Origin of the sequence: Bradyrhizobium zhengyangense, assembly GCF_022012555.1 — a bacterium.
GTDB lineage: Bacteria > Pseudomonadota > Alphaproteobacteria > Rhizobiales > Xanthobacteraceae > Bradyrhizobium > Bradyrhizobium zhengyangense.
In genome coordinates, this window is the sequence record NZ_JAKLTZ010000024.1 from 1 (window position 1) to 57,515 (window position 57,515).

Annotated in this window: 54 protein-coding genes (1 of these 54 running past the window's edge); 25 read left to right on the plus strand and 29 right to left on the minus strand. The window is 62.8% G+C overall.

The features are described 5' to 3' along the window. The coding region (locus L6639_RS39140) for a hypothetical protein (protein ID WP_237866771.1) at nt 1-203 on the plus strand (203 nt) is incomplete at its 5' end. Nucleotides 204-208: 5 nt separating this feature from the next. Here L6639_RS39140 and L6639_RS39145 read toward each other — a convergent pair. From L6639_RS39145 to L6639_RS39170, 6 genes are all read right to left on the minus strand, one after another. After that, nucleotides 209-754 (minus strand): hypothetical protein, encoded by a 546-nt coding sequence (locus tag L6639_RS39145; protein ID WP_237866772.1) that lies wholly within the window; start codon nt 752-754, stop codon nt 209-211. Nucleotides 755-1,436: 682 nt separating this feature from the next. Beyond that, on the minus strand, nt 1,437-2,081 hold the full coding sequence (locus L6639_RS39150; RefSeq protein ID WP_237866773.1) for a hypothetical protein: 645 nt from the start codon (nt 2,079-2,081) through the stop codon (nt 1,437-1,439). Between the two features lie 248 nt (nt 2,082-2,329). Then, a complete protein-coding gene (locus tag L6639_RS39155; protein WP_237866775.1) occupies nt 2,330-2,785 on the minus strand; it encodes a hypothetical protein in 456 nt (151 codons plus the stop codon). 63 nt (nt 2,786-2,848) lie between these two features. Further along, nucleotides 2,849-3,091, minus strand: coding sequence for a hypothetical protein (locus L6639_RS39160; protein WP_237866777.1), 243 nt, complete (start codon nt 3,089-3,091; stop codon nt 2,849-2,851). Between the two features lie 453 nt (nt 3,092-3,544). Next, nucleotides 3,545-5,662: a replication initiation protein gene (locus L6639_RS39165; protein ID WP_237866779.1), complete on the minus strand. Its 2,118-nt coding sequence runs from the start codon at nt 5,660-5,662 to the stop codon at nt 3,545-3,547. Between the two features lie 301 nt (nt 5,663-5,963). Then, a complete protein-coding gene (locus L6639_RS39170; RefSeq protein ID WP_237866781.1) occupies nt 5,964-6,614 on the minus strand; it encodes a hypothetical protein in 651 nt (216 codons plus the stop codon). A 77-nt stretch (nt 6,615-6,691) separates the two neighbouring features. Here L6639_RS39170 and L6639_RS39175 point away from each other — a divergent pair, with 77 nt between their 5' ends. Then, complete coding sequence (locus L6639_RS39175) at nt 6,692-8,485, plus strand: AAA family ATPase (protein ID WP_237866782.1); 1,794 nt, start codon at nt 6,692-6,694, stop codon at nt 8,483-8,485. Continuing rightward, nucleotides 8,485-8,805 carry a hypothetical protein gene (locus tag L6639_RS39180; protein WP_237866785.1) on the plus strand — a complete coding sequence of 107 codons (321 nt, stop codon included), beginning with the start codon at nt 8,485-8,487 and terminating at the stop codon, nt 8,803-8,805. The genes L6639_RS39175 and L6639_RS39180 overlap by 1 nt, the downstream gene beginning before the upstream one ends. Nucleotides 8,806-9,554: 749 nt before the next feature. On the opposite strand, the gene L6639_RS39185 is transcribed toward L6639_RS39180, so the two are convergent. Further along, entirely contained in the window at nt 9,555-9,752 is a 198-nt protein-coding gene (locus L6639_RS39185) for a hypothetical protein (protein ID WP_237866787.1), read from the minus strand. A gap of 331 nt (nt 9,753-10,083) precedes the next feature. On the opposite strand from L6639_RS39185, the gene L6639_RS39190 reads away from it, so the two are divergent. Beyond that, nucleotides 10,084-10,389 (plus strand): hypothetical protein, encoded by a 306-nt coding sequence (locus L6639_RS39190; RefSeq protein ID WP_237866789.1) that lies wholly within the window; start codon nt 10,084-10,086, stop codon nt 10,387-10,389. A gap of 796 nt (nt 10,390-11,185) precedes the next feature. Here the strand turns inward: L6639_RS39190 and L6639_RS39195 are convergent. Together L6639_RS39195 and L6639_RS39200 are read right to left on the minus strand one after the other, a co-directional pair. Continuing rightward, nucleotides 11,186-11,968 (minus strand): enoyl-CoA hydratase/isomerase family protein, encoded by a 783-nt coding sequence (locus L6639_RS39195; protein WP_237866790.1) that lies wholly within the window; start codon nt 11,966-11,968, stop codon nt 11,186-11,188. A gap of 123 nt (nt 11,969-12,091) precedes the next feature. Continuing rightward, nucleotides 12,092-14,182, minus strand: coding sequence for a molybdopterin-dependent oxidoreductase (locus L6639_RS39200; RefSeq protein ID WP_237866791.1), 2,091 nt, complete (start codon nt 14,180-14,182; stop codon nt 12,092-12,094). Nucleotides 14,183-14,395: 213 nt separating this feature from the next. Between L6639_RS39200 and L6639_RS39205 the strand changes: the two genes are divergently transcribed. Genes L6639_RS39205 through L6639_RS39220 form a run of 4 tightly spaced genes read left to right on the plus strand, consistent with a single transcriptional unit; the run spans nt 14,396 to nt 18,681 of the window. Continuing rightward, complete coding sequence (locus L6639_RS39205; RefSeq protein ID WP_237866792.1) at nt 14,396-15,376, plus strand: tripartite tricarboxylate transporter substrate binding protein; 981 nt, start codon at nt 14,396-14,398, stop codon at nt 15,374-15,376. 13 nt (nt 15,377-15,389) lie between these two features. Further along, complete coding sequence (locus L6639_RS39210; RefSeq protein WP_237866794.1) at nt 15,390-15,860, plus strand: (2Fe-2S)-binding protein; 471 nt, start codon at nt 15,390-15,392, stop codon at nt 15,858-15,860. After that, on the plus strand, nt 15,857-17,986 hold the full coding sequence (locus tag L6639_RS39215) for a xanthine dehydrogenase family protein molybdopterin-binding subunit (RefSeq protein ID WP_237866796.1): 2,130 nt from the start codon (nt 15,857-15,859) through the stop codon (nt 17,984-17,986). The genes L6639_RS39210 and L6639_RS39215 overlap by 4 nt, the downstream gene beginning before the upstream one ends. Continuing rightward, nucleotides 17,983-18,681 (plus strand): molybdate ABC transporter substrate-binding protein, encoded by a 699-nt coding sequence (locus L6639_RS39220; protein ID WP_237866797.1) that lies wholly within the window; start codon nt 17,983-17,985, stop codon nt 18,679-18,681. Before L6639_RS39215 ends, L6639_RS39220 begins: the two co-directional genes overlap by 4 nt. A 9-nt stretch (nt 18,682-18,690) precedes the next feature. Here L6639_RS39220 and L6639_RS39225 read toward each other — a convergent pair whose 3' ends face one another. Continuing rightward, nucleotides 18,691-19,497, minus strand: a complete 807-nt coding sequence (locus L6639_RS39225; protein ID WP_237866799.1) for an SDR family NAD(P)-dependent oxidoreductase — start codon at nt 19,495-19,497, stop codon at nt 18,691-18,693. 418 nt (nt 19,498-19,915) lie between these two features. Between L6639_RS39225 and L6639_RS39230 the strand changes: the two genes are divergently transcribed. The 4 genes from L6639_RS39230 (at nt 19,916) to L6639_RS39245 (ending at nt 23,580) form a co-directional block, all read left to right on the plus strand. Continuing rightward, entirely contained in the window at nt 19,916-20,611 is a 696-nt protein-coding gene (locus L6639_RS39230) for a GntR family transcriptional regulator (protein ID WP_237866873.1), read from the plus strand. Between the two features lie 55 nt (nt 20,612-20,666). Beyond that, nucleotides 20,667-21,671, plus strand: coding sequence for a TRAP transporter substrate-binding protein (locus L6639_RS39235; RefSeq protein WP_237866801.1), 1,005 nt, complete (start codon nt 20,667-20,669; stop codon nt 21,669-21,671). Nucleotides 21,672-21,758: 87 nt separating this feature from the next. Continuing rightward, nucleotides 21,759-22,274, plus strand: a complete 516-nt coding sequence (locus L6639_RS39240) for a TRAP transporter small permease (RefSeq protein ID WP_237866803.1) — start codon at nt 21,759-21,761, stop codon at nt 22,272-22,274. Nucleotides 22,275-22,290: 16 nt separating this feature from the next. Next, nucleotides 22,291-23,580: a TRAP transporter large permease gene (locus L6639_RS39245; RefSeq protein WP_237866805.1), complete on the plus strand. Its 1,290-nt coding sequence runs from the start codon at nt 22,291-22,293 to the stop codon at nt 23,578-23,580. 50 nt (nt 23,581-23,630) lie between these two features. On the opposite strand, the gene L6639_RS39250 is transcribed toward L6639_RS39245, so the two are convergent. Beyond that, entirely contained in the window at nt 23,631-24,359 is a 729-nt protein-coding gene (locus L6639_RS39250; protein WP_237866807.1) for a Crp/Fnr family transcriptional regulator, read from the minus strand. A 484-nt stretch (nt 24,360-24,843) separates the two neighbouring features. Continuing rightward, on the minus strand, nt 24,844-25,557 hold the full coding sequence (locus L6639_RS39255; protein ID WP_237866809.1) for a helix-turn-helix domain-containing protein: 714 nt from the start codon (nt 25,555-25,557) through the stop codon (nt 24,844-24,846). A gap of 156 nt (nt 25,558-25,713) precedes the next feature. Here L6639_RS39255 and L6639_RS39260 point away from each other — a divergent pair, with 156 nt between their 5' ends. Beyond that, nucleotides 25,714-26,031, plus strand: a complete 318-nt coding sequence (locus L6639_RS39260; protein ID WP_237866810.1) for a c-type cytochrome — start codon at nt 25,714-25,716, stop codon at nt 26,029-26,031. A 2-nt stretch (nt 26,032-26,033) separates the two neighbouring features. Here the strand turns inward: L6639_RS39260 and L6639_RS39265 are convergent, their stop codons facing one another. Genes L6639_RS39265 through L6639_RS39275 form a run of 3 tightly spaced genes read right to left on the minus strand, consistent with a single transcriptional unit; the run spans nt 26,034 to nt 29,050 of the window. Then, nucleotides 26,034-27,137 carry an ABC-type transport auxiliary lipoprotein family protein gene (locus L6639_RS39265; RefSeq protein ID WP_237866812.1) on the minus strand — a complete coding sequence of 368 codons (1,104 nt, stop codon included), beginning with the start codon at nt 27,135-27,137 and terminating at the stop codon, nt 26,034-26,036. A 3-nt stretch (nt 27,138-27,140) separates the two neighbouring features. Continuing rightward, nucleotides 27,141-27,911 (minus strand): ABC transporter ATP-binding protein, encoded by a 771-nt coding sequence (locus L6639_RS39270; protein WP_237866814.1) that lies wholly within the window; start codon nt 27,909-27,911, stop codon nt 27,141-27,143. A 2-nt stretch (nt 27,912-27,913) separates the two neighbouring features. Then, a complete protein-coding gene (locus L6639_RS39275; RefSeq protein ID WP_237866816.1) occupies nt 27,914-29,050 on the minus strand; it encodes an MlaE family lipid ABC transporter permease subunit in 1,137 nt (378 codons plus the stop codon). Nucleotides 29,051-29,224: 174 nt separating this feature from the next. Here L6639_RS39275 and L6639_RS39280 point away from each other — a divergent pair, with 174 nt between their 5' ends. Together L6639_RS39280 and L6639_RS39285 are read left to right on the plus strand one after the other, a co-directional pair. After that, a complete protein-coding gene (locus L6639_RS39280; RefSeq protein ID WP_237866818.1) occupies nt 29,225-29,500 on the plus strand; it encodes a hypothetical protein in 276 nt (91 codons plus the stop codon). Beyond that, entirely contained in the window at nt 29,501-29,989 is a 489-nt protein-coding gene (locus L6639_RS39285) for a phage holin family protein (protein WP_237866819.1), read from the plus strand. Nucleotides 29,990-29,998: 9 nt separating this feature from the next. Here the strand turns inward: L6639_RS39285 and L6639_RS39290 are convergent, their stop codons facing one another. Both L6639_RS39290 and L6639_RS39295 read right to left on the minus strand, forming a co-directional pair. Continuing rightward, nucleotides 29,999-32,689, minus strand: coding sequence for a bifunctional acetate--CoA ligase family protein/GNAT family N-acetyltransferase (locus tag L6639_RS39290; protein WP_237866821.1), 2,691 nt, complete (start codon nt 32,687-32,689; stop codon nt 29,999-30,001). A 71-nt stretch (nt 32,690-32,760) separates the two neighbouring features. Continuing rightward, on the minus strand, nt 32,761-33,600 hold the full coding sequence (locus tag L6639_RS39295) for a universal stress protein (protein WP_237866823.1): 840 nt from the start codon (nt 33,598-33,600) through the stop codon (nt 32,761-32,763). A 201-nt stretch (nt 33,601-33,801) separates the two neighbouring features. On the opposite strand from L6639_RS39295, the gene L6639_RS39300 reads away from it, so the two are divergent. Continuing rightward, a complete protein-coding gene (locus tag L6639_RS39300; protein WP_237866825.1) occupies nt 33,802-35,325 on the plus strand; it encodes a bifunctional aminoglycoside phosphotransferase/ATP-binding protein in 1,524 nt (507 codons plus the stop codon). Nucleotides 35,326-35,350: 25 nt separating this feature from the next. After that, entirely contained in the window at nt 35,351-36,325 is a 975-nt protein-coding gene (locus L6639_RS39305; protein WP_237866826.1) for a CHAD domain-containing protein, read from the plus strand. Here L6639_RS39305 and L6639_RS39310 read toward each other — a convergent pair. Continuing rightward, entirely contained in the window at nt 36,322-38,166 is a 1,845-nt protein-coding gene (locus tag L6639_RS39310; protein ID WP_237866829.1) for a PHA/PHB synthase family protein, read from the minus strand. The two genes, L6639_RS39305 and L6639_RS39310, sit on opposite strands and share 4 nt — an antisense overlap. A gap of 207 nt (nt 38,167-38,373) precedes the next feature. On the opposite strand from L6639_RS39310, the gene L6639_RS39315 reads away from it, so the two are divergent. Next, on the plus strand, nt 38,374-39,102 hold the full coding sequence (locus L6639_RS39315) for a CBS domain-containing protein (protein WP_237866830.1): 729 nt from the start codon (nt 38,374-38,376) through the stop codon (nt 39,100-39,102). Nucleotides 39,103-39,129: 27 nt separating this feature from the next. Here the strand turns inward: L6639_RS39315 and L6639_RS39320 are convergent, their stop codons facing one another. From L6639_RS39320 to L6639_RS39330, 3 genes are all read right to left on the minus strand, one after another. Then, nucleotides 39,130-39,588, minus strand: a complete 459-nt coding sequence (locus L6639_RS39320) for a RidA family protein (RefSeq protein WP_237866831.1) — start codon at nt 39,586-39,588, stop codon at nt 39,130-39,132. Nucleotides 39,589-39,609: 21 nt separating this feature from the next. Next, complete coding sequence (locus tag L6639_RS39325; protein ID WP_237866832.1) at nt 39,610-41,301, minus strand: benzoate-CoA ligase family protein; 1,692 nt, start codon at nt 41,299-41,301, stop codon at nt 39,610-39,612. A gap of 149 nt (nt 41,302-41,450) precedes the next feature. Then, nucleotides 41,451-41,942 carry a MarR family winged helix-turn-helix transcriptional regulator gene (locus L6639_RS39330; RefSeq protein WP_237866833.1) on the minus strand — a complete coding sequence of 164 codons (492 nt, stop codon included), beginning with the start codon at nt 41,940-41,942 and terminating at the stop codon, nt 41,451-41,453. Between the two features lie 278 nt (nt 41,943-42,220). Between L6639_RS39330 and L6639_RS39335 the strand changes: the two genes are divergently transcribed. Continuing rightward, nucleotides 42,221-43,396 carry an ABC transporter substrate-binding protein gene (locus L6639_RS39335; RefSeq protein WP_237866834.1) on the plus strand — a complete coding sequence of 392 codons (1,176 nt, stop codon included), beginning with the start codon at nt 42,221-42,223 and terminating at the stop codon, nt 43,394-43,396. 30 nt (nt 43,397-43,426) lie between these two features. Further along, on the plus strand, nt 43,427-43,885 hold the full coding sequence (locus tag L6639_RS39340) for a cupin domain-containing protein (RefSeq protein WP_128950646.1): 459 nt from the start codon (nt 43,427-43,429) through the stop codon (nt 43,883-43,885). A 63-nt stretch (nt 43,886-43,948) separates the two neighbouring features. Here L6639_RS39340 and L6639_RS39345 read toward each other — a convergent pair whose 3' ends face one another. From L6639_RS39345 to L6639_RS39355, 3 genes are all read right to left on the minus strand, one after another. Next, nucleotides 43,949-45,199 carry a flavin-dependent oxidoreductase gene (locus L6639_RS39345; protein ID WP_237866835.1) on the minus strand — a complete coding sequence of 417 codons (1,251 nt, stop codon included), beginning with the start codon at nt 45,197-45,199 and terminating at the stop codon, nt 43,949-43,951. 140 nt (nt 45,200-45,339) lie between these two features. After that, nucleotides 45,340-46,176, minus strand: a complete 837-nt coding sequence (locus L6639_RS39350; RefSeq protein WP_237866836.1) for an enoyl-CoA hydratase family protein — start codon at nt 46,174-46,176, stop codon at nt 45,340-45,342. A 39-nt stretch (nt 46,177-46,215) separates the two neighbouring features. Then, entirely contained in the window at nt 46,216-46,977 is a 762-nt protein-coding gene (locus tag L6639_RS39355) for an SDR family NAD(P)-dependent oxidoreductase (protein WP_237866874.1), read from the minus strand. A 213-nt stretch (nt 46,978-47,190) separates the two neighbouring features. Here L6639_RS39355 and L6639_RS39360 point away from each other — a divergent pair, with 213 nt between their 5' ends. The 5 genes from L6639_RS39360 to L6639_RS39380 are packed head-to-tail and all read left to right on the plus strand — an operon-like array spanning nt 47,191 to nt 52,896. After that, complete coding sequence (locus L6639_RS39360) at nt 47,191-48,000, plus strand: alpha/beta fold hydrolase (RefSeq protein WP_237866837.1); 810 nt, start codon at nt 47,191-47,193, stop codon at nt 47,998-48,000. Then, nucleotides 47,997-49,286, plus strand: coding sequence for an acyl-CoA dehydrogenase family protein (locus L6639_RS39365; protein ID WP_237866838.1), 1,290 nt, complete (start codon nt 47,997-47,999; stop codon nt 49,284-49,286). The genes L6639_RS39360 and L6639_RS39365 overlap by 4 nt, the downstream gene beginning before the upstream one ends. 2 nt (nt 49,287-49,288) lie before the next feature. Then, entirely contained in the window at nt 49,289-50,815 is a 1,527-nt protein-coding gene (locus L6639_RS39370) for a class I adenylate-forming enzyme family protein (protein WP_237866839.1), read from the plus strand. Then, complete coding sequence (locus L6639_RS39375) at nt 50,812-51,900, plus strand: NAD/NADP-dependent octopine/nopaline dehydrogenase family protein (RefSeq protein ID WP_237866840.1); 1,089 nt, start codon at nt 50,812-50,814, stop codon at nt 51,898-51,900. The genes L6639_RS39370 and L6639_RS39375 overlap by 4 nt, the downstream gene beginning before the upstream one ends. A gap of 3 nt (nt 51,901-51,903) precedes the next feature. Further along, complete coding sequence (locus tag L6639_RS39380; protein WP_237866841.1) at nt 51,904-52,896, plus strand: 3-hydroxybutyryl-CoA dehydrogenase; 993 nt, start codon at nt 51,904-51,906, stop codon at nt 52,894-52,896. Here L6639_RS39380 and L6639_RS39385 read toward each other — a convergent pair. From L6639_RS39385 to ilvD, 5 genes are all read right to left on the minus strand, one after another. Then, nucleotides 52,893-53,939: a 2,5-dihydroxypyridine 5,6-dioxygenase NicX family protein gene (locus L6639_RS39385; RefSeq protein WP_237866842.1), complete on the minus strand. Its 1,047-nt coding sequence runs from the start codon at nt 53,937-53,939 to the stop codon at nt 52,893-52,895. The two genes, L6639_RS39380 and L6639_RS39385, sit on opposite strands and share 4 nt — an antisense overlap. Before the next feature lie 37 nt (nt 53,940-53,976). Then, on the minus strand, nt 53,977-54,738 hold the full coding sequence (locus tag L6639_RS39390; RefSeq protein WP_237866875.1) for an ABC transporter permease: 762 nt from the start codon (nt 54,736-54,738) through the stop codon (nt 53,977-53,979). Next, on the minus strand, nt 54,735-55,520 hold the full coding sequence (locus L6639_RS39395) for an ABC transporter permease (RefSeq protein WP_237866843.1): 786 nt from the start codon (nt 55,518-55,520) through the stop codon (nt 54,735-54,737). Before L6639_RS39395 ends, L6639_RS39390 begins: the two co-directional genes overlap by 4 nt. Next, complete coding sequence (locus L6639_RS39400; protein WP_237866845.1) at nt 55,517-56,362, minus strand: ABC transporter ATP-binding protein; 846 nt, start codon at nt 56,360-56,362, stop codon at nt 55,517-55,519. The genes L6639_RS39395 and L6639_RS39400 overlap by 4 nt, the downstream gene beginning before the upstream one ends. A gap of 123 nt (nt 56,363-56,485) precedes the next feature. Further along, nucleotides 56,486-57,515, minus strand: partial view of a dihydroxy-acid dehydratase gene (ilvD, locus tag L6639_RS39405; RefSeq protein ID WP_237866846.1) — the 3' portion only. Its footprint extends 665 nt past the window's final position; the window shows 1,030 of its 1,695 coding nt (coding positions 666-1,695); the start codon falls outside the window, past its right edge — the gene reads right to left on this strand; its stop codon occupies nt 56,486-56,488.

Consider the following 57,515-nt stretch of genomic DNA (forward strand, 5'->3'; position numbering starts at 1 on the left):
CATCGTCGATCTCATCCTTCGGCCGCCGTCTCAGCAATGCCCATATTGCCGAAAGCAAATCCTTGAAAAACAGCGGCCAAAACACATTCTGCCAAAGTAGTGCTAATACGACATTCCAGCTCGCGTCCAGTTCCGTAATCTTCACGACACAGCGAAAAGCCCGCCGTCGCGGACAGCGGGCTTCATCTGATCTGGGCCTGTAGGTTACTTACGAGGCATCGCGACGCTCCCGGAAAGCCTCGGAGACGCAGCCGAGGATCAGGCCGTCCTCCGAGTAGTGCTCGCTGTACTCCTCAGCGAGCTTATCGATTTCGTCATCGGTCAGGTCGGCGCTGATCTCTTCCGCGCGCTCGGCCAGTTCGTCCGCCGTCCACACCGTTGCGAGATCTTCCGAAACGAACGTTTCTTCCGACAAGCGGTGCTGAATGTAAGCTCGGGCCCGCTGCGCGTCGTCGCCCAACTCAGCGTAATCCGTATCGAGCTCCTGCATGTAGCCGTCCAACACGCGCTGGAGCTGTGGCATCAGCTCATGGGCGATGCTCTCCAGTCGGCAGCCGAGCACGTTCGACGGAACCGTCCAGCGAAAGACATGCCCGAGAACCTCGTCGTCAGCGAGCTGATCCCCGACATCGTAGGTAACCTGGCCCGTCCTGCAATCGAGCTGCAAGACAGCACGCAAGATTTCTCCGCCGTCGTCGACGAACAGAGGCGCCAAGGCGTCAGAGTTAGTGGGGAGATAGTAAGCGATCTTCATGTGAACTCCATGTTTCGGGTTAGTGAATTAGTGACTTAGCCGCCGCGAAACCATCACGGCAGCATCCGCCATCAGGCGAGAGCCTGAAAACCCGCGCGAACGCGGAATATGACTGACAGACCCGCGCGAACGCGGAAATAAGCCACCACCGAAAGTGGAGGTTCAGCCCACCAACACTTTCGTCGATGAGCACGCGAAAATTAGCGTGACGGACCGATGGCATCAAGGGGGCAACTCTTGATGTTTGGGACAGAGTTAACGTCGCTTAACAGAGTGGTGCGCATGGCTTCATCAGGGCCGCTGGGACTTGGTGGAGCAACGGTCGTGCCGATCGGCTTCTGCGCGAAAGCTGGACCGAGCGCATAGGTGCCGCCGACGGTCGAACCAACCGTCACCGACCCTCGATCAATCGACGGGGGTGCGCCCGGCTGAGATTGGATGCTCTAGATGCAAGCGAAGCGTGAGGTCGACATGATTGGTTGCGCCGTCCTCCCACGAAGCGGGGCGGTTGGCGCGCATACGGGTTTCCATGATCTTTGTGCAACGGTAATCCTCGCATGACGGCGCCGGCTTCTTGCAGAACGGGAAGTCCAGAGTTGCGACTACGTCAGCATGGCTAGGCAACGCCAGGCTCGGATCCGAGCACGACGAGATCGAAAGATTCGGCCCGTGGCGCCATGGCTCAGGCGCGGGCCATAGTCGCCACTCGGAACGAAACGTCTTCTCTTAGCTCCGCCAACGATACCGCCGCACCGGAAAACCGCTTCCGCCCATCAAGTCCAATGACGAGGCAGCGGCCGCGGAAAACCGCATCGTCTTTCTGCCACTCATAGCGATCAGTCATAGCATCCACTCGGCAGAGCACAACATCACTTCCTGGAGCGCGGTAGCAAACTCTGATCTCGCCGCCGAGCCGATGCTGCAAAGCCAGCATCTTCGGCGCGATGGATACCGGTTCAATCGACTGCCGCTCGGGGTCAATCTCGATAGCGCGTACCAAGGCCTGCTTATCCGCCGTCTTGAATTCCTCGATCGAGGCCCAACGCACCATCTGAATTACGTGGGATGGATCCACAAGTGCGGACGCGCGCTCGCCCGAATCTACGCTGCAGCCGACGACTAGTGCAGGTCCACCTATCGGACGCGACCCGCCGAGGATAAAACCGTCTCCCCCCGCGGCTTTGGCAGCGAGCACAACGTCGCCCCGCGGAAGCCTCAGAACCGTCGCCGGCTTCTCGCTAAAAAAACGAATTGTGGCTTCGCGGACTGACTGTGACTCGATGACATCGATCGTCTTTGCGGTCGGATCGATTAGAACTGCTCTCATGACATCTCTCGTTGCTTCACGGCGATCTCAAAAATACGATCGCGCCACAGCGAGCAAAGATCAACCACACGAGCGCAAAAAGTGGCGGACAGTTAAAGAAACCGCGCTATCGCTAGGCGGCGAGTCTGACGCTGAGGACAAACACGCCTCTCTCCTCCGATCACACTCTCCCGGTCGGCACAGCGACCACCAATACAAGCTGCCTAGTTCAGGGTCATCGCGCACAAATGCGCGCAAGCTTTCTCTCTCTACTCTCGTGACCGGCGATGAGTCCGCCAACTGTCCTTCGACAGGCGGCGAACGTCCGGGGCCAGATCCATTCCTTCTGGTACAGGCCCCTGCGCAGGCTGAACGGCGTGTCGGTGGGCGTACTTGACCAAGGGGGCGAGCGTCCTGTCCTTGTTCAGGCCATAGGTCAAACTGCAGCACCGGTCCGCCCTCCGGCCTACGCCTTCGTCAGCAGCGCGCACGGTCTCCCTGCATCCGCGGTCGGTCGTCCCGTCGGCATTCGCCAAGCGGGTGACCACCGCCCGCACGAGATCCCGAATGTCGAGCGAGGGCTCGCCGGACTGGTAGAGTCCGAGGACGGGGTCGCGCAGCGTCGCGTCGAACGTCTGCGCGTCCAGTTGACCTCGTTCCCTCATGCGCTGGCGCTGCGCACGCTTGCGCTTGGCGAGAGTTTTTGCTGGCGGCCTGTTCTTCATGCGGAGCAGGAGGCCGCGCGGGCATTAATTTAAACTACAGCGGAACGTGACCGGTCACGCCGATCAGAACGGCATGTCGTTCTTCCCGCCCGGTAGTCCGATCGCCGGCCCGCAGTTTTCATCCGCTTCGCCGGCCCGGACAGCTGCGTCGACGTAGCGCGTCCGCATGCGACGCAAGGTCTTCTTGGCCTGCTCGATGGAAAACCCGCGCCCGTGCAGGTCCAACAACGCACGTTGAACAAGATCTCTATCCGTCCAGGTCATCTCCGAAAGACGGCTGGTGATCAGCGAGTGAACGAGCGCCATTCCGATCTCCCGGGATGATGGTGCGCGGAGCCGATCCATCCGATTCCTCCAGGCCGCGGACCTCAAACGCGTCTGCGCGCGCACGATCTCCGGAGGCACGCGCCGGCCGGTCGACTTGGGCTTGAAGGGTCGACTGTCCGGACGGCAGTCGTTGTCGCGCCAGTGCTCCGTCCTCTTCGTCTGATCGATGGAGGCTACGATGCGGTCGATCTCTGATGGATGCATTCTGGATTCCCCGGACACGGCGTGTCTACAACCCCCGGAGGATTACGGGGCGCGTCGGCAAGGATCAAGGCGAGGCTTGGCCGGTGCTCCGAGCTCCGCTGGTCGTGACCGGCTCCGGCACGCTTGGCGCCTGGAAGACCCGCATGGCGCGACCGGATCACCGGCGGAGAGGAGTATGGGATTTGGGCCGGAAGGCCGGACTGCAGGCCCGGAGGTCGTCCGGATGCTTCAATGCAGGGTACGGCTCACCGGCGGGGCGGAAGGCCGGAAGGCCCGGCGACGGTGCGCGGACGCGGCGGCCCCGTACAGGCGCATGATCTCGACGGCCCGGAGGTCGGGGTCATCGTCGATGTCGCGCAGCAGACGACGTGCCGGGTCAGTCTTCGGGCCCGACGCGGTTGGTTTGGCCTCGCTGGGGCCTCCGGAGGCCGGCTCTAAGGTGGATTCGGAGGTCTCGATGGCCGGATCCCGGGGCTCGGAGGTGCTGGTGACCTCAGGTTCCTGGATGACGGGAGACGCATCGATGTGGGTATCAGGCTTGGCTATATATCTGGAAGCATCGCGGAATCGGATCAAAACGACCTCGAGCCACTTGTAGACCGTTGATTTTCCCAGCTTTCCGGATTTGATGATCCAGGACGCGACTGCGGCCTCGTCGTTCAGGTCACCGCCGACGCGTTCGAAGAGCGCGACCTGATCGTGCATGATCGCGCGCGATGCCGCGCCCCGGTTGGCACTCGTGATGGTGCCGGCCAGCTTCTTGCGATTGTCACCCTGCTTCTTTCGGGCCTCCGGGAGCTCCGCCCCGGTCAACTCCGGGCCGTTGTAGAGCTCGAGATCGCGGAAGCGATTGTCGCCGTCGTACTGGCGGGTTCGGCGGGACGGCCGATTGACGCTGCGCGAGTCGATCTGCCGTTTGAGAATGCTGCGGATCTCGAACGTGTCTGCGACAGCAAGGACTCGTGGCACGACGTGCTTCTCGGCCCAGGCGCGGAAGGCGGTCTCGGACTCGCGGGCCGCCGTGAACTCGGCGCACTTGGAGCGGAAGCCGGCCGTGATCTCGGCGCGGAAGATCTCGGTGACGGTGTGATAGTCGCGCTTCGAGATCGGCAGGTCCTCGACGGCGCAGCCGCGGAGCTTGGCCGCCCGGCGACGCATCTCCTTCTCGTTGGTGCTCACGGTCGGCAGGTGATCAATGAAGTCCTGCAGTGTGCAGAAGTTCTCGTCGCTGCAGGCGATCGACCAATAGGGAGACAAGGGATTCTTAACTTTTCCGACGTTGAGGTAACCGACGTCCGCGCCGAGCGGGATCAGGTGCGACGTCAGCGCGCGCTGCACCATATTGTAGGTCCGCACAGGCTTGGACCTGGACTTCCCGCACACTCCGACCTCGAAATCCGGAGGCAGAATCCAGATCAGGTGCGGGTTCTCCACCTCTCCGGCTGCGTTCAGGCGATAGACGATGACGTTCGGGAACAGCTGCGGCCCCAGCGCTTTCAGCAGTTCCTTGCGCAGCGTTGCGAGGTCCGGCCAGACGTTGTCGAGGTCGACGGCGATCTGGCCCCGCACCGTCCAGTAGCCGATGGTGATGTAGGGCTGATCGCGCAGGAAGATCGGCTCGATGCCGGTCTCCTTCGGAGTGACGACGCGCGTCTTGTCGTTGCCGTACTCCGCATTTTTCGGCAGGCGCTTGTTGAACAGCTCGAGCCCCACGATATTCAGTTTCGAGCGCAACGAGATGATGCGGCCGGTCTTCGGACACACGAAGGTCTCGGAGAAGGATTCGTAGCGCCGCCCGGCGATCGAGCAGAACGACGCCGTGTATGTGAACCGTTGCAGGCGCTCACGGATCGCCGCGCGGTCCTTGGCGGGACGCTGCATCTTTTGGAGGACGTGCTCGGGGATCTCGCCGCCGCGCGTCGGGCCCGTGTCCTCCTCGTCCATGATGTCGATGCGCGAGGCGAACCGCATCCAGGCGTTCATGTCCGCGTCGGCGGCAGCCTTGTCGCGCTCGGTCATGAAGCGGATCCAGCCAGCCTCGCGATCGACGCCGAGCTCCGGCGGCACGGTCCAGCGTGCATCCGCCTCAAGCGGGCCGGTCAGCACGGTCTGCTGCCGACCCTTGAAGACCGTGACGGTGGGGACATGGTTGATGAGCGGGCCGTAAGTCGCCGTCAGGTAATCCCAATCCTTACGCATGAGCGGAAACCGCTCGCGGCCCTCCCACGAGGGCGCATCCGGGTCCGCCACCTCCGCCAGGCGGCGCTTCAAGGTCTCGAATACATCCTCGTCGAGATCGGCGGCGGCCGATTGAACGGGTGCGGTGTTCCAGCCGATGTCGAGCAACGGATCGACCAACGCCGCAGGGGTCGCGGCGGGCGGGGTCGACTGGGCTGTCGTGGCTTTAAGCATTCGATTTCCGGATGATGGACCCGAATCCTAGGGGCCGCTCTGGCAGAATGTCAACGCTCTAGACGAAATTACCTAGGGAAATCAGCGTAATAGTTGCCATCATTGGGTGGGAAGCTAACGCTCCAGAGCGACGTTCGGCGTGCCGAGTTGCCATCATTGAATCGCGGGAAGGACATCCATTGGCAGGTTTCCGGGCGACAATTCGACTTCTCTGAATATCCGAGACTCGAAGGTTTCACCCCTCATCGTCCGGCATGTCCTCTTCGAGAATGTGCCCGCCGCGCTGTTCATTGATGAACCCCGGCGGCTCTTCGAGCCAGCGATCCGGCGGTCTGAAGTCGAACAGGCTGTCGTTGAGGGCGACGAACCTGGCCCAGGCGGCCCCGAACTTCACAGGGTCGGCCGCCTTCGAGATCGCGGGCCCGTCGCTCAGGATGCGGCCCCAAGGATCGAGCACGGGGTTCCTGGGATCGGCCTGCAGGAATGCGACCAAAAGGCGCTCGATGTACCTCGAGCGGCTCTCGCCTTTTTCCTTCGCCCGAATGTCCAAAAGATCATTGAGGGATTGCTGGACGCGCATGACCAGGCGCCCGTCGCGGAGGCCCTCAGGGCTGACTCCGGATTTTTTCCGGGTCGGCGCCTTCCTGTCGCGCTTGGGTCGCGGCAGCGGAACCGGCCTCGGTATTTCCGAATCCTTAGCCATGTTTTTCGAATCCTTGCTCTGAGGGCCGGAATCGGCCCGGATCGCCGGGCCGATTCCCTTGTGCGGACCGAGATCGAAGTGTACAGAGACTGTATGTACAACGACGACTATCGGCGACACGGAGTACAGGAGAGTTAGACCATGACTGCAAAGGATTCGTCTACAGCCCTCCGCCGCCGCCATGCCGAGCTACTGCGCCTGATCGAGGAGGACCGCGCGGAGAGCGCTCCGCCGCGGCCGGAGCGTCCGGAGGACCGCCGATGAGTAATGAGCAGATGCTGATGTGGCTCGCGGCTTTCGTGCGCTCACCCAACCGCTGGGTTGCGCTGCGGTCTGCAACCGAGCGCACGGCCCTCGCAGGCGTTGAATTGAATCTGCTTCCCGATGGCACTCTGCGCGACGTCAGCGCCGGAGCCGTCGGCAGGCTGGCAACCTGCATCAAGGCGGTCGACCCGCTCATCGCGCTGGCGTGGCAGATGCTGTCTTTGCAGCGAACCGACGCGCCTTTCGTGATCCAGTCGGTCGTCAAAGGCTGCATGGCGCTGCTGACTGGAGCGAAGGGCGACACGCAAGTGGCGCTCGCACACCTGCGGACATGGGACGACATCGCGTGCGGCAGGATCGAAGTCGACGACGACGACTTCTTCCGCGCCGCCACCCGGGAAAACATCGTGGCCAGCGGAATGCCGGCGTGCGTCGAGCTCCTCGACTGCGCAAGGTGGGACGATGCCTTCTCATGGTTATCGGAAGAGAACAAGCGGCAGGCCGGCAACGACGTCGACGCTTGGCCACCCCCGAGGAAATCCGACCGAAAGGTGCAGCGCGATCTGATCAATACGCACGTCGAAATGCTGTGGTCGCAAGGTGTCGCATGGTGCGGCGATCTCGCGCTCGCATGGCAGATGATGATGTGCGATCCGCGTCGCCCGCCCTCGTTCCAGGCGGTCATGCCGCAACTCACTTGGTCGCTGGAAAAGCGGTCTGTCGTGAGCGACGCCGGACTGCAGGATCTGCTGCACGCGAAGCTCGCGGTTTGGTGGCTGGGGGCCGCTGGGCGATGGGAAGATTCTGACACCTCGATCTTCAGGATTGCTGACATGAAAACCGCGGGACACGAGTACCACAGCGCGCCACTCGCCGAGTTCGACGGCGATCCTTCTCTGCTGTCGCTGAAGGAATCGCGGCCCGTTGGCCCGTCCGTTGTCGTGATGCGGAAAGATCGCGCCGAGGAGCGTGGTCTGCCGCAGGGCTGGAAGGACCTGCGCGACCAAGCGCTGCCGCTCGTGATCTGCCGCGACGCCGCCGAGGTGCGCGAGCGCCTGCAGGACGAGTATCCGCACGCGTGGCGCGAGGTCGCGATGCTGACGCAGGATCTGCGCAGCGGCGAGCCTGTGCGCATCAAGCCGACTCTGCTGGCGTCGCGGCAGCCGGGCACAGGCAAGACGCGCCTGGTTAGGCGACTGGCCGAGGCCATCTCGCCGGAAATGTACATCTATCGGTTCGACGCTGCGTCAGCATTCGACGGCATGTACGGAGGGACGCCGAAGGGCTGGTCGAGCGCGCAAGCGAGCGTGCCAGCACGAGCGATCATGGCCTCGAAAACGGCCAATCCGATCGCGTGCGTTGATGAGATCTGCAAGGCTGGAACTGGCGACCACAACGGAAACCTATGGAGCGCCATGACCCCTCACCTTGAGATTGAAACTTCGTGTAGATATCGTGAAAGTAGCATCGATGCGGAGCTCGACCTCAGCCACGTGATCCACCTGGCCACCGCTAACTCCGTGGAGCGCCTGCCGTCGCAGTTGCGCGACCGGATGCGGGTAATTCGAATACCGGCGCCGACACTGGCGCACCTCCCGCGGCTAGCGGCCCTGGTGATGCGCGATCTCGCCGCCGAGGACGACGCCCGCAGCTGCGAGGAGCCCCTCGCCGCCGACGAGCTGGAGATCCTCGGCCGTGCCTGGGCGCGGGAGAGGTTCTCGATGCGCAAGCTGCAGCGACTGGTCGCCGCCACGCTGGAAGCCCGCGATGCATGCGCGAGGAGACACTGATGTCGATCGAGGAGAAGTCCCTGCTCAACGACGTGGAGTCGTACCTGCGCGGCGAGGAGCCGTCGGCTGACGTTCTCGAGAAGGCGCCACATCTAGAAGAGTGGAGGCCAGCAGTCGAGCGAGGCCCCGGCTTTCGATACGCGATGACGCTGCAAGGAATTCCGTTCGGCCATCCGCGCGTGCCGGACGGCAAGCCGACCACAACCGGCGCTGTCGTGTGGCTCGATCGCAAGGGCCGCTGGGCGCGCACGATGTCACGCGTGTGGACGCTCGGACAGCCGGCGGGCACCGAGATCCCGATAGATGCAATCGACACATGACGCCCCAGATGGAACGCCTGCTGGAAAGGCTGCAGACGGGATGGCAGCCGACGAACGATGAAATCGACATGCGAGTTCGCAGGCGCGGGCTGTCGAATTGTCGCTTCGCTGTCGACCTGCTGGCGTATCCGGAGACACCGAGGTCTCCGGATGGGCGCGCGCCGAGACGCTGATTGGTCGCGGCGGCGATGGCCGGATGACCTGGACGGGAGAAATCCTCTGGATCGACGGCGAGCTCCGTTGGGCGCTCTGCGACGACGCCTTCTGGTGACGGCAGCTAACTCGAGTTCCCTTCACATAGCATGCGCGATTGAAGCCATACCTCGCAGTGTGCGCAAGGCTAAAGATAGCGTGCGATCGCCTCTTCTAAGGCCTTAGCCTCACAACGCGCGAAAAATCTGCGGCAAGGGTTCTGGAGGCCCTTCGTAGGACCACCAAGGAGCGCTCGTGATGTTCTACATCGCAATGGTCGCCATGACGGGCACCGGCCTGTATACGTCTATCGGATTCGCACCGAGGTGGATCGTCAGGTACATCCGCGACAAATTCAAATGTAGTGCGTCCGAGGCTCGCGCGATCCTTCACATTCTGAAATCCGGCCAGCAGCCGTTTTCTTCATAACGCCCGGTCCGATGCGCGCAGCCATCGGCGAGCAGCCGCAGCGCGACCATCTTCCAGAGTGAGCCGCCGTCGTAACGGCGCAGCGCCTCCTCGCGAGCGATCTCGACGACGCGGAAGCGCTTCAGGCACTAGACTTTCAACTCCGATGGCCTGATCTCCGCGAGCGTGCGATCGGCGCGCGGCTTGGTCGTCGCTGCCCTGGAATCCGACAGCACCGCCGCCGACCAGGCGTCGTCGTCCTCGACGCCGATGCACTTGCGCTGGTTCTCGGCCATGCGCCTCGCCGTTTCCCCCGCCTTCTGCTGCTTCGCGTTCGGGAACGCCATTCAGCTGGCCGCATCGTCGTCCAGCTCTCTCATGATGCGGTCGCGATGCTCGATGTGCTGGATGCGCGTACGTCGGAAGGTCTCGAGCAACATCAAGGCATCGTCGGTGTCGTGGCCGTTGCTAGCGAGGTCGGCGATCCGACCTCCTGCTCCGCGATGTGCCGCCGCCCCTGCACGACGTGCCGCTCTGCCTCTTCCAGATGTCTCAAAACCATCGCGCGATCCATGACCGTTCGCCCTAGACATAAGAACAAATAGAGACATAATAGTTGCTCGTCGAATTAGGAATCTGTCGCCATGGCCGCCCCCGTCGAGCAACACGGTCTCGTCGATGAAGCTGCTGCAGAGTTGGATGTCGCGGCCGCGCAGGGCGTGCGGCGGCGATCCTGCACTCTACCATAAAGGCGCTGATCGTCGCGAACAGGTTGCTCGGGCAGGATTTCGCCGACGTCTACGCAAGGCGAGCGCGGGATTCCTGCGCGGGCGGCGGGTGCCGAAGCGCAAGGAACTCAAAGTGAGCCGTCGAAAATCTGTTACTCGCATCGAAAAGCCATTACGAGACGGCCTGATGTCGAAAATCAATTACTGTGGCCGGGCCGCTTCAAGGATTGCGAAACGCATCTCGATGCGATCGTGACCCAGTTATTACCCAGCCTCGCCGGCGCGCGCCATGCGGCGTCGCGTTGCGAGGGCTTACCAAACCATTTCAGGGAGATGCTTGGTGGGCGCACCAGGGCTCGAACCTGGGACCCGCTGATTAAGAGTCAGCATTTCTCAAAAGGAGGCACCGCGTAAAGCGCTCGGCCTTCTCCTAGGGCGCATGGACAACCCATCTTGGTGTGCCGAGCAAGAGGCGCATTGCCTGCCGTCCGTATTCGAATCCTCAGGCTCTGCAGGGCAATTTGGGGGTACGAAGCGTGGTACGAACTTGGGAGATTTCGACAAGGCAGCAATACAGCCCGTATTCTTGGTGGCGGGGAGGGTCTCGAACACCCGACCCAGGATTATGATCGCCGGGCTCGAGGTTATGGGTATCGCTACGGCAGATATCCCGTCGCGTGCGGCAACGGTGCAGACATCGATATCCGGGATGGCAATGTTACCCGACAAGGACAGTGCCTCCGCAGTCTCAACAGGGCCGACAGGGTCTACGGCGAGGACTATTACGATCGCCGCCCTCGGCCCCGATATTATCGCTATTTTGAGAAAGCCCGCCAGCGTGAGCGGGGGGCCTCTACCTTGTTGGAGCCGGGCGCCATCTGCTTGTTACGGAATAAGACACAGGATCCGAATTGCGCCCTTGACCTCCGAAGGCTCGACGCCCTAGTGATCGCCGCCCAGCATCCGGATGAGCGACAACTTCCGCACACCGATATGGGCGGTGCGGTCCCAGCATCGTTGTCGCGCAGGCTCACACGCGATGAAATCTTAACCTATTTTCCCGTCCAGACCGGCTTGCGCTTCTCGCCGAACGCCTTCAGCCCCTCCTTGGCGTCCTCGGTCATCGCGAGCAGAGCGATTTGGCTTTCGGTGTAGGCGATGCTCTCGTCGAACGACATCGCGGCGATGGCACGCATCGCATATTTGCCACGGCGGATCGCGGTCGGTGACTTGTCGACGATTCGGCCGATCAACCAGTCGACCTTGGCGTCGAGCTCAGCCATGGGTACGACGTAGTTGAGCAAGCCAGCGTCCTTCGCGGCTTTCGCGTCGAATGGTTCGCCGGTCAGCGCCCATTCGTTGACGAGGCGTCGCGGTGCGATCTCCTGCAACAGGCTCAGCACCTGCATCGGAAACACGCCGACCTTCACCTCCGGCAGGCCGAAGATGACATGATCCGCCGCAACCGCCATGTCGGTCATGCACAAGAGACCCATGCCGCCGGCCATGCAGACGCCGCCGACGCGCGCGATCGCGGGCTTGGTGGCATTCTGCGACAAGCGCAGCAGATCGGCATAGTCGACGTTGGGCCTGGAGTGATCCATCGCGAAAGCCGCGCCGGAATTCTGCAAGTCCGCGCCGGCGCAAAACGCCTTGTCGCCCGCGCCGGTCAGCACGATGACGCGAACATCCTTGTCGTCATGCGCGTCACGATAGCCCTTCGTGATGCCGGCGATGACGTCGCCGTTCAGCGCGTTGCGCTTCTCCGGCCGGTTGATTGTGATCCAGAACGCCTGTCCGCGCTTGTTGGTGATGACGGCTGTGGTGTCGGTCATGACGCTTGATCCTTGCTCCTTGTCTGCAGCCATTTGCGGCAGCTCCGGAGCGAGGTGCAAGGGCAATTTGAAGGGCAATCTGAAAGGCCGCGGCGCTTTAGCGCCTCGACGCAAATCTGCAGCTCAGGTAGCGGCTGCTTTCCTGATCCAGACCTTGTTGTCGTGGAACGCGGCGCCCCCGATCGGCGCGATCGTATCGGCGCCGGTCAACGTGTTGATGCCGCGGCCGCCGATATGATTCTTGTTCGGATGCACGGATTCCGCGATCAGCACGCCGCGCCGCACGCCTTCGAACAGAGCCGCGATCAGCGTGGTCTCGCCCCTGATATTCCCGAGCGTCACCGCATCGCCGTCGGCGATGTCGAGCGATGCAGCATCCAGCGGATGGATCATCACGCTCGCTTTGCCCTCGCGCGCCTGCGAGGACGGGGTCTCGTTGAAGGTGGTGTTGAGGAAGCTGCGCGAGGGGCTGGTCGCGAGCCGGAACGGATGGGCCTGATCGCTGTGCTCGATGACAGCCCAATGATCCGGCAGCGACGGCATCTTGTCGAAATCGCCCATGGTCTGACCGAACGGCGGATGCGCCCAGTCGGCCTTGAAGTGGAATTTCTTGTCGGGATGCGCGAAGCCATCGAGATAATGCGAGGTGCGAAAATCCGGCTGCAGATCGCGCCAGAGATCGGCCTCGAGGGTGGCGATGTCGCCGTGGTCGCTGAGCCTCAAGGTCGTGTCGATCAACTCGCGCGGCGTCATCTCGAAGCCCGGATGCTTCGCGCCAAGCCGCGGCGCCAGCGCCTGCAATACCTGATGGTTGGAGCGGCACTCGCCGGGCGGATCGATCAGCTTGGGTCCGACCGAGATGTGCTGGTGGCCGCCGCCGTAATAGAGGTCGTCATGTTCCATGAACATCGTCGCCGGCAGCACGATGTCGGCCATCAGCGCCGTCTCGGTCATGAACTGCTCATGCACCGCGACAAACAGGTCCTCGCGCGCAAAGCCCTGCCGGACCAGCGCCTGCTCCGGCGCCACCGTCATCGGGTTGGTGTTCTGGACCAGCATCGCCTTGACCTGCCCCTTGCCCAGCAGAGCCTCGGCATCGCCGGTGAGGATACGACCGATCTGCGACTGGTCGAGCGCGCGGACCGACTTGTCGAGCGCATCATGACCTTCGATGACGGATTCGTTGAAATGCCACAGCGCGTAATTGTTGAAGAAGGCGCCGCCGCCCTCATACTGCCAGGCGCCGGTCACCGCGGGAATGCAGTTCGCCGCATGCATCTGCGTCGCGCCATTGCGCGAACGGGTAAAGCCGTAACCGAGGCGGAAGAACGTCCGCTTGGTCTCGCCGACAGCCTTGGCAAAGGCCTCGATCTCGGCGACCGGCACGCCGCAGATCGCCGACGCCCATTCCGGCGTGCGGGACTTCAGATGCGCCTCGAGCTCATTGGGACAATCGGTGTACTTGTCCATATAGGCGCGGTCGGCATAGCCGTCGCGGAACAGCACATGCATCACGCCGCAGGCAAACGCGCCGTCGGTGCCGGGTCGCAGCAGGATCTTGATATCGGCCTGCTTCATGGTCTCGTTGTCGTAGATGTCGACGGCTGCGATTCTCGCACCGCGCTCCTTGCGCGCACGCGATGCATGCGTCATCACGTTGACCTGGGTGTTGACGGGATTGGTGCCCCAGATCACGACGAGGTCCGACAGCGCCATCTCGCGCGGATCGACGCCGGCGATCTTGCCGGTGCCGATCGCAAAACCGATGCGCCCGACATTGGCGCAGATGGTCTGGTAGAAGCGGGAATATTTTTTGACATGCGTGAGGCGATTGAGACCGTCGCGCATCACCAGGCCCATCGTGCCGGCGTAGTAGTAGGGCCAGACCGACTCCGCGCCGAACTCGCGCTCGGCCTGGTTGAAGCGATCGGCGATCTCGTCGAGTGCCTCGTCCCAGGAGATCCGAGCGAACTGGCCGGAGCCCTTCGGTCCGGTTCGGCGCATCGGATACATCACCCTTTCAGGATGATGGATGCGCTCGGCATAGCGGGCGACCTTGGCGCAGACCACGCCGGCCGTATAGGTTTGCTTCTTAGAACCACGGACGCGGCCGATGCTGCGGCCCTCGACCACCTCGACATCGAGCGCGCAGGCCGACGGGCAATCGTGCGGACAGGTGGAGTGGCGGATCTCGATCTTGGCGTGCTGGTTCATGAACTATTTCGTAACATCAAAAGTCCTGTGAGCCGAGGGCATTTATCCGGCACTGCCCATGCAAAATGCTCAAAGCCGGCGCGCGGCCTGTTCCATGCCGGGCGGACACACCGAAAACGGGCCGATATTCCCGATCAAATCGACTTTGTGAGGCGTCGACAGTGTGCGTCCGCTCCCTCTACAGTGCGGGCCAACAAGAACGAGTTCAGGGAGGTGGGTGTGAGGGCCCGATACATTTCGCTGGCGCTGGCCGCCGGCCTGCTCGCCGCATTTTCCGCAAGCCCGTCCCCGGCGCAGGATTATCCCGCGCACGCGGTCCGCATCGTCGTGCCGTTCGGCGCGGGCGGGCCGGCTGACGTCGCAGCCCGGCTGATCGGCCAGGCGCTCCAGGAGCGCTTCGGCCAGCCCTTCGTGGTCGAGAACCGGACCGGCGCCGGCGGCGTCATCGGCACCGTCGAGGCGGCGAAGTCCCCTGCCGACGGCTACACCTTGCTGATGATGTCCAACACCCAGACCGCAAATGAAACGCTGCTGACGGCAGAGCAGCGCAAATACGATCTGATGCGCGACCTCGCGCCGATCGCGCCGGTGAACTATTCCGATCTCGTTATCGTGGTGAACCCGCAAGTCCCCGCGAAAACACTTGCCGAGTTCATCGCACTTGCGAAGTCGCAGCCGGGCATGTTGAACTACGCCTCATCAGGCCAGGGTACGCCCTATCACATGGCCGGAGAGCTGTTCAAAGCCATGGCCGGCATCGACGTCGTCCACGTCCCCTACCGCAACAGCGGCGAGGCCCGCAGCGGCGTGATCGGCGGCCAGGTGCAGATGATGATCGACGCGGTGCCGGCGATGGCGCCGAACATCGGCGAGAACCAGGTCCGCGCGCTCGCGACGACCGGACAGCAGCGCTCTGCCGTGCTGCCGAACGTGCCGACCGCCGGCGAAGCCGGCGTTCCCGGCTACGAGGCAACGATCTGGCTCGGCCTGATGGCCCCGGCAGGCACGCCCAAGCCCGTCATCGACAAGCTCAACTCGGCCGTCACCGCGATGGTGAAGCGTCCCGACATCGTCAAGCTCTGGACTGAGCAGGGTGCCGTACCGATGTCGATGACATCGGAGGAGTTTGACAAATTCCTGCGCGGCGACATCGCGAAATGGGCCGACGTCGTCAAGAAATTCAACAAGTCCTGAGGCTACGCCGGCCATGCCCACCATTCAATTCCAGCTCAACGGCGCTGCGATGTCCGTGGACGCCGATCCAGACCAGACGCTGCTCGATGTGCTGCGTGGACGGCTCGGCATCACCGGTGCGCATTTCGGCTGCGGCGCCGGCGAATGCGGAGCCTGCTATGTGATGGTCGGCGGCCACGCAATGACGTCCTGCGATATGCCGATGTGGTCGGTCGCGGACAAGGATGTCGTCACGCTGGAGGGCCTCGGCACAATCGAGCAACCGCATCCGCTGCAACGCGCTTTCATCTCCGAACAGGCGATGCAATGCGGCTATTGCGTCTCGGGCATCATGATCAGCGCGGCAGCGCTGCTCAACAGCAATCCGTCTCCGACGGAGGCGGAGGTCAGAGCGGCGCTCGATCGCAATCTGTGCCGCTGCGGGTCGCATAACCGCATGGTCCGCGCCGTGCTGCGCGCTGCATCGGAGATGGCCACGTCATGAGTGCGCCGCCTCCCGGTCCGAAACTGCCGCACAGCCTTGCCGCCAACCCAAGACTGTCGTCCTGGGTACGGTTCACCGCCGAAGGCCGCGTCGCGATCTCGCCCGGCAAGGTCGAGATCGGCCAGGGCATCGTGACGGCGCTGGCGCAGATCGCCGCGGACGAGCTCGACGTCGAGATCGGCCGCATCGAGATGATCCGCGCCTCGACGGCCGTGAGCCCGAACGAAGGCGTCACCTCCGGCAGCCTGTCGATCCAGCAATCCGGCCGCGCGCTGCGTCACGCCTGTGCGGAGGTACGCCAGCGCTTTCTCGCGGCAGCGTCGGAACGCCTCGGCGTCGATGCGGCGCTGCTGGGTGTCGAGGATGGCATGATCTCCGGCCCCGGCAATGTCTCGACCAGCTATTGGGAGCTCGCCGGAGACGTCTCGCTCGATCGCGATGCAACACCTGGCACAGTCGCCAAGTCCGCCACCACACGCAGCGTCGCCGGGCATTCCATTCAGCGCGTCGACATTCCCGACAAAGTGTTCGCGCGGCCGCGCTTCATCCATGATCGTGCACTGCCCGAGTTGGTGCACGGGCGCGTGCTGCGGCCGGACATCTCGGGCGCAAGACTGACCGCGCTCGACGAGGCGCCTGCGCGCGCCGTTCGCGGGCTCATCGCGATCGTCCGCGACGGCGGTTTTGCCGGCGTCGTCGCCGACAGCGAGGCTGCGGCTGAAGCCGCGCTGAAGGCCCTGCGCGAGGGCGCAACATGGTCGGCTGGCGAGCCGCTGCCTGATGAGAACGATCTGGCGCGTTTCCTGAAAAGCCAGCCGGTCGAGACGACAATCATCGACACCAGGACGGCGGATGCGACCAGGGCTGCGCGTACACTGCGCCGGCAATACACCCGCCCCTACATCGCGCATGCCTCGATCGCGCCGTCCTGCGCAATGGCGCAATGGGACGGCGACCGTGTCCACGTCTGGACGCATAGCCAGGGCGTCTATCTGCTCCGCGCCGATCTCGCGATCGTGCTCAAGCTGCCGGCCGAGAACATCGTCGTCGAGCACATGGAAGGGGCTGGCTGCTATGGACACAATGCTGCTGACGACGTCGCGCTCGATGCCGTGCTGCTGGCAAGAGCGGCCGGCGGCCGTCCGGTGCGGGTGCAGTGGTCGCGCCACGACGAGATGTGCCACGCACCGTTTGGGGCCGCGATGGCGATCGAGATCGCGGCCGACCTCGATGCCGACAACGAGATCGTCGGCTGGCGTCATGCGATCTGGAGCAATGGTCACACGGCGCGGCCAGGCCGTGCGGCCCAGCCCGCACTGTTGGCGGCAGGCGAGATCGCCAATCCCTATCCGCGCATGATCTCGACAAATCCGCCCGCCGCCAATGGTGGCGGCGGCGACCGCAACGCCGTTCCGCTCTACGATCTCCCGGCCTGGACCATCACCAGCCATCGCCTGCTGACCATGCCGGTGCGCACCTCGGCGCTGCGGACCCTCGGCGCGCAGGGCAATGTGTTCGCGATCGAATCCCTGCTCGACGAGATCGCGGTCCTGCGCGGCGAAGACCCGATCGCGTTCCGCCTACGTCATCTCCGCGACGAGCGGGCCCGCCAGGTCATTCGCGCCGTCGCACGACGTGCAGGCTGGAAGCCGCGGAAGCAATCCGGCATCGGCTACGGCATCGGCTTTGCCCGCTACAAGAACACCGGCGCCTATTGCGCGGCGATTGCCGAGATCGAAGGCGCCGACGATATCCGCGTGAGACGGCTGACGCTTGCGGTCGACGTCGGCGAGGCCATCAATCCTGATGGCGTCATCAACCAGATCGAAGGCGGCGCGATCCAGGCGACGAGCTGGGTGCTGAAGGAGCGCGTCCGCTTCGACCGCACCCACATCACCTCGACCTCGTGGACGGACTACCCGATCCTGACCTTCAGCGAGGTCCCGGCCGTGGATGTCGAGATCATCCAGCGGCCGGAGATCGAGCCGGTCGGCGCCGGCGAAGCTGCGCACGGCCCGGTGACGGCAGCGATCGCGAATGCGGTGTTCGATTGCCTCGGCGTGCGCGTGCGCGACCTGCCGATCTCGCGTGACAAGATCATCGCAGCCATGGAGCTTGCATCGTGACGACAGTGAACATCTTGAGCGGCGGTGCGGCGCAAGGGCTGGTGCGCGGCCTCAGTGAGGCCTTCAGGGCGCAGACCGGCTTTGGCATCGACGGCGAATTCGGCGCTGTCGGCGTGATGGCGGACAAGCTGCGTGCAAGCACGCCTGCGGACCTCGTCATCCTGACGCAGGCTCTGCTTGCCAAGCTTACGGCGGAGAAACTTGTCGTCCCCTCCTCGATCTCCGATGTCGGCCGGGTCGAGACCGCGTTGGCGGTCCGCAGCCGCGACCACAAGGTGACCGTGAAGACGGAAGCCGATCTGCGCGACGTCCTGCGGTCCGCAGACGCCATCTACGTCCCCGATACCAGGGCCTCCACCGCGGGCCAACACATTGCAAAGGTGCTGGATCAGCTCGGCATCGCCTATGAGGTCACGTCGCGCCTGAAGATATTCCCGAACGGCGCAACGGCGATGCGCGAGTTGGCGACGTCCACCGCGTCGCGGCCGATCGGATGCACCCAGGCGACCGAGATCATCGCGACCGACGGCATCGCGCTATCGGGTTCGCTGCCGCCGGGATGCGAGCTGGTGACGATGTACACGGCCGGCATCGCCACGCAGGCGGTCCATCCGAAGGAAGCGGCGGCACTGATCGCGCTGCTGACCGGCGCAGACCACGGAGACCTGCGCCAGCGCATGGGTTTTGCGAGCTAGATGCGGAGCTTATTTGTGCAGCTGGGTGAGACCGGTCGGCGGGCCGTCAACTCCGGTCCAGCCACCATCGACAAACAGCGTGCTGCCGCTGACATAGCTCGCTGCATCCGAGGCGAGATAGGCAACAGCCGTGGCGACCTCGTCGGCGCTGCTCCAGCGGTTGAACACGGTGTGGCCGGCGTAGAGATTGTAGATGTCGGGCCGCTGCTTGAACGGGCTGGTCAGCGCAGTCTCGACGATGCTCGGTGCGATCGCGTTGACGCGCACGCCGGCGTGACCGACCTCGGAGGCAAAGCCCTTCACCAGCAAACCGATCGCCGCTTTGGTCGAGCCGTAGACTCCGAGGCCCGGCTCGATGGTCACCGCGCGCACCGAGGAGCAGGCGATGATGCTGCCACCCTTCTGCTCGACCATGATGCGGCCGAACGCCTGGAAAAACCAGACCGTGCCTTTGACGTTGAGGTCCAGGACGCGGTCGAGATCCTCCTCGGTGTAGTCGAGAATGGTCTTGCGGATGTTGAGCCCGGGCGTCGTCACGGCGATGTCGAGCCGCGCGAACTTCTGCATTACGGTCTTGGCGAGCGCATTGACGTCGGCAATGCTCGAAGCATCGCAGCTCGCCGCCTCGGCCCAGCCGCCCTTGTCGCGAATGCCCACGGCCGTCGCCTCTGCCGCATCAAGTGCGCGATCGGCGCAGACCACTCGGGCGCCGAGCCCTGCCAGCGCTTCGGCCGACGATTTGCCGATGCCCGATGCGGCGCCAAGGACCACGGCGGTCTTGCCGGTGAGATCGAAGAGCTTGCGATAGTCAGTCACGGTCACATCCTTTTCTTGTTGCGGCCAGGCTGCTCGCTGCGCACGAAACGGCCGGGATCGACAGGTCTTCGTACAACGTTCGTACACCCGGCAGCCGACCCATCAATCCAAAAACGGCATCGATCGATGCTCGCTTCAACTTGGACTCGCCACTCCGTGCGCCCTTAGGAAGGCCAACGGGGAAATGGATTCAAGGAGGGGCGCTTGAGCGCGAACAGATCCGTCATGGTCGCCAGAGAAATCTCGCGCTCGGCTTTCCGTTCAAGGACAGCCGCTTCCTGCTGCAACGCAGCAGAAATACCCCCTCCTAACCTCCTAGTTGATCTTCGCGCAGACCCTCTCGTATACTAATATATCAATTGACTGAGCACGCATGTCCGCCCGTTCGACGAAGAAGACTGAGGCCTCGGCTTCAACGATGACCGGTCCTCGCCGCGGTCGGCCACCGCTGCGGGCGACGGCGTCGTCGCGCATCTACAGTGAGCTGCGCAGCGAATTGGTCACGATGCGACGCCGGCCCGGCGAAGCGGTTTCGGAGTCCGAGATCGCGCTCAGCTATGGCGTCAGCCGCACGCCGGTGCGCGAAGCTATCCTCAAGCTCTCCGACGAGGGCCTGCTCGACGTTTTCCCGCAGTCGGGCATCTTCGTTTCCCGCATCCCGCTCGCCGCCCTGCCTGAGGCCATCATCATCCGCAAGGCTCTGGAGGAGACGACGGCGCGGCTCGCGGCCGAACGCGCGACGACGAGCCAGGTTCTGCAATTGCGCTCGATCGTGGAACGTCAGCGCGAGGCGGATGCGGCTGGAGACCGTGTTGCATTTCACCAGGCCGACGAGTTGTTCCACGCCACCATCGCCGATGTCGCCAGACATCCCGGAATCTGGACGCTGATCCTGCATGTGAAGGTGCATGTCGATCGCTATCGCCAACTGACGCTGCCGGTCACCGGGCGCATGACGCAGGTGATTGCCGAGCATGAGCCGATCCTCGCGGCGATCGAGGCGCGCGACCCGCAACGTGCTGGGATTGCGATGGAGCGGCATCTCGACCGGCTGCTCCGCGACATCTCGGAGACGCAACATACCAATCCGGAGTTTTTCGCCAGCACGGAATGACCGTATCTCCGGTCGACGACGACACACACCGAAGAAATAATGAGGGAGGACTACCATGAGACGCCGTGATTTCATCAAATTGAGTGCAGGACTTGGCGCAGGACTTGGCGCAGCCACGCTTGCTCCGATCTCGTCAGGCCGCGCCCAGACCAAGGCCGTGTTCAAAGCTGCCGACGTGCAGCCGGTCGGCTACCCGACAGTTGCCGCCGTCGAGAGCATGGGCAAGAAGCTCGCCGAAGCGACGCAAGGCCGGCTCTCGATCCAGACCTATCCCTCCGCACAACTCGGCGCGGAGAAGGAAACGATCGAGCAAACCCAGATCGGTGCGATCCAGATGCTGCGCGTCAGCGCCGGCGCGGTTGGCCCGATCGTCGACGACATCAACGTCGTCAACATGCCGTTCCTGTTCAAGAATGTGGCCCAATCCTGGAAGATGATGGACGGCGACGTCGGCCAGGAGCTGCTCGAAAAGATCACGGCGAGCCCGAACGCCAATCTGGTCGGTTTGTGCTGGATGGATTCCGGCGCGCGCAGCTTCTACAACACCAAACACCCGATCAAATCGATCGCCGACATCCACGGGCTGAAGCTTCGCGTGATCGGCAACCCGATCTTCATCGACATGGTCAACGCGCTTGGCGGCAACGGCATCGCGATGGGCTATGACCAGGTGTTCTCATCGCTCCAGACCGGCGTGATCGACGGCGCGGAGAACAACCCGCCGAGTTACGTGTTCAGCAACCACTACACCGCGGCGAAATACTACTCGCTGACCGAGCACCTGATCATCCCCGAGATCCTCTGCTTCTCCAAGCGATCCTGGACCGCGCTGTCTGCCGACGACCAGGCGCTGATCAAGAAGTTTGCGCGCGAGGCCCAGCTCGAGGAGCGCGAGCTCTGGAAGAAGTATGAGACGACGGCGATGGAGAAGGCCAAGGCCGCCGGCTGCGAGATCGTGGAGATCGCCGACAAGAAGCCATTCCAGGATGCGGTCAAGCCGGTCTGGGACAAGTATGGCCCGAAATACCAGGCCATGATCCAGCGCATCCAGGCGCTCTAAGCTTGCTCAAACAGAGCCAAAGCGCGGCGATCACTCACCGCGCTTTGGCCTTCACAATCCGGACCACCGACAGAGCAGGAAACGAGGATGGCCGCACTGTTTCGCCGAGCGATGGACTTTCTCTACCTGTTGTGCGTGATCGTCGGCTGCATCGCGCTGGTGCTGATCTCCGCGGTGATCCCGTGGGCGGTGTTCACGCGTTACGTGCTCAACAGCGCGGCTTCATGGCCGGAGCCAATGGCGGTGCTGCTGACGATCGTGCTGACCTTCATCGGCGCCGCCGCCGGCTATCGGCTCAACCTGCATATGAGTGTCAACTATTTCGCAAAGAAGCTGCCTCCGCTGCTGCAGCGGGCAACGGAGATCCTCGTTCAACTGCTGATGGCGCTGATCGCACTGTTCATGGTGGTCTGGGGCAAGAGCCTGGTCGAGGTCACCTGGCACAACAGCATCGCCGACTTCCCCTCGCTGTCGGTCGGCGTCACCTATCTGCCGATCCCGATCGGCGGCGTCTGTCTGCTCCTGTTCGTGATCGAACGGATTTTCCTCGGCGTGCCGCCCGACCCGATCGGCAAGCATTCCGAAACCGCCCCCTTCGAGTGAGCCGGGAGTCATCGCAATGGACATCTTCATCCTCCTCGGCACGATGATCGTATGCTTCCTGATCGGCATGCCGATCGCCTATTCGCTGGCGATGGCGGCGATCGCCGGTGCGCTGTCGGTCGGCATTCCCCTGGAAGCGTTGATGCTGAAAATCTCGGACGGCGTCAGCAAGGTTGCGATGCTGACGATTCCATTCTTCGTGCTCGCCGGTGCCATCATGGCCGAAGGCGGCATGGCGCGGCGGCTGGTTGCCTTTGCCGACGTGCTGGTCGGCTTGACGCGCCTGCGCGGCGGCCTGTCGATCGTCAACGTGCTGGCGACCACGTTCCTCAGCGGCATCTCCGGCTCGGCGGTGGCCGATACGTCGGCGATCGGCTCGGTGATGATCCCGCAGATGGAGAAGAACGGCTATCCGCGCGTCTTCGCCACCAACCTCACCATCTCGTCCTCGGTGCAGGCGCTGCTGGTGCCGCCGAGCCACAACGCCGTGCTCTATTCGCTTGCCACCGGCGGCACCATCTCGATCAGCGCGCTGTTCATGGCGGGCGTTTTCCCGGGACTGTTGATCGGTTTCTCGCTGATCATGCTGTGCCTGGTGATTGCCTATCGTGAGGGCCACCCGCACGGCCGCACGGTGCCGGCCAAGGATGCCATCAGGATCACGATCGATGCAGCTTGGGGCCTGATCACGCTCGTCATCATCCTCGGCGGCATTCTTGGCGGCGTATTCACCGCGATCGAAGCCGGCGCGGTCGCCTGCATCTGGGCGTTTTTCGTCACCATGTTCGTCTACCGCGACTACAAATGGCGCGATCTGCCGGTGCTGCTGCACCGGACCTTGCGTACCGTCGCGATGGTGATGACGCTGATCGCCTGCGCTTCCGCCGTCGGCTACATCATGGCGCTGACGCAGATGCCGGCGAAGATGACGGCGTTCTTCCTGTCGATCTCCAGCAACAAATACGTCATCCTGTTGCTGCTCAACGTCCTCTTGCTGCTGCTTGGCACGCTGCTCGACATGGCGCCGTCGATCCTCATCGCCACGCCGATCCTGCTGCCGGTGATGCAGAATTTCGGCGTCGATCCCGTGCACTTCGGCATGATCATGCTGCTCAATCTCGGCATCGGCCTGTGCCATCCGCCGGTCGGCGCGATCCTGTTCGTCGGCTGCGCCGTCGGCAAGGTCTCGCTCGAGGAGGTCATGCGCAAGATCTGGCCGTTCTACGGCGTCATGCTGTTCGTGCTGATGCTCGTCACCTACCTGCCGGAGATCTCGCTCTGGCTGCCGCGTCACATCCTGCACTGAAGCGGACCGCGCCGGCTTGACGTCGCCGGCCCGTCCCTCGATCGGCAGGATCACTCGCCGTCGAGACCGCTCTCGGCAAGCTCGCGCAGCGCCTCGGTATCGAGCACGACGATGGCGCCATGCTCAAGGCGAACCCAGTTACGGCCGGCCCACGCGCGTAATTGCTTGTTGATGCTCTCGCGCGTCATCCCCACCATTTCGCTGATCTCCTGCTGGGTGATCGCGAGGGTGCCGCTGCCGGAATCGAACTTACGCTCCTCGGTGAGGCCAAGCAGCGCACTCGCAAGCCGCCCCGGCAGATTCTGCAAGATCACCTGCTCGACCTGCTGGCTGGTCCAGCGCAACCGCGCGCAAAGCAATTCGATGAATTTCATCGCCAGCGCCGGCTGACTCTTCACGAACGGAAGGAAGTCGCGGCGGTCGATAATGTAGAGTTCGCAATTGGTGTTGGCGGTCGCATCGGCCGACCGTGGCGCACCATCGAGCACCGCGATCTCGCCGAAGATCTCTCCGGGACCGATCAGATTGAGAATGGCGTTCCGGCCATCGGGGGACGAGGAGGAGATTTTCACTGTTCCCGTGATCACAGCGAACAGATTGTTTCCGGGATCGCCCTTGGCGGCGATCGTGGCCCCGCGCTTCACCGTGGTGTGCTTGGCATAGCGGCACAGTTGATCGAGCGCGTCAGGCTCCAGATCTGCGAAGATCGGATGCTTGCGCAACACCGACAGTTTGTTACCCGACGACTGCCGGGGGTCGCCGGTCTTGTCCTGAGGCATCGCCGGGACTCCTAAGACTGCGAGCGCTGGAGTTCCTGCGTAGTCAGTGTTGCCCGTCTTTTCAACCGGAAAGCATGGGACAGTTTGAGGCAAATGCCGTCAAAATGCCGCGGTCGCGCCGCGAGTCCGCACCTGCAGGGTGCGTCGATGCGATTCATACCATGCAGAGTTGCAGAGAAGGAGATCGCGATTCGACGACAGCACCGCGGAACAGGCCGACGGCCACCCGTGGAAGACGCATCCAAATGATCTCGGGAACTTCAGCCCTTCGTATTTGAACCGCGCCTGCCAGCACTGGTCTGTCGGTCCGCCCAAGCCAGCGCCCAGGCAAATGCGACAAAGACGGCCACAACGGCCATGGTCACCAGCAGCGCGTCAGTCGGCATCATGCCCTCCCGGACTTTGTTGTGGGCATTATTGGCGAGGCACGACTGCCGTCATTGATCCGGATCAAAATCAGCGGAGGCCCGGGCAGGGCCGGGATTCAGGCTGCGGCCAAAGCTTCGACCCGGGCGGGGTCGCGCAGGCTGATTCCACCATGGATGATCTCGATCGCACCGTGCCGTTCCAGCTTGGTGAAGGTGCGGCTGACGGTTTCGATGGTCAGGCCAAGATAGTCCGCAATGTCCTGCCGGCTCATCGGCAAGGGGACCGTATTCGACGCGCCCTTGAGCGAGACCAGTCGCTCCCGCCAGCCGAGCAGAAAGGTGGCGACTTTTTCATCCGCCGAGCGACGGCCGAGCAGGACCATGTGGTCGCGCGCCTGGCTCAGCTCGCGGATCGCCAGCTCGTTGATCCGCTTGAGGAGATGGGGTCGGTCCTCGATGAAGCGGCCGAACGGTGCCTTGGCGAATTGGCACACGGTCACAGCACCGATCGCATCGGCCGAAAAATTGTGGCGGCCGGATAGGTTCATCCCCAGGAAGTCACCGGGCAAGGCAAAGCCCACGATCTGCCGCCGACCGTCAGGCAGCAGCTTGTAGAGCCGCATCACGCCTTCGAGGAGGTTGTAGAACGAGGTCGTTATATCCTCCTCGGAAAACACGGTCTCGCCCGCCCCGAAATGAACGCGGCGCCCGAGATGCTCGAACTCCCTGAGCTCGGCCGGGTCCATCGACGCACAAACCGCGATACCGCGGACCGCGCAGTCGCTGCAAAAATGACCGTTTGGCTCAATCATCGTCACGGAAGCCTTCATCCCACCGCTCCAGGCGTCACCGAATCTCCGCCCCTGACAGAGATCCACCGCGCCGAGTGCATTTTACTGCAACCTGCCAAAGCCGATTGACGCAGATCAAATTTGACGCCCACCCCCGCCCTACTCTGCGCCGAGAATTCAACGGGACCAATTTCCATGCTGCATACCGCGTTGCGCCACGGCCTGATTGGGCTGCTTCTGGTCACTCCCGCTCTCGGCGCGCCGACCGCCGAACAACGCGGCAAGGCCTATGCGCGCGCCAATTGCGCGCGCTGCCACGCGATCGACCGTCGCTCAGAAAGCCCGCTCAAGATCGCTCCGCCGTTCAGGACCTTGCACCAGCGTTACGCGATCGATTCCCTCGAGGAAGCGCTCGCCGAAGGCATCTATACCGGCCACGCCGACATGCCCGCTTTCGAGCTCGAGCCTGACCAGATCCATGATCTGCTGTCCTATCTCAAGACGCTCGAGTAGCTTTACACCGCCTGCACGGTCCAGCCGATCAGCTCCCTGGCGACGCGCGCGAAAGCTGCGTCGAACGCCGTGACCGCGGCAGCTGGCTCGACCTTGTCCAGCTTCTCGCTGGTCTCGATCAGGCGTGATGCGATCACCTTGCCATTCTTGTCGACGAGCCGTGCCGACAGTCCGATTTCGGCCCGCGGCTCCCCCTCCGTGGCAATGCGGAAGCGCCTGATGTCGATCAATAGCTGATAGTCCGCCTGCCCCAAGTCTGTCGTCCGCAACGGGGCGTGCGCGATATCGTAATTCTCGAAGCTATCGATCAGCCGCGCCTGCACCAGCTTTGGAATGCTGTCGGCCCACAGGAAGTCGGCGAAGCCCTTAATATCGCCAACCGGCGAGAACAGCATGCGCTGCGTCTGAAGCATCGCCACCGCGGTCGGCTCCGGAATGGCCAGCGATGCCGAGAGTGTCTTGCCGACCTGTCCAAGCTCCTGCGGCGTGCGGAGATCATAGGTGATCTTCTGCGCGGGTGCGCCGCCGCCCGTCATTTTCTCGAGGCCCGCCAGGATGCCGTCAATCTTGCCCGTGTTGCGCGCGAGGCCATCCGAGAACGTCTTGAAATTGGCGATGGTGTCCTTGAGTGGACCGGAATTGTCCTCAAGCACGGAATCGACGCGGCGCAGCGCATCGCGTGCTGCCTGCGTCATGCTCTGGCCCGCGCCGGCCTCGGCGATCAAAGTCAGGGGTTCGCCGGACTTCGCGACGATCATGCCGCCCTCCAGCGTCACCACCGGCACGCCCGTCAGCCCTTGGAACTCAAGCCCGACCTTGGTGTCGGTCCGCACCGGCGTTGCCGAAGCGACCGAGATCGTCGCGTTGACAAAGCGCGGGTTGTCGGGCGCGAGGCCAAGCTGCGTCACCTCACCGACGCGGATGCCGTTGAATAGCACCCCGGCACCAACCAGAAGACCTGGCACCGGTCCCTGGAATTGTACATGGTAGTTCGCGCGCGGCCCGATGCCACCGCTGTTGTTCAGCCAATAGACGAAGCCGAATACCGCGAGGATCGCGGCCAGCACGAAGGCGCCGATCAGCACATAGGGAGCGCGGGTTTCCATGTCTCATCTCATCTGTGGTTGCAGCATCTGCGAGCGCTTGCCGTGGAAATAGGCCCGCACCCAAGGATGCTCGGATTGCAGCAGGTCGCGCATCGGTCCGATCGCCACGATCCTGCCGTCGGCAAGCGCAGCGACGCGGTCGCAGACCGTGGTGAGGCTTGCGAGATCATGGGTGACCATGAAGACGGTGAGCCCCAGGGTCTTTTGCAACGTCCGGATCAGCGTATCGAAATCGCCTGCGGCGATCGGGTCGAGGCCGGACGTCGGCTCGTCGAGGAAGAGGATTGGTGGATCGAGCGCGAGCGCGCGCGCCAGCGCCACGCGTTTGGTCATTCCGCCCGACAGCTCGGAGGGATATTTGTCGCCGTCCTGCGCGCGTAGTCCAACCATCTCGAGCTTGGCGATCGCGATCTCGTCCATCAGCTCCTGCGACAACACGAGATTTTCGCGAAGCGGAAATTGTACGTTCTGCCTGACGGTGAGCGAAGAGAACAGCGCGCCCTGCTGGAACAGGATGCCCCATGTCGCTGCGCGGCTGCCACCATGCGGGCCGCCAATCGGCTGTCCCATGACTTCGATGGTGCCGCTGCGACGCGGGATAAGACCGATGATGGTACGCATCAGCACCGACTTGCCGCCACCAGACGCGCCCACCAGGCCGAGAATCTCGCCGCGGCGGACATCGAGCGATAGATGGTCGAGCACGGTCTGACGGCCAAAACCGACCACGAGGTCACGGACCCGGATCGCGAACTCTGCTTGCGGCTCGGGCATCGTCACATTCCGATCGACGCGAAGAAGATCGCGAACAAGCCGTCGAGCACGATCACCAGGAAGATCGACTTGACCACCGATGTCGTCGTCTGCCGCCCAAGGGATTCAGCGCTCCCCTTGACGCGCAATCCTTCGCTGCAGGCGACGATCCCGATGACCAGAGCCATGAACGGCGCCTTCAGGATCCCGACCTCGAAATGAGTGACGGAAATGGCCTCGTGCAGGCGCGCGATGTAGATCGCAGGCCCCATGTCGCCGTAGAATTGTGCAACCAGACCGCCGCCATAGAGCGCGGCCATCGATCCGATGAAGGCGAGAATTGGCAGCGCGATGACGAGGGCGGCCACGCGCGGCAAGATCAGGACGTCGACGGGATCGAGCCCCATGGTCGAGAGCGCGTCGATCTCTTCACGCATTTTCATCGAGCCGAGCTCGGCGGTATAGGCGCTTCCCGAACGTCCTGCGACCATGATGGCCACGATGAGCACGCCGAGCTCACGCAAGACGAGGATGCCGACCATGTCGACTGTGTAGGACTCCGCGCCGAACCTGCGAAAATGAAAGAACCCCTGCTGGGCGATGATGGCGCCGATCAGGAAGGTGATCAGTACGACGATGGGAATCGCCTGCAACCCGATCCGGTTGAGCTGGTAGACCAGCGACGTCAGCCGCAGCGAGCGAGGCCGCCGCAAGACGCCGACCATCGCCATGAACAGGGCGCCCAGCATTTGCAGAAAGATCGCGATATCTTCCCGGGCACCGATCGTGGCCTTGCCGAGGTCATTCAGCCTCTGCAGGACCGGGTTGGAGGCAGCCACTGGCGGCGGCGTGTGACGATTGACCTGCCGCACCTCTTCCAGCAGCCCACTGAAGTGATCGGCCACGCCCACGACCTCGGCAGGCCTGCCAGATGACGCAGCCTTGCGCGAGAGCCTCTCCAGGATCCAGGCACCGAGCGTATCGAGCGCGCTGATGCCCGACATGTCCAGGGTCACGGCTCTGGATCGATCGACCTCAGCGCCGACCGAGCGGGACAATGTCTCCAACGTCGTCACATTCGCCGCAGTCCAGGGCCCTTCCGGGCGCAATTTTAGCACATCGCCAGACGGCGTCGCCAGCAACAGCGGTTCTGGGTTCACGCTTCCACCTCATCGGGACAATTGGGTCCCATTCAGCCGCCATTTCTAGGCCAGCATGTGGCGGCGGGTTTGACCTGTCTCAAGACTGCGACCACCCGGCCCGCTTGACGCAAATCAAGCGCGGGCACACCGGCGCGACTTAGGTTTGGTCCATTCAATGGAGACATCAAATCCATGTTCGACAGCGACAGGATGAGCGAAGAATTGCGGACGCTGAAGGTGGACGTCGCCCGGCTGCTGAGCACGGCTGGCGAGGAGATGTTCGAGAGTTCAAAGGACCGGGCCGAGATCCTCGCCGATCAGATCAAGGCGGCACTGGCCGAACTCGGCGAAACCGTCAGCGAGGAACAGGAGCAGCTTCATGACTTTATCACGGAGCGCCCCGTAGCCTCGCTCGCTTCCGCATTTGCGCTCGGCGTGGTCGTCGGCTTCATGCTGAGGAGGCATTAGGTGAATACCGAGAATGTGGTCAAGCATCTGCGCGTCTTGTGGCGCACTGACAGGATCATCGCGGATATCCGGCTGCGCCGCTTGCTGGTCGGGCTTGGACTGCGGGCCTTCGCGGCACTGATCGCCGCATTCGGTCTGTTGATGCTGGAGCTGTCGGCCTACTTCGCCCTGGTCCAGATCTGGAGTGCGATCGCCGCGGCGGCCGTCCTTGGAGCGATCAACTTCGCCATCGCGGCGATCCTGTTCATCGTCGCCGGGCGCCCGCCGTCCGGCCGCGACATCGAGCTCGCCAATGAAATCCACGGCACTTCAATCGAGGCGCTTCAAATCGAAGCCCGGGCGTTTCAGACCGAATTGAACGGCGCGGTCCATCATCCGCTCAGCACGATCGTGCCGGTGCTGGTGCCGCTCATCGCGATCATCGTCAAGAACATGCGGAGGACCGCCAGAGAGAGTGGAGCAGACGTAACGTCCGAGGCGCGTTCGTAGCGACGCGCCTCAGAGCTTCAGCCGGACGTCGCAGATGTCTGGCTCGGTAGGATCCGGCTTGATTTCGAAGCCGAGCTGGCGGCACATCTCGAGCATGACGACGTTTTCCTTGAGCACGTCGCCCGAGATGGTCTTGAGGCCTTCCGATTTGGCGTATTCGATGATCAGCTGCATCAGGGCCCAGCCGAGACCCCTGCCCTTGAGGTCGGACCGCAGCAGGATCGCGTATTCGCCTCTCTCGTAGATCGAGTCGGAGTGCAACCGCACCACACCAACCATCTCGTTGCTGTCGTCGAACGCAATGAACGCCATGGCCCGCGCATAGTCGAGCTGGGTCAGGCGCGCGATGAACTCGTGGGTAAACTCCTTCATCGGCGCGAAGAATCGCAGGCGAAGATCGTGAGGCGTGACGTGACGCAGAAATTCGTGGATGGTCGGCTCGTCCTCGGGGCGCAGGGGACGCACCGAGATGTGCCAGCCGTCCTTGAGCGTAAGGCGGCGCTCCCATTGCGACGGATAGGCACGGACGGCGAAATTTGCAGGGCCGGAGCCCGCGAATTTCCGCTGCGGCGGCCCCACGGCCACGCGGGCATCGACGGCCGTTACGCCGGTTTCGTCTGCGAGCAGCGGGTTGATATCGAACTCGCGGATTTCGGGAATGTCCGCCGCGATCTGCGCCAGCTTGACCAGGACCAGAGCGACTGCGTCCTGCTTGACGGCCGGCACGTCCCGGTAGGCAGGCAGCAACCGCGACACGCGCGTGCGCTCGATCAGATCGCGGGCGAGCTGCAAATCAAGCGGCGGCAGCCCCAGGGCCTTGTCATTGATGATCTCCACCGCCGTCCCACCGCGGCCGAACACGACGACGGTGCCGAAAGTCGGATCATCGGCGAGACCCATGATCAGCTCGCGCGCCTTGGCCTTGACGACCATTGCCTGCACAATGATGCCATCAATGCGGGCTTCGGGCCGCAATGTCTTCGCCCGTGCCAGAATATCAGCGGCGGCCGCGCGTACCGCGGCCGGTGTCGTCAGATTGAGCACGACGCCTCCGACATCGGACTTGTGAACGATGTCGCGCGACAGGATCTTGAGCACGACGGTGGCGCCTTGCGCGAATATCTCGTCCGCGTAACCGACCGCCTGCTCGACATCTTCAGCCGCATAAGTCGGTACCATGGCGATGTCATAGCACCCAAGCAGATGCTTGATCTCGACAGGCTCGAGCCATTTGCGTCCGTCAGCGAGGGCCGTCGAGACGATCTGCTTCGCAGCGGCGACGTCGGGCACGAAACTGTCGGGCATTGCCGGGGGAACCTGGCTCAGCTCGTCGACCACCTCGCGATGCCGGACGATATGCATGAAACCGCGCACCGCATCGTCTTCAGTCGGATAGTTCGGAATGCCGGCGGCGGATAGCGTCGCGATGATCTCCTGATCGGCCCCGATCCAAGCCGCAAGCACGGGCTTAGCCCAACTTCGGTGCTTCTCGCGATATCTTCTGATGACTTCGGTCACGGTCGTCGCGATCTCGGCGGCCGATGCGATCGCGGTCTGCACGTTGAGCACCAGGACCGCGTCATTGCCGGGATCGTCAAGCAGAACCTCCAGCGCTGCGGCGTAACGCGGCGCATCGGCGTCGCCGACGATGTCAACGGGATTTGCGCCTGACCAGGCCGGCGGCAGCACCGCGTCGAGTCTCTGGCGCGTCTGCGGTGTCATGGGCGCGGGAACTCCGCCAAGGTCCGCGAGCCGATCAACCGCGAGGACACCGATGCCGCCGCCATTGGTCAGAATCGCAAGGCGCTTTCCTGCCGGGGACCCGACCCGGCCCAGGGTCTCGGCACAATCGAACAGCTCGCGCAGATCGGATACCCGAAGGACGCCGGCGCGGCGGAAGGCGGCATCATAGACCGCGTCGGCGCCAGCGAGCGCACCTGTATGCGTGGCAGCCGCCGTCGCCCCCTGCGCCATGCGGCCGGACTTCACGACCACGACTGGCTTCACGCGCGCCGCGGCGCGCGCCGCCGACATGAATTTCCGGGCGTCCTTGATGGCCTCGATGTAGAGCAGGATCGCCCGCGTCTTGTGGTCCATCGCGAAATAGTCGAGCAGATCTGCGATATCGACGTCGATCTGATCGCCAATCGTGACGATGCCCGAGAAGCCCACGCCACGTTGCGTCGCCCAGTCTACCATGCCGGCTGCGATCGCGCCCGATTGCGAGATCAGCGCGAGGTTGCCTGCCGCCGGCATATGCGCCGCGAAGGTCGCATTGAGGCTTGTGCCGGGCATCATGATGCCGAGACAATTGGGGCCGATCAGCCGCATGCCATATTTGCGGGCGGCGGCGACGGTGGCTTCCTGAAGCGATCCAGGTCCCTGGCCGAGCCCCGCCGAAACGATTAGAGCTCCGGCCGAGCCACGACGGCCGGCCTGATCGATGATGTCGGGAATCTCACCTGCCGGCGCGGTGACGACGATAAGCTCGGGCACGAAGGACAGTTGCGCCAGGCTGGCCACTGCAGCCATGCCGCCGATCTCCGCATGGCGCGGGTTCACCAGGCCGAACGGCCCCTTGAACTTCGCCTTGCGAATGTTCTCCAGGACCGCACGCCCGACGGAGACCGGGCGGGAGCTTGCGCCGACCAGCGCGACCGACTGGGGCGACAACAGGTTTTTCAGGCGGTAAGTCGACATAATCACAATCGTCCGATCGGGCAACGGGTCCGACAGAAGCTAGACCGGATAGGATAAGAGTTGAAACGCACCTAGTGCGACATCATCACCCAACATGGTGGCTGGCCGATGACGGTCTTGGTCACCCCGCCCCAGACGGTCTCGTTCAGGCGCGAATGGCGATAGGCCCCCATGACGATGGCGTCGACGGCGTGAGATTGTGCCCAGCTCCCGAGCACCTTGCCGATCGAACTTCCGTTGCCCTTCACCGTTTCGAAGGATGCATAAATCCCATGTTCCCTGAGATGATGGACGAGACTGTCGCCGGATTGCGCAATCGCCTCGTCCTGATCGTCTGCCACGGTGACGACGTGTACCATAGTTGCCGCTTGCAGGATCGGCAATGCATCGCCGACCGCGCGTGCGGCGCGCGCCGAGTGGTCCCAGGCGATCATGACATTCTCGAATTCCGGCCGCAACGTCGCCGCGTACTGCTCCGGACATAGCAGCAGCGGCCGGCCGGATTGGAACAGGAACGTTTCAACGAGGTTTTCGGTTCGGCTGTCGTGCGGCTTCACGGGAATCAAAGCGAGATCGCTGAACCGCGCATGCTCGGCCAGGGTCGACGCGATCTGGTCCGCCGGCACCCTGCCCGAGCGGCTTTGAGCGCGAATGCCGACCCGCGAGGCAGCGTTGGTGAATGCATTCAAGAGCTGCTGCATCTCGCCCGCCTCGCGCGCACGGCCAAGTTCGGCGGGCTCCGGGTCACCGGGAAACACCACTTTCGGCCGCACGAAGGCATCGTCCTCGAACGCGAGGCCGGTGATCCTGGCACCGAGATCGGCGGCAACGGCGACGCACTTCTCGATTGCAGCCAACGTAGGGGCGCGCGGCTCGCCAAACAGCGGCAGAAAGACGTCCTTGATGGGCATCGGATTCTCCTTAAAGATCAGAATAGGCCGCCTTCGGTCTGGACGCTTGATCCTCCTCAAGCCGGGAAAACTCCGCTCCGGCCGGTCGAGCCGAGGCCAAGCCTTGACGGAAGTCAAGGACTGGTCTCAGCCCCGGAGTAAGGGTTACCCTGGTTTGTGGCCGGACCGTTTGGGGCGCCCATCCGCATGATGCCGGCAGGGATGACAGACAATTCTGCGACCCAGGAAAGGATCTTTGCGGCACTGACCGCGGATCCCGGCGTGAAGCGGATCGACACGCATGCAGCTTCGGTCTTCCTCGACGGGGCGCGCGCGCTGAAGATCAAGCGGGCGGTCAGGTTTCCGTTCCTCGACTATTCGACACTCGATAGGCGCAAGGCGGCCTGCGAAGAGGAGATCCGGATCAACCGGCCGCACGCGCCACAGATCTATCATCGCGTTGTGGCCATCACAGAAGAGCCGGACGGATCTGTGACGATCGACGGCCGCGGTCGGCCGATCGAGTATGCCGTCGACATGTCGCGCTTCGACGAGAATCAGACGCTGGATCATCTGGCGAAGGCCGGACGGTTCGATTCGGACTTTGCGTCCGCGATCGCCGACGCGATCGCCGCCTCGCACGCGGCCGCAACGCCCACCGACAGCGCTGCATGGGTTTCCTCAATCCCAGACCTGATCGACATCAACAGCAATGGCCTGCGCAGCGGCGATCGTGTCCAAACCGCGGAGATCGAGCAGCTTGCACAAGTCTCGCACGCGACATTCCACCGCATTCGTCCGCTGCTCGAAGAACGCGGCCGGCGGGGCTTCGTCCGCCGTTGCCACGGCGATCTGCATCTTGCCAATATCGTATTGATCGAACAACAGCCTGTGCTGTTCGATGCCATCGAGTTCGACGCGAAGATGGCGACTGTCGACGTGTTCTACGACCTCGCATTCACGCTCATGGATCTGTTGCACCACGATCAGCCGCTGGCGGCCAACGTCATCCTGAACCGGTATCTTGCCGCGACAACGCCCGAAAATCTCGACGCGCTCGGCGCGCTGCCGCTGTTCATGTCCATTCGCGCGGCAATTCGCGCCCAGGTGGCGCTGGCGCGGACGAAATCGTCGCATCTCGACGATGCCGGCATTCTTGACGAGGCACGCCGCTATTTTGACCTGGCCCGGGCGCTGATCCAGCCTCCCGCTCCTCGTCTGGTCGCTGTGGGCGGACTGTCGGGCACCGGCAAAACGGTTCTGGCGCACGCACTCGCGCCGACTGTGACGCCACAGCCGGGTGCCGTCGTGCTGCGCAGCGATGTCATACGCAAGCAGATGCTCGGGGTCGCAGACACAGACCGGCTGCCACCATCCGCCTACACGCCCGAGCTTGCCGAGCGGGTCTACACGACCTTGGCCGAGCGCGCCCGCCGTGTATTGACCCAGGGCCATTCGGTGATTGTCGACGGGGTGTTCGCCCGCGATTTCGAACGAGACGCCTTCGCCAGGCTGGCCCGCGAATGCCACGTGCCTCTCACCGGCCTCTTCCTGGTCACAGATCTTGCGACCCGGCAGGCCCGAATCGGCGATCGCCGCGACGATGCGTCGGATGCCACTCAAGAGGTTGCCGCGTTGCAGGAGCACTATAATATTGGCCATATCGATTGGGCGACCATCGACGCATCCGGAACGCAAGCGCAGACGCTCCAGAGCTGCCGGGACGCGATCGCTAAGGGTAGTTAAGGCAATCTGATTGGCGCGGGCTAGGATGGCGCGACCCACCAGGAGTTCGAAGGCGACCGTCGATGCAAAGCCGGCAGCGAGCCGCAATACGTTGCCCGGCCGCCTGAGCCCCGGCATGGCCTGCGACACAGCTTTCCGAATCATCGCACGCCGTCATCTCACGGCCGTCCTTGCCCAACACGACGGCACCTGCCGTGGCGATCCGGACGCGCTGCACGAGATCCGAATCGCGCTGACCCATTTGCGGACCGCGATTCGCTTCTTTTCGCCTATGGTCGATGATGCGCTGCGCTCCAAAGTCTGGGCCGAGCTGAAGTGGCTGAATAGCCAGCTCGGCATGGTGCGCGATCTCGACGTCGCCATTGAACGCATTTTGGCCGAGACCGGCGGCGAGCTCGCTGTGATCGCCGAACTCCGACATTGGGATGAGAAGCGCGCAGAAAGCCATCGTTTGCTGGCCCGTACGCTGCAATCGGCACGATATCGTCGGCTGATCGAACAGACCTCGAGCTGGATCGAGAGGGGCCCCTGGGCGACGCGCCGTAGCAAAATGGCCATCAGGCTACGCCGCTGCCCGCTCGCCGACCACGCGACGGCACAGCTGACCGAATGGGAGAGGACGCTACTCAGGAAGGCCAAAAGGTTGCGCAAGCTTGACGTGGAGAAGCGGCACAAGCTGCGGATTCTCAACAAGCGGCTGACTTATTCGCTCGAGTCGCTGGAGGATCTGTTCACCGACAAGTCGCTGACGAAGCAGAAATCGGTCCTCAAGCAATTGCGCAAGGCGCAGAAGTCTCTCGGACAGCTGAACGACGATGCGCGCGGCCAGACACTGGCCGCGTCGTTGAACGAGGCGGCCCCCGAAGCCGGCATTCGCTTTCTCAACCGCAAGCGCGAGAAGAAACTGTTGCAGACCGCGTCGACCGCGTATCGCAAGCTGAACAAGGCCAAGCCGTTCCGCTGCTCCGATCTAACGCCGGATGCGGAGCCGGAAGACTAGGTGTGGACGTAGTCGCCGGGAGCGTCGGGCAGGCCACTAAGGTCACCATATCCGATCCGCGGCGGATCACAGAGCGCGCCGGATCTCGCGACGAGCCAGCGGGTCCACTCCGGCCACCACGATCCCTCGACATGGGGGGCGAGCTTTAGCCATTCATCCGGGCCGACATAGGGCGAGTCCGCAGCCTTGGTCATCACCTGATAGCTGTGCCCGGGCTCATCGGGCGGCGCGACGACGCCGGCATTGTGGCCGCCACTGGTCAACAGGAAGGTCAGGTCAGCGTCGACCTGATAGTGGAGCTTGTGCACGGATCGCCACGGCGCCACATGATCGGTGATCGTACCGACCACGAACATCGGGACATGTATGTCGGACAGCGAGATGTCCCTGCCTTCCACAAGGTAGCGTCCTTCGGCGAGGTCGTTGTCAAGGAACAGCTTACGCAGGTATTCCGAATGCATGCGATAAGGCAATCGCGTTGCGTCCGCGTTCCAAGCCATCAGATCACTCGGCGGCGCCGCGTCGCCCATCAGGTAATCGTGCAACAGCCGCGACCAGATCAAGTCGTTCGAACGCAGCAGCGCAAACGCGCTAGCCATCTGTGCCGTATCCAGATAACCCCGCTGCGACATCATGTCTTCAAGGAAGGCAACCTGGCTTTCGTTGATGAAAAGCGTCAGCTCGCCCGCCTCGGTGAAGTCGGTCTGTGCAGCCAGGAGCGTGATGGTGCCGAGACGGTTATCACCGTCGCGCGCCATTGCAGCGGCAGCGATAGATAGCAGAGTTCCGCCAAGACAATAGCCGAGCGAATGGACCTTCTGCCCGGGCAGGATTCGGCCGATCGCATCCAGCGCGGCCATCACCCCCAGCTTGCGATAGTCGTCAAACGCAACATTCCGATCCCTGGCATCCGGATTGCGCCAAGAAATCGCGAACACGGTAAAGCCCTGATCGGTGAGAAATTTAACCAGCGAATTCTGCGGCGACAGATCCAGGATATAGTACTTCATGATCCAGGCCGGCACGATCAGGATCGGCTCGGGCCGCACTTTTGCTGATGTCGGATAATACTGGATCAGCTCGATCAGCGCGTTGCGGTAGACCACCTTGCCGGGCGACGCCGCAACCGTTTGGCCGACGACAAACTGATCGCTCCCGACAGGCTTTGCGGCCAAGAGCATCCGCATGAAATCGCCGTACCAGTTCTGCCAGCCAAAGACAAAATTCTCTCCGCCGCTTTGAAACGCCTTCTCCAGCACTTCCGGGTTTGTTGCTGCGAAATTCGACGGCGCAAGCATGTCCAGCATCTGGCGCATCGAGAATTCGACAATGGCTTCATTCGCACGCGATACGCCTCGCACACCCGTCGTGGCATCGTGCCACCAGCGCTCGCCGAGCAGAAACGCCTGCGCCAGAAGATTGAAGGGCGCGGCCTCCCATTGCGGTTCCTTGAAACGACGGTCTCGTTTCTCTGGCCGGATCACGGACCAGGGCTCCAGCCCCGCTGTCGTCACGTGCGTAGCTGCTTCCAGCAACCGACTGCTATCACGAATGACGTTGTTGGCGATCTCCATCCGTCGCTGCGGCGCCCACGCGAGATGGGAACTCCAGTCGAGCCAGGCAAGCATCAAAGCGGTCGGCGAAAGTCCGCCCGTGTACCGCGCCAGCCTCGCATGGAACATGCGGTCCAGAGAATAACGTTCAGACGCCGGCTCGGCGGCTGGCATCTCGGCGATAGGTTTGTTGTTCGTCGCAGACGGCGCGGCGCCAACAACGGGTTCGACGGATGACACTGGCAATACCGGCTCTCCGGTCCGGGGAAGGATCTGTACGACGCTCATGGCCAAGGATTCTCGTGCGCTTCCGGTCTTCACAGGAGAGGATATGGCCTCCGGCCCGGCAAACGTTGAGCTGCATCAATTGCAGAGATTGATCACAATCGCTCAACTAGGACGGACCGAGCTCGTCGCTTGACATGCGTCAAACCATACCGCCGGGCACGATCTAGATTTGACCTGCAAAAATTTGACAAGCCAGCGGAGCACCCCATGCGCGCCCACCAGATCATGACCCGGTCGGTCATCTCAGTTACCCCCGACACCAGCATCGTCGAAGCCGCGAACATCATGCTGAAGCGTCACGTCAGCGGCCTGACCGTGGTCGACGACAGCGGCAAGCTAGTCGGCGTGGTCTCGGAGGGTGACTTCATCCGCCGCAGCGAAATCGGTACCGGGCGCAAACGCGGACGCTGGCTGCGGTTCATTCTCGGCTCCGGCAAGTCGGCCAGCGATTTCGTCCACGAACACGGCCGCAAAGTTTCCGAGGTGATGACCGCATCGCCGGTAACCATCACCGAAGATACCGCACTTGCCGAGATCGTCGATCTGATGGAGCGAAACAATGTGAAGCGCCTTCCGGTGATTCGCGGCGACAAGGTCGTCGGCATCGTGTCGCGCGCCAATCTGTTACAAGCGGTGGCAGGCCTTGCCCGCGAGGTGCCGGACCCGACTGCCGACGACGATCACATCCGCGGACGCATCATCGATGCCATGGAGAAATACGACTGGTGCCCGTTCGGGCTAAATGTCATCGTGCGCGATGGTATCGTTCACTTGAGCGGCGTCATCACCGAGGAGCGGGCACGACAGGCAGCGGTCGTAGCCGCCGAGAACGTCGAGGGCGTCAAAAAGGTGCACGACCATCTCTGCTGGGTCGACACCATGTCGGGCGTCTATCTGAATTCGCCCGAGGATGACGATCTCGCCAAAGCAAGCTGAAACGGCGAGCTGCGCGCGAGAAGCGACTCAGTGAGGAATGATGGCGGTGGCCTCGATCTCGACGCGCGCCGCCTTCTCGACCAGACGCACCACCTGAACCAGCGCCATCGCGGGATAGTGCGCACCGAAGATCGCACGGTAGGTTTTGCCGAGCTCCTTCAGGTTTGCGAGGTACTCCTCCATATCGACGACGTACCAGGTCAAGCGCACCAGATGCTCGGGCCGCGCGCCGGCCTCGGCCAGGATCTCGGCGATGTTGCTCAGCGTCTGGCGTACCTGCGCGACAAAGCCGTCAGCGAGACGCTCCTGGGCATCCCAGCCGATCACGCCGCCGGTGACGACAATGCGTCCCTCGGCGGCCATGCCGTTGGCATAACCCTTCGGCATCGGCCAGCCGGAGGGCTGGAGCACCTGCGCCCCGCGGCTGGTGTTATCCTCGGCAGCAGTCGGTAGCACCGCAAGCTGTGGGCCCTTCGGCGTTGTCACGGACAATTCTTGATCCTCATCTCATTCTGCCGCAACGCCCGAGGACGTCGCGGCCGCCTGCGCCAGTTGTCGCAAGGCGAAGCGCTTCAATTTGCCGGTTTCGGTCTTGGGCAGCTGTGTCACGAACTCGATCGCGCGCGGGTACTTGTACGGCGCGATTTCGCGTTTAACATGCTCCTGCAACTCGGTCGCGAGCTCTGCGTTCGGCGTCACACCGGGGGCAGCTATGACATAGGCCTTCACGATCATCCCGCGCGCCTCGTCCGGCGCACCGACGACACCGCACTCGGCGACGGACGGATGGGTGAGCAGCGCCGCTTCGACATCCGTACCCGCGATATTATACCCGGATGACACGATCATGTCGTCGGAGCGCGACTGGTACCAGAAGTAGCCATCGGCATCCATCAGGTACGTATCGCCGGTGATGTTCCAGCCGTTCTGGACGTATTTGCGCTGACGCTCGTCGGCGAGATAGCGGCAGCCGGTCGGCCCGCGCACCGCGAGCTTCCCCATGGTGCCCGCCGGCAAGTCGTTGCCATCATCATCGACGATCTTCGCCTCATAGCCGGGCACGGGCTTGCCGGTCGCGCCTGGGCGAATCTCATCCTCGGTCGCACTGATGAAGATGTGCAGCAGCTCAGTGGAGCCAATCCCGTCCATCAGCTTGATGCCGGTCGCCTTCAGCCAGGCATCGAATGTCGGCTTGGGCAGCGTCTCGCCGGCGGAGACGCACTTTCGAAGGGAGGAAATGTCGCGGCCTGGAAGCTTGCCGATCATGGCTCGGTAAGCTGTCGGCGCCGTAAAACAGATCGTGGCCTTGTACTGCTCGATTGCCGTCAGGAAGTCATCGGGCGTCGTCTTTTCGAGAACGACGAAGGAGGCGCCGATATGCAGCGGAAACAGCACGCCGCCGAAACCGAAAGTGAAGGCGAGCGGCGCCGAACCGATAAACCGATCCGTCTGTTCTGCCCGCAGGATGTTGCGCGCATAGCCATCGCACACCGCCAGCATGTCCCGGTGGAAATGCATGGTGCCCTTGGGATCGCCTGTTGTACCCGATGTGAAGGCAATCAGGCAGATATCGTCGGAGGCGGTATCGACGGCCGTAAATTCAGAGCTCGCATTCGCGATCAGTGCCTCGAGCGAGTCGGCCGCACCATTGCCCCAATAGACGACGTGCTTGAGACCGGGCGCGGCTACCCTTGCCTTCTCCATCTCGTCGGCGAGTTTGCCGTCGCAGAGCGCGAGCGTGATCTCCGCCTTCTGGATCGGATACGATAGCTCCTTGGAGCGCAGTAGCGGCATCGTTGCGACACAAATGCCGCCGGACTTGATCACCGCGAGATAGGCCGCAACCATCATCGGGCTGTTGGCGGAGCGCAGCAGCACGCGGCCACCGGTGACAAGTCCGAGCTTGCTGACCAGCACATTGGCGATGCGGTTCACCAGCGCCTGCAATTCGCGATAGGTGTAGCTGACGGCGGGACTGATGACGCAAGGCGCATCGCCGTGTCCTTGCTCGACCCAGCGATCGAGGAAATAGCTGACGCAGTTCAATCGCGCCGGATAGCACAGCTCCGGCCGCGTGAAGATGAACTCCGGCCAGAGATCTGGCGGCGGCAGATGCTGCCGCGCGAACTTATCGACATGGGCGGTCGCAGCGTTTACGGCCTGCGAGCCCGAGACTTGAACCTTGGCGGCGTTGGCCATCGCACGCTCCTTTGCGCATGGAAAGCACCCGGCAGCACTCACAGGCAAACATTTTAGGCTTAAAACAATTTTGCGCAATAGCGGATTTGGGGAAAACCATGCATTTTGGTGCAGCAAGGTGGGATTGGCGGGCGCCTCGGCCCGTAGACTTAGGGCTTGCGACGCGCAGCCGATTTCTGCGCCGACGCCTTGGTCTTGGCCAGGAGCCGCATCAGTTCGCGCACATCCTTGGGCGTCAGGTCAGCAAAGAGATCGGCGATCCAGGCCTCGTGCTCCGCGGCCATCCTGCGAAATTCGGCACGGCCGAGCTTTGTGAGGCGGATCACTTGGACGCGGCGGTCGGTCTCCGAGGTGCGGCGGTCGAGATGTCCGGATTCCACGAGGCGTTCAACCAGGCCGGTGACGTTGCCGTTGGACACCATCATCCGCTTTGAGACATCCGACAGCGTCATGCCGTCGGGCGCCTTGTCGAGCTGCGCCATCAGATCGAAGCGTGGCAGCGTGACATCGAAGCGCTGCCGCAGCCGGCCGCGAACCTCGCCTTCGATCAGGGTCGTACAGGTGAGCAGACGCAACCACAGCCGGAGCTCTTCGGCATGGTCCTCCGGCGTTTCGACGGCCTTGGTCTCGGAATCGAGCATTTCGATGAGCCACTCACGGCCGGCATTGGCGCCGGCCCGGATTCCCCAACGTTTTGAGCTTCAAATAAATCGACGCCGGCCGCAAGCCCAAAGCTGCAACAATCGACCGCACGCGAATTTCTTTAGGCTTCAAATAATTGGCGCGCCGTTTGCATGCACCGCTGCCCGCACGATGACGGCGCCTTGAGCTTGGCTTGCCGCGAGCGCCGTCATCGGCATAAGCTTGGGTCGGAGTACGCAGCCTGCAGCGCAGGCGCAATCGTTACGGGGGATCAATCATGAAGACGCAACTGACCTTGACCGCAGCCGCATTTCTTCTCGGCACCGCGATGAGCCCTGCCCTCGCGCAGGAGAAGATCAAGCTGGGCGTGATCGTGACCCTCTCCGGACCCGCCGCCGCGCTTGGTCAGCAGGTTCGCGATGGCTTTGCGCTCGCGGTGAAGGATCTCGGCAGCAAGATGGGGGGTCGTGATGTCGAAGTGGTCGTGGTCGACGACGAGCTCAAGCCCGATGCGGCTGTGACCAAGGTCAAGGGTCTGCTTGAGCGCGACAAGGTCGACTTCGTGGTCGGACCGATCTTCTCCAACATCCTTCAGGCGATCCACCGGCCGGTCACGGAATCCAAGACCTTCCTGATCAGCCCCAATGCAGGTCCTTCGACATTCGCCGGCAAGGACTGCAACCCGTTCTTCTATGTGACGTCTTATCAGAACGACCAGGTCCACGAGGTCCTCGGCAAGGTCGCGCAGGATCGCGGCTACAAGCGGATGTATCTGATGGTGCCGAACTATCAGGCCGGCAAGGATTCGGTCGCCGGCTTCAAGCTCGACTACAAGGGTGAGATTGTCGAAGAATCCTACATGCCGCTCAATACGTTGGATTTCCAGCCGGAGCTTTCCAAGATCTCGGCGCAAAAGCCCGATGCTCTCTTCACGTTCATGCCGGGCGGCCTCGGCGTCAACCTCGTCAAGCAGTACAAGCAGGCGGGCCTCGCCGACAGCATCCCGGTACTCTCGGCCTTTACGGTGGATGAATCGACCCTGCCGGCACAGCAGGATGCAGCCGTCGGCATGTTCGGCGGCGCGAACTGGGCACCCAATCTCGAGAATCCACAGAACAAGAAGTTCGTCGCCGCCTACGAGGCCGCCTATAACAGCGTGCCTGGCACCTATGCCATGCAGGGGTATGACGCTGCGATGCTGATCGACAGCGCGGTCAAGGGCGTGAAGGGCGACCTCTCCAACAAGGAGGCCGTCGGGACAGCCCTGAAGAAGGCGGACTTCACGTCGCTGCGCGGGTCGTTCAAGTTCAACACCAACGGTTATCCGATCCAGGATTTTTACCTGACCAAGGTCGCCAAGCGTCCGGACGGCAAGTTCCAGACCGAGATCGTTCAGAAAGTTTTTGAGAATTACGGCGATCGTTACGCCAAGGAGTGCAAGGCGGCGAACTAAGGCCGCGCATCGCGTCAAGGGAGGATTATCATGAAGAGCGAAATCACCGGCATCACGCGGGCCAACGAGGGCATCCAGGGCATTTCCTGGAATATCCTGGGCCAGACCTATGTGCCGAAGAGCAACAGCGAGAACAGCTTCTCCTGGCATGCGACATTGCCGCCGGGCACATTCGTGCCGCCGCACATTCATCCTGACCAGGACGAATATCTCTACATGCTGGAGGGTAAGCTCGACTTCGTGCTCGGCAATTCAGAGGCGCAGGCAACCCCCGGAGACCTGATCCGGCTCGGCATGGGCGTGCCGCACGGCATCTTCAACAAGTCGGACCAAACCGCAAAAGTGCTGTTCTGGGTGTCTCCGACCAAGAAGCTGTTCGACCTGTTCTGGGGCCTTCACAACATGAAGGAACAGAAGCCGGAGGACGTGGTGGCGATGGCCGCCGAGTTCAACATCCACTTTTTGCCACCGCCTCCCGGCGCTGGCTAGGAGCGTGACCCCGGAAAAGTGTGAAACGGTTTTCCGGAAGGGTCGCGCTCAATCAAAACAACTTCAGGCGCGCACTGCCGCCAGTCCCGGCACGGCGGCGAAGCCCGCCTTGCTGGCGTAGCCCCGCACGATGGCCTCGCGCTGGGAATAGCTCAGGACGTTATCGACGTTGTCAAAACCGTCGGGCGCCAACTGCTCGACGGCGTCGATAACGCCCTCGGGGCCGCCGCGGCGATTGGAGCGAACGATATCCGCTGTCATAGGCAGGCGTTTCTTCTCGTATTCCATCAACGCCTGACGCGGATGCTCGGCCCGCACCAACGCGTCCGCGAGGCAGCGCGCGTCAAGGATCGCCTGGGAGGCGCCGTTGGAGCCGACCGGATACATGGGATGCGCGGCATCGCCGAGCAGCGTGATGCGTCCAGACGACCAATAGGGCAAGGGATCGCGGTCGCAGGTCGGATATTCATAGAACTCCGGCGTCGCCGAAATCAGGCTCTTCACGTCGATGTAGGGCACCGAGAAGCGCGCGACGTGAGGCATCAGCTCCTCACGCCGGCCCGGCCGTGACCAGTCTTCCTTCCGCGGCGGCGGCGCATTGCCCTCGCCCACCTTCACCAGCACCGCCCAATTGGTCAGACGGCTCGCCGGGCTCGATCCCTCGGCGATCGGATAGACGACCACCTTGGCATTGAGGCCACCGGCCACGATCATCGATTTGCCGGTGAGGAACAGCGGCCAATCGCGCGCACCGCGCCACAGCATCAGGCCGTTCCAGCACGGCGGTCCCTCGTTCGGAAACAACGTGTCGCGCACGCGCGAATGGATACCGTCGGCGCCGATCAGGATATCGCCGCGCGCGGTGTGGATATGCGCACCGGCGCGATCGAAGAAATATGCGGTAACACCGCTCTCGTCCTGAGTGAAGGCGCCGAGCCGGCAGCCGGTGTGAATCGCTTCGGATCCGAGCCTCTCCTCGACGGCGCGATGGATGACGCCTTGGAGGCGGCCGCGATGAATCGAGAATTGCGGCACGTCGTGGCCGGCGTCGACGCCGCGCGCTTCGCGCCAGACCTCCTGACCGTGGCGGTTGAGGTAGTACAGCTGATCGGTACGGATTGCGACGTCGTCAAGCTTTTGCAGCAGGCCAAGACTGGCGAGCTCGCGCATGGCGTGTGGCAGGGTGTTGATGCCGACGCCGAGTTCGCGGATCGTATCGGATTGCTCGAAAATCTCGCACCCAATGCCGCGAGCCCGCAGCATCAAAGCCGTGGTGAGACCACCGATACCGCCACCGACGATAATCGCCTTCATCGCCCTCTACTCCACTCGATACACAGGCAACCGGGTTAACGTCGCACGGCCGGTCACCCTGCGGCAAGCGGCTTTGTGGCCTCCGCCTCGACCTCGGCCACCGTCTTGGGCTTAGCCTTAATTGCGGTCGAAACTGCCACTCAATCGCCCCTGAAGACCGGCTTGACCTTGTTGGCGAAGGCATGAAAGGCGCGCTCAAAATCGGCCGTCGTCATGCACAGGGCCTGGGCAACGGCCTCCGCTTCGATAGCCTCCTCCACCGACATCGCCCATTCCATCGCCAGCATACGCTTGGTCATCGTGTTGCCGAAAGTCGGCCCTTCCGCCACCTGCTTGGCGAGCAGCTGCGCCTGGGAGAGTACCTGCTCAGGCGTCACGATGCGGCTGAAGAAGCCCCACCGCTCGCCCTCCTCCGCAGTCATGAAGCGGCCAGTGTAGAGCAATTCGGAAGCGCGAGACTGACCGATGATCCGCGGCAGGATTGCGCAGGCGCCCATGTCACAGCCGGCAAGGCCGACCTTGTTGAACAGGAACGCCACCTTGGCTCCGCTCGCAGCGAGCCGCATGTCCGACGCCATGGCAATGATCGCGCCGGCACCGGCGCAGATGCCTTCGACCGCGGCCACGATCGGTTGCGGGCAGGCCCGCATCGCTTTGACCAGATCGCCTGTCATCCGCGTGAAGGCGGTCAGCCCCTTTGTATCCATCTTCACCAGTGGGCCGATGATCTCGAACACGTCGCCGCCGGAAGAGAAATTACCGCCCGCGCCGGTGACGACGATGGACTTGACCGCGTCGTCAAACGCGCACGCGCGAAAGAAATCCGTCAGTTCGCGATAGCTCTCGAATGTCAGCGGATTCTTCCGCTCCGGACGGTTGAGCGTTACGGTGGCAACGCCCTCAACGACAGCCAGCAGGAAATGCTGCGGCGAATAGTCCGCAAGTGGTACGGTGACGGGATTGGCTGGTCTGCTCATGCGATCTCCTTGGCTTCCTCGTTCCGCGCCTGCGTCAGGCTAGATTTCGCCACCGGCGACCGCAATCGCCTGCCCGGTGATCGCACCGGCATGCTCGCTACATAGCCACAGCACGGCGTTCGCTACTTCCTGCGGCGTGATCAGACGCCCCTGCGGATTGTGCTTCGCGAGCTCGGCGATCGCCTGCTCGCGGGTTCGCCCGGTCTTCCTCATGATGTTGTCGATGCTGCCAGCGACGAGATCCGTATCGGTGAAACCAGGGCACACAGCATTCACGGTCACGTTGCTGGCGGCCATTTCCAGCGCAAGCGAGCGCACGAGACCGACCACGGCGTGCTTGGCCGCGGTATACGCGCTCACATAGGCATAACCCTTGAGCCCCGCTGTCGATGCAATCGCGACGATACGCCCGTAAGGACGATCCTTCATGCCGGGCAGCACAGCATTGACGGCATGGACAACGCCCATGAAATTGACATCCATCATACGCGCAAAAAGAGCACTGTCCGATTTCGCGAACGGCGCGGATTCGGCGCTGCCGGCATTCGCGATGAGAATATCAATCGGCTTTCGCGCATGCGCTGCGGCGATGGCTGCCCTCAGCGCAGCTTCATCCGAGACGTCCGCAACGGCGGCATGATGCGCGGCACCGGCTTTGATCGCTTCCTCGAGAGAAGCAGCATTCCGGCCAAGCACTGTCACGGTGGCACCAGCGCCAACTAGAGCGGCGGCAATCGCGCGGCCGATGCCGCGACCGCCTCCGGTCACCAGCGCGTGCGGCGAATGCGGCAACCCGGACATGCGTTGGCTCCCTAGGATCTGCTGATCGTTTCTCCGATATATTTTAACCTTCAAATTTTTGCAACGAAAGCGCCGATCGATGTAGCGCATACCGTTACGCGGGCGATCGGCCCGAAAATTGCTTTAAGTATAAAATTATCTCTTCCCATCCCCCACAGGCCTGTTAGCATCACCGGGGCAAGCCAAAGGATGTCGCGTGTGCAGCCTTCGCCAATGATAACAAAGGATGGACGCTTCGCCTATGAAGCCGCTGGCGATCCGGGCGCAACACCCCTGATCTTCCTGCATGGCATCGGTGGTGCGGCGCGGGCCTGGCGGCAACAGCTTTCGACATTTGGCAATCGTTTCCGCGCGATCGCGTGGGACATGCCGGGCTATGGCGGATCGGCGCCGCTCGCCAGCGTCAGCATCGCTGCCCTGGCCGAAGCGCTCCAGCAATTCATCGAGCAGCTCGGTGCGACAAAGCCCATTCTGGTCGGCCATTCGATCGGCGGCATGATCGTCCAGAAATGGCTGGTGCAATCGCCAAAACTGGCGCGCGCGGTGGTTCTGGCACAGACAAGCCCGGCCTTCGGCAAAGCCGACGGCGACTGGCAAAAGTCGTTCATCGCGGCACGGCTGGGCCCACTTGATCGCGGCGAGACAATGAAGTCGCTGGCACCTTCATTGGTAAAGGAGCTCGTCGGCGACGATCCTGATCCCAGGGGAATGGAGCTGGCGCGCGAATGCATGGGAAGCGTCCCGGAGGCGAGCTATCGCGCCATGATGTTGGCGCTAATCGGGTTCGATCAGCGCAGCACGCTCAAAGATATATCCGTCCCGACGCTGCTGCTGTCTGGTTCGAAGGATAACAACGCCCCGGCGCCAATGATGGCGAAAACGGCGACCTACATCCCAGCGGCAGAATATGTCGAGCTCCCCGGCGTCGGCCATCTCGCCAACCTTGAACGTCCCGATGCCTTCGACCAGGCTCTCGGCAGCTTCGTCGATTCCATCTCTGCAAAACGGATAGTTGCGCCATGACCATGCAAGTCAGCAAGACGATCGGCGCAACCGACAAGGTCGCGCTGGATGCACCGATCTTCGATCCCGTGGCGTTCCGACTGAGCGACGAGCAGGCCAGCATCATTACCCGGGCGCGTGAGATCGGCCAGAGCGTGTTCGCCGGTCGCGCCGCCGCCTACGATCGCGAAGCGGCCTTCCCGACCGAGAACTATCGCGACCTGCATCGCGTCGGTCTGCTCAGCATCGCTGTGCCAAAGAAGCACGGCGGCCTGGGCGCGAACTACCAGACATACGCGCTGGCGGCCGCCGAGATCGGGCGCTATTGCGGCGCAACCGCGCTGACCTGGAACATGCACGTCTGTTCGACGCTGTGGTCGGGCCCTTTGGCCGATGATCTCGACATGGACGCGGAGACCCGCGCGGAGCACGAGCGCCGACGGGCGGTTCACTACAAACGCATCGTCGAGGACGGCGCGATCTATTCGCAACCATTCTCGGAGGGCGGCGCGGCAGCTGCCGGCGGCGTTGCGTTCGGCACAGAAGCAAGGCCCGTCGCAGGCGGCTGGATCGTCAACGGCAAGAAGATCTTTGCATCGCTCTCCGGCCATGCCGACTATTACGGCGTGCTCTGCACCGAGATCGAGGAAGGCGAAAAGGCATCGCGCCGCAATACGCTTTACCTCGCGATATCAGCGAAGTCACAGGGAGTTTCCGTCGTCGGCGATTGGGATCCCCTCGGCATGCGCGGCACGGTCTCGCGAACGCTCCTGTTCAAGGATGTCTTCGTTCCGGAAGATGCCGCGCTAATGCCGCGCGGCGTCTATTTCCAGGCGGCGATGCGCTGGCCGCACATGTTCCTGACGCTGTCACCGACCTATATGGGCCTTGCACAAGCCGCCTATGATTTCACCCTGCGCTATCTGCGTGGCGAGGTGCCAGGCATGCCGCCGGTCAAGCGCCGGATGTACCCGACCAAGCAGATTGCGGTCGCGCAAATGCAGATCAAGCTCGAGCAGATCAAGGGAATCTGGTTCCAGGCCGTCACCGAAGCGCGTGCCAATCCGAGCAAGGAGCAGGTGCTGCGCGCCTATGCCGCGCAATATTCGGTGATGGAAGGCGCCAATGAACTCGCGGCGCTCGCGATCCGCACCTGTGGCGGTCAGGCCATGCTCCGCTCCCTGCCGCTGGAGCGTATCTATCGCGACAGCCGCTGTGGCTCGCTGATGCTCCCCTGGACGGCCGAGCTCTGTCTCGACCGGATCGGCCGTGAGGCGCTGTACGAGGCTGGCGAAACGGACGACTAACGGTGGACCTCTGCAGCCTAATCGATCGCAATGCGGCGTTCGCGCCAGACAAGACGGCCATTGCCTTCGAGGGGCGGCGGCTGAGCTACGCGGCGTTCGCCCGTCGGATTGAACGAACGGCAACAGCCCTGAAGCAGGAGTTCAGCGTCGGGCGCGGCGACCGCGTTGCGATCCTGAGCCTTAATCGGCCGGACTATCTGGTCCTACTCTACGCTTGTGCTCGGCTCGGCGCGATGCTGGTCCCGCTGAACTGGCGGTTGGCGGTCGCTGAGCAGCTGTTCATTCTCACCGATTCCGGCGCCAAAGTGCTGGTGCTCGAGCAGGCATTTGAAGACGTTCTTCCTGAACTTGCGCCGGGGACAGCCGTCGTCGGCCTCGATTTTACACCGCCCCGCGGCAAGACCTACGAAAGCTTGCTGGCTGGCAGCGAGGGCAGCGCACGTAACCCGCACACCGATCTCTCCTGTCCGCTGCTGATCGTCTACACCTCAGGGACGACGGGGCGGCCGAAAGGCGCGGTGCTGCGTCAGGAGGCGCTGTTCTGGAACGGGGTCATGAGCCAGCATATGCACAACATGACATCGGACGATCATGTGCTGACGGTGCTTCCGTTCTTCCATGTCGGTGGGCTCAACATCCAGACGACGGCGGCACTTCAGCTTGGCGCGACGGTTACGATCCACGCCCGCTTCACGCCGGACACGGCGCTTGCGGCCATTGAACGGGAGCGACCGACCTTGACGGTCATGGTGCCCACGATTCTCCAAGCCGTCAGCGAGCATCCTGCGTGGGCCACGACCGATCTCTCCTCGCTGAATGCCGTTGCCACAGGGTCAACCATCGTGCCGCCGCACCTGATCGATCGCTTCGTTACGCGGGGCGTGCCAGTGCTGCAGGTCTACGGCTCGACTGAAACCTGTCCTATCGCGGTCTACACCCGCTTGGGCGGCGACCTGTCGCGATCGGGATCAACCGGACTTGCCGGCCTCTGCTGCGATGCGAAGGTGATCGATCAGGCCGGCAACGAGGTCCCTGCGGGTACGCCGGGTGAAATCGCAGTGCGCGGGCCGAACGTGTTCTTCGAATATTGGGGCAATGCGGACGCCACGCGCGATGCGCTCCACGACGGCTGGTATCGCACCGGCGATATCGGCCTGTGCGACCCCGACGGCTACTTCTGGGTCCGCGACCGCAAGAAGAATACGATCATCTCCGGCGGCGAGAACATCTATCCGGCCGAGGTTGAGCGGGTCCTGCTCGAACATCCCGATGTCAGTGAATGCGCGGTAATCGGAAGGCCGGACCCGCGCTGGGACGAAGTGCCCATCGCTTATGTCATCCGACGATCCGGCTGCCGTCTCGAAGCAGACGAGCTGAAAGCGCACGTTCAGACACAGCTTGCTCGCTACAAGGTTCCACGCGACATCGTTTTCGTCGCCGATTTGCCGCGCACGGCGCTTGGCAAGGTTCAGCATTTTCTGCTGAAACAACTTGATGCGCAGTCGCGCGCGCAGGGAGAAGCATCTTGAAGATCGCGGTTCTGGGTGGGGGAAACGGCTCTTTCGCGGCCGCGGGCGATTTTGCGCTGTCGGGACACGAGGTTCGGCTTTGGCGCCGCGACGCGGAGCAGGTCGAGGCACATCTTGTCGCGGGATCTCGCATCCTGGTGAAGGACCACAACGGTCGCCACGACGTGAAGCTGGCGCTGGTGACCACCAATATCGCCGAAGCCGTCAGTGACGTCGAGCTGGTCGTGTGCCCTGCCCCCGCCTTCGCGCAGCAGGATATCGCCCGGCTCCTTGCGCCACACCTCCGTGACGGCCAGGTGGTTTTCCTGCCACCCGCGACATTTGGCTCGATGATCTTCGCGCAGGCCGCACGCGACGCAGGCAACCGCGCCGAAGCAAGCTTCGCCGAAACCGGCACCCTGCCCTGGCTCACCCGCAAGCACGGACCATTCGAGGTCGCGATCACCATCCGTGCGAAGCGGCTGCCGGTCGGCGTATTCCCACTCGATCAGGCCCCGCATGCGCTCGAGGTCATCGGGCGCGCCTTCCCCGACGTGATCGAGCCCTGCGGCGACGCGCTGTCCGGCGCCCTGATGAATGCAGGCTGCATCATTCATCCGCCGCTGATCGTGATGAACGCGGGCCCGATCGAGCATTTTGAACGGTGGGACATCCATAAGGAGGGCACCCAAGCTGCGATCCGGCGCGTGACCGACGCCCTCGATGCCGAGCGGATTGCCGTGCGCGAGGCACTGGGATATGGCGCACCGCATTTCCCTCTCGCTCATCACTACGCGAAAGAAGGCGAGATCTGGATGTATGGCCGCGGCTCGCATGACCGGCTGACTGATTCCGGCGACTGGCGCGAGCGGATCGTGCTGACCGAGCACCGCTACATGCGCGAGGATCTGCGGCTTGGGCTGTCGCTGCTGGTGTCCGTCGCTAAGCTGGCGGGCGTCGCCACACCGCTTGCCAAGGCATTCCTCGCCATCGGCGGCGCAATCTGCGACGAAGATTTTGAGCAAACTGGCCGAACGCTGGAGACCTTGGGACTTGGCCAGCTTCACAGAGCTGAATTGCAGACGCTGCTTCGTGAGGGATTCTGATCGATGAGCAGCCGCGCCAATATTGCCTGTCTCGGAGCCGGTCGCATGGGGCGCGGCATTGCCGTTGCGTTTGCCTATGCGGGACACACGGTCACGATGGTCGACATCAAAGCCCGCTCGGCAGAGGAGTTCGCCAAGCTGGAGGCTGATGCGCTCGGCGAGATCAGCAAGACGTTTGCCAGCCTGTCCAAGCTCGGACTGCTGACCGAGGCGAACGTTGATCCGCTGATCGCGCGGGTCTCGGTGGTCCCGGCCAGCCGGAGCGGCACCGCCCTTTCCGAGGCGGGAATCATCTTCGAAGGGGTTCCTGAGGTGGTCGAGCTCAAGCGCGAAGTGCTGGGGACGGTTTCAAAACAAATCGGCCCGGACACAATCATTGCCTCGACCACGTCGACCATCCTTGTCGACGATCTGTCGGGCGCTATCGTAAATCCGCGCCGCTTCCTCAACGTGCATTGGCTGAATCCGGCCTATTTAATCCCGCTGGTAGAAGTGTCGCCCGGCAAAGCCACTGACGTTGCCGTCATCGACGAGGTCAAAACGTTGCTCGAAGGGATAGGCAAGGTGGCAGTGGTTTGCGCAGCGACACCCGGCTTCATCGTTCCGCGCATCCAGGCGCTAGCGATGAACGAAGCCGCCCGCATGGTCGAGGAAGGCGTCGCCAGTGCCGAGGAGATCGACAAGGCGATCCGCTACGGTTTCGGCTTCCGCTATGCCGTGCTCGGGCTGCTCGAATTCATCGACTGGGGCGGCGGGGATATTCTGTACTACGCCAGCCGATATCTCGAAGGCGCGCTCGGCAGCGACCGCTATCGCGCGCCAGACGTCATTTCGCGCAACATGCATGAAGGCCGGATCGGGCTGCGCACCGGCGCAGGCTTCCTCGACTATTCCGACATGGACGTCGATGCCTATCGCACAAAACGGCTCCAGGCCATGGTTGATCTGCTCCGGCACTTCGACCTGGCTCGCCCACCGGTGCTCGACCGCAACTAGCCGAAGACGTCCTGAAGCACGCCTTCGCGAACAACTGCCACGCCATCGAGCTCGATGGTCGTCCCCATCATCGGTAGATCGAAATGGCCCGCAGTGTAACGTCCGGCGAATTCGTTCGCGCCCGTCGAGAACAGGAAGTTGCCGGAGACGGCGCGAATCTCCGTGCCATTGGTGTCACGCTGGTCGTACATCGAGAGCGCCTCGTAGCGAGCGGCCGGATTCATGCCAAAACCGACATGTGAGACGGCATAGGCCTCCCGATCACCCCAGGCGGCGAGATAGGCGCGCATCATCGCGGCATCCGTGCCGTCGCCTTCCAGCTCGACGACGTAATCGTCCTTTAAGGTCATCTTGACCGGTGACGTCAGGTAGCGCTTGAAGGTGAGATTGATATCGCCGGGCGCCATCACCAGCGTGCCGTTGATCGCCCCGCTCTTGGGAAAGCTGACGACGATGCCGCCCGGCCAATGCGCCAGCGTACCTGGCTTATCCGTCCAACCCCAGACGCCAACCGTGGAAGCGCCCACCATGTCCACATCAAGGGCCGTGCCGGCTTTTGACGTGACCCGCATTCGCTTGGTTCCGCGCAGCATCTTCGCGGCCGCGCGAACGCGCTTCTCCAGCGCCAGATCCGGCACCATGCGCTCCAGCGCCTCGGGATGCTCGTTGGAGATCACCAGAATGCGCGCGCCGGCCTTCAGAATTTCGGGCGTCTCCACCGCGTGCATCAGGCCCTCGATGGTGCAGTCCACCACGAAGCCAGCCTGCTGAAGCGCGCTGATGACAGGACCCAGCTTTTGGATCGCTTCGCTCGCTCCGGTCGAACGGACCGGAACGATGTTCCGGTTACGCGGCGTTGGCATCACGACGTGAAACGGCCTCGCTCCCATCCGCAGCAAGGCCAGCTCCGCCAGGTGCACATTCAATGCTCGTGACTGGGTCTCCGAGAGGATCGCCGCGGTATCGCCGGCCTTGACGGCGCAACGTTCAAAGATCTCGCAAAACGCGTCGATCCATTTTGCCTCGATGCGATCAGCCAGCATGGTTCACTCCCGGTCTTCTGCTTTCTTGTTCGTCACGTCACGCTTCGGGGAAGCCTCGCAAGAGATACGATCGTACCGCGCCCAACAACGCATTGAGGATCAACCCAAGCAGCGAGATCGTGATCAGCGGCACGAACATGTCGACCGCTTGGAAGGTGCGGGCCGCCGTCACAAGGGCATGGCCCAAGCCGTCCGTCGACGTGATCATCTCGGCCAGAAACACCACGATGCAGGAAATAACAAGGCCGATTCGGCATCCAGTCAAGATCGATGGCATCGCCGCCGGCAACACCACCTTGAACAGGATTTCATAGCGCGGCGTTCCCGCCGCCATGGCGGACCAGATCAACTTCTGCTCTACGGTTGACGCACCGTAATACGTCGATAGCAAAATCGGGAAGAGTGCGTCCGCCGCGACCAAGGTGATCTTCGATCCGTGGCCGAAACCCAGCAGCAACAGCAGCGCCGGGTAGAGCGCGACCTTCGGCAACGGTGCCAACACGCGCACGATCGGCCGAACCACGGCATTGATCGCAGGACTTGCGGCGGCCGCGATGCCGATGCTGACGCCGAGGACGACCGCAATCGCGAATCCAGCAAATAGTCGGATCAACGTCGCTGCGATTTCCTGCTGAAACGCCCATGTCACGAGCTGCTCGAGCAGCCGTGTGAAGACGAAGCCCGGCGCCGGCAACAAAACCGCCGGAGCGAAGCCGAACGTCACCAGGGCCTGCCATAGCGCGACCACCAGCACAATCGGCGCGAGCCCCAAGATAGCGTTCGCAGAACGTGACATCATGAGAAGCTCAGCGGCATGTCGAATTGAGGCTCGGACCAGCGTACAAGCCCCGCACGAATCCGCTCGAAAATAGCATCGACACAAATGCCCATCGCTCCGACGACGATGATCATCGCGTAAACCGTATCGTACTGTCCCATGTCGAGCGCGTTGAACAGGATGTTCCCTGCCCCCGACTGGCGCGCAATCATCTCGCTTGTGATCATGGTGATCAACGCCAGCACCAGGCCAGTCCGGCACCCGGTCAGAATTTCCGGGAGCGCGGCGGGGAGCACGATCCGGACCAGACGCTGCAAGGGCGACAGCCCCATCGCCGCGCCCGACCACAGCATCTTCTCCTCGACGGCCTTGGCGCCTTCAAAACTGTGATAGATCACCGGAAGGCTGACACCGAGAAAGATCACGAGAATCTTCGTAGCTTCGCCAACGCCAAGCCACAGCATGATGATCGGCATCAGAGCTGCCTTCGGAACAGGATAGATCACCATCAAGAGTGGATTGAAGAAGGATGCGACGGCCCGACTACGGCCCATCAACAGGCCTAGTGGAATCGAAACCAGCACGGCGATGCCGAACCCGATCGCCATGCGGCGGAGCGAGGCCAGGATATTGATCAGAGATTCCTTATCACCGAGGATATCCGGGACCGCGCGGATCGCCTCGAGCGCCGTCGGGAAGCTGTCGTTCTTCAAGCCGAGCGAAGCGACCTGCCAAGCCGCCAATAATCCGATGCAAGCCAGCACCGGCGCAGCACGTCTCGCCACGGCAGCCGGCGATATCATAAAAGCGAACCGGCATGGTCGCTTTCATCGAACATGCGCTCGATGTCGACGACGTATTTTTGATACCGTGGATCGAGCAACAGCTCGTTGCGGCGCCGCGGCCGCGGCAGATCGATATCGATAACCTCCCTGATGCGACCGGGAGACTTCGACATCATCACGACCTTGTCTGAAAGGAAGACCGCTTCGTCGACCGAGTGGGTGACGAACAGCACCGTCTTGCGGTCGCGCTCCCAGATGTTCAGGAGATCGTTCTGAAGGCGCGTCCGGGTATGAGCGTCGAGCGCGCCGAACGGCTCGTCCATCAATAGTACCTCCGGGTGGTAGGCCAGTGTCCGTGCCAGCGCGACGCGCTGCTTCATGCCGCCCGACAACTCCTTCGGGTAGAAGTTTTCATAGCCCTTGAGCCCGACCATCTCGATCAGCGCGCGGCTCTGTGCATCTGCCTCGGTGGCACTTACCCCCTGCTGACGAGGACCGTACATCACATTGCCCAGCACCGTCTTCCAGGGAAACAGCGCGAACTCCTGGAACACTGGCCCGCGATCCGGCCCCGGCCCCGTGATGGCCTGTCCCTTCATCTTCGCCGCGCCGCTGGTTGGGCTGACGAAACCACCGACGATATAAAGCAGCGTCGACTTGCCACAGCCTGAGGGACCAAGGATGGAGACGAACGCTCCCTCCTCGATCGTCAAGGAGATGTCCGATAGTGCCAAATGATCCTTGCGCGCCGAGGTCTGAAAGACCCGCGAGACGCGGTCAATCTCGATGATCGCAGATGCCGGCTTTTGTGACTTCACCGGTTTCACCCAGTCGCTCGATCTCGAAGGCACTACCTTCATCCCGCCTCTCGCTTCACTCACGCGCGAACGTCACGCCACCGATCTACTGAATCTCTCCGTCAGCCGCATGAGCTTAGCAAGAAGCCTGCCAAACCAGTCGTCATTTCGCGCGCGCGCGACGCCTCAATCGAACCATGGCCACTCCGCGGGTCCTTCGTGCGTGACTGCGCCGCCCGGCGCCTGACCGACCAGTCGCGCATATTTTGCGAGCGCACCAGCACGATGACGAGGCGGGCGCGGCTTCCAATCGCGTCGTCGCGCCGCGAGTTCCTGTTCATCGACCAGCAGGTCCATGCGACGGCCAGCGGCATCAATCCGGATCCTGTCGCCGTCGCGGACCAGCGCCAGCGGGCCACCAACAAACGCTTCCGGCGAGACATAACCGATGCACATGCCGCGCGTGGCACCGGAAAACCGCCCATCCGTGATCAAGGCAACCTTCTCGCCCATGCCCTGGCCATAGATCAGCGCTGTCACGCCGAGCATCTCGCGCATGCCGGGACCGCCGACCGGCCCTTCGTTGCGGATCACAAGGACCTCGCCAGCCTTGTAGCTGCGGTCGCGAACCGCGGCGACGCAAGCCTCTTCATCCTCGAAGACGCGCGCCACGCCTTCGAAGAGTTGACTCTTCAAACCTGCAACCTTGATGACGGCGCCATCGGGGCAGAGATTACCCTTCAGCACCGCAACACCGCCGTCGGGCATGATCGGGGCGCGGGCCGCATAAACGACCTCCCCGTCGGGGGCATTGGCCGTCCTATATTCTTCCGCAAGCGTATGGCCCGTGATGGTCAGGCAACCTCCATCGATATGCCCACTCTGGATCAATTCGCGGATCACGACGGCCGCGCCACCAATGTCGTAGACGTCCTTTGCAGTGTATTTGCCGCCGGGCCGCAGGTTTCCGATCAGCGGCGTCCGAGCAAAGACCTCGCCGACATCATCGATCGTGAAGGCGATGCCGGCCTCGTTTGCGATCGCCGGCAAATGCAGCGCGGCATTGGTCGAGCCACCTGTCGCAGCAACGATCGCCGCGCCGTTCTCCAGGGATTTCCGTGTCACGACGTCGCGTGGCAGCGGCCCGCCACGTTCGAGCATCTCCATGATCAATCGCCCCGCGAGACGAGAGATCTGCGCGCGCTCAGCATAGACG

Bases quoted from the DNA above. Each gene is read 5' to 3' on its own strand.
- L6639_RS39145 (WP_237866772.1), bottom strand. From the start codon at position 754: ATGAAGATCGCTTACTATCTCCCCACTAACTCTGACGCCTTGGCGCCT.
- L6639_RS39150 (WP_237866773.1), bottom strand. From the start codon at position 2,081: ATGAGAGCAGTTCTAATCGATCCGACCGCAAAGACGATCGATGTCATC.
- L6639_RS39155 (WP_237866775.1), bottom strand. From the start codon at position 2,785: ATGAAGAACAGGCCGCCAGCAAAAACTCTCGCCAAGCGCAAGCGTGCG.
- L6639_RS39160 (WP_237866777.1), bottom strand. From the start codon at position 3,091: ATGGCGCTCGTTCACTCGCTGATCACCAGCCGTCTTTCGGAGATGACC.
- L6639_RS39170 (WP_237866781.1), bottom strand. From the start codon at position 6,614: ATGGCGGCGGCGGAGGGCTGTAGACGAATCCTTTGCAGTCATGGTCTA.
- L6639_RS39175 (WP_237866782.1), top strand. From the start codon at position 6,692: ATGAGTAATGAGCAGATGCTGATGTGGCTCGCGGCTTTCGTGCGCTCA.
- L6639_RS39180 (WP_237866785.1), top strand. From the start codon at position 8,485: ATGTCGATCGAGGAGAAGTCCCTGCTCAACGACGTGGAGTCGTACCTG.
- L6639_RS39185 (WP_237866787.1), bottom strand. From the start codon at position 9,752: ATGGCGTTCCCGAACGCGAAGCAGCAGAAGGCGGGGGAAACGGCGAGG.
- L6639_RS39190 (WP_237866789.1), top strand. From the start codon at position 10,084: ATGAAGCTGCTGCAGAGTTGGATGTCGCGGCCGCGCAGGGCGTGCGGC.
- L6639_RS39195 (WP_237866790.1), bottom strand. From the start codon at position 11,968: ATGACCGACACCACAGCCGTCATCACCAACAAGCGCGGACAGGCGTTC.
- L6639_RS39200 (WP_237866791.1), bottom strand. From the start codon at position 14,182: ATGAACCAGCACGCCAAGATCGAGATCCGCCACTCCACCTGTCCGCAC.
- L6639_RS39210 (WP_237866794.1), top strand. From the start codon at position 15,390: ATGCCCACCATTCAATTCCAGCTCAACGGCGCTGCGATGTCCGTGGAC.
- L6639_RS39215 (WP_237866796.1), top strand. From the start codon at position 15,857: ATGAGTGCGCCGCCTCCCGGTCCGAAACTGCCGCACAGCCTTGCCGCC.
- L6639_RS39230 (WP_237866873.1), top strand. From the start codon at position 19,916: ATGACCGGTCCTCGCCGCGGTCGGCCACCGCTGCGGGCGACGGCGTCG.
- L6639_RS39235 (WP_237866801.1), top strand. From the start codon at position 20,667: ATGAGACGCCGTGATTTCATCAAATTGAGTGCAGGACTTGGCGCAGGA.
- L6639_RS39240 (WP_237866803.1), top strand. From the start codon at position 21,759: ATGGCCGCACTGTTTCGCCGAGCGATGGACTTTCTCTACCTGTTGTGC.
- L6639_RS39245 (WP_237866805.1), top strand. From the start codon at position 22,291: ATGGACATCTTCATCCTCCTCGGCACGATGATCGTATGCTTCCTGATC.
- L6639_RS39250 (WP_237866807.1), bottom strand. From the start codon at position 24,359: ATGCCTCAGGACAAGACCGGCGACCCCCGGCAGTCGTCGGGTAACAAA.
- L6639_RS39255 (WP_237866809.1), bottom strand. From the start codon at position 25,557: ATGAAGGCTTCCGTGACGATGATTGAGCCAAACGGTCATTTTTGCAGC.
- L6639_RS39260 (WP_237866810.1), top strand. From the start codon at position 25,714: ATGCTGCATACCGCGTTGCGCCACGGCCTGATTGGGCTGCTTCTGGTC.
- L6639_RS39265 (WP_237866812.1), bottom strand. From the start codon at position 27,137: ATGGAAACCCGCGCTCCCTATGTGCTGATCGGCGCCTTCGTGCTGGCC.
- L6639_RS39270 (WP_237866814.1), bottom strand. From the start codon at position 27,911: ATGCCCGAGCCGCAAGCAGAGTTCGCGATCCGGGTCCGTGACCTCGTG.
- L6639_RS39280 (WP_237866818.1), top strand. From the start codon at position 29,225: ATGTTCGACAGCGACAGGATGAGCGAAGAATTGCGGACGCTGAAGGTG.
- L6639_RS39290 (WP_237866821.1), bottom strand. From the start codon at position 32,689: ATGTCGACTTACCGCCTGAAAAACCTGTTGTCGCCCCAGTCGGTCGCG.
- L6639_RS39295 (WP_237866823.1), bottom strand. From the start codon at position 33,600: ATGCCCATCAAGGACGTCTTTCTGCCGCTGTTTGGCGAGCCGCGCGCC.
- L6639_RS39300 (WP_237866825.1), top strand. From the start codon at position 33,802: ATGACAGACAATTCTGCGACCCAGGAAAGGATCTTTGCGGCACTGACC.
- L6639_RS39305 (WP_237866826.1), top strand. From the start codon at position 35,351: ATGGCGCGACCCACCAGGAGTTCGAAGGCGACCGTCGATGCAAAGCCG.
- L6639_RS39310 (WP_237866829.1), bottom strand. From the start codon at position 38,166: ATGAGCGTCGTACAGATCCTTCCCCGGACCGGAGAGCCGGTATTGCCA.
- L6639_RS39315 (WP_237866830.1), top strand. From the start codon at position 38,374: ATGCGCGCCCACCAGATCATGACCCGGTCGGTCATCTCAGTTACCCCC.
- L6639_RS39325 (WP_237866832.1), bottom strand. From the start codon at position 41,301: ATGGCCAACGCCGCCAAGGTTCAAGTCTCGGGCTCGCAGGCCGTAAAC.
- L6639_RS39330 (WP_237866833.1), bottom strand. From the start codon at position 41,942: ATGCTCGATTCCGAGACCAAGGCCGTCGAAACGCCGGAGGACCATGCC.
- L6639_RS39335 (WP_237866834.1), top strand. From the start codon at position 42,221: ATGAAGACGCAACTGACCTTGACCGCAGCCGCATTTCTTCTCGGCACC.
- L6639_RS39340 (WP_128950646.1), top strand. From the start codon at position 43,427: ATGAAGAGCGAAATCACCGGCATCACGCGGGCCAACGAGGGCATCCAG.
- L6639_RS39345 (WP_237866835.1), bottom strand. From the start codon at position 45,199: ATGAAGGCGATTATCGTCGGTGGCGGTATCGGTGGTCTCACCACGGCT.
- L6639_RS39350 (WP_237866836.1), bottom strand. From the start codon at position 46,176: ATGAGCAGACCAGCCAATCCCGTCACCGTACCACTTGCGGACTATTCG.
- L6639_RS39355 (WP_237866874.1), bottom strand. From the start codon at position 46,977: ATGTCCGGGTTGCCGCATTCGCCGCACGCGCTGGTGACCGGAGGCGGT.
- L6639_RS39360 (WP_237866837.1), top strand. From the start codon at position 47,191: ATGATAACAAAGGATGGACGCTTCGCCTATGAAGCCGCTGGCGATCCG.
- L6639_RS39365 (WP_237866838.1), top strand. From the start codon at position 47,997: ATGACCATGCAAGTCAGCAAGACGATCGGCGCAACCGACAAGGTCGCG.
- L6639_RS39380 (WP_237866841.1), top strand. From the start codon at position 51,904: ATGAGCAGCCGCGCCAATATTGCCTGTCTCGGAGCCGGTCGCATGGGG.
- L6639_RS39385 (WP_237866842.1), bottom strand. From the start codon at position 53,939: ATGCTGGCTGATCGCATCGAGGCAAAATGGATCGACGCGTTTTGCGAG.
- L6639_RS39390 (WP_237866875.1), bottom strand. From the start codon at position 54,738: ATGATGTCACGTTCTGCGAACGCTATCTTGGGGCTCGCGCCGATTGTG.
- L6639_RS39395 (WP_237866843.1), bottom strand. From the start codon at position 55,520: ATGATATCGCCGGCTGCCGTGGCGAGACGTGCTGCGCCGGTGCTGGCT.
- L6639_RS39400 (WP_237866845.1), bottom strand. From the start codon at position 56,362: ATGAAGGTAGTGCCTTCGAGATCGAGCGACTGGGTGAAACCGGTGAAG.